Below are 57671 nucleotides of genomic sequence, written 5' to 3'. Positions count from 1 at the left end.
GGTGCGGTAAAACAGGTTGCCCTGCGCATCCTCGCCCACTTTGACGCCTTTGCGCCATGTAAACAACTGGACGCCAAGCGTTTGGCCGTTCCACCATGTCAGGATGCGAAGAAGGAATTTCATTGCCGGGTTCCCAGTCTTGGACGGAGTCAATCTGGGTTTGATATATGACGCAGTTCCACGGGGAAATAAAGCCCTGTGGGGCACTTCGGCGTGAACATCGCTGCGACATCGCGCCCTAAGCGGGTCCGGCGGGGTTCGGCTCACTGATCAGTGGTGTTTTCTCAGCCAACCGCAGCCGCACTGGGGCGCCGCCACCCCAATAATCCACGTTCCCGTGCCAAAGATTTCGCCAAAGCCCCGATAGAAAACGGCCCGCCAGTCACACCGGCGGGCCGCTTCTCGCAGATGATTTTCGACCGGATATCAGTCGCTTGCAGCCTCGGCCATATCTTCGGCCGCTTCCGCTTCATCGCCTTCTGCCGCGTAGACCACGCGCACATCGGCCATATAATCCGGCTCACCCAGAACCGCGCCATTCGGCCCGCGTCCCAGTTTGATCGAATCCAGCACGTCGAATCCGTCGATGATCTCGCCCAACACGGTGTATTGCCCGTTCAGAAACGGCGCCTCGGCGAACATCAGGAAGAACTGGCTGTTCGCGGAATGCGGCGATTGTGCCCGCGCCATACCCATCACGCCGCGCTCAAAAGGCGTCGCGGTGAACTCGGCCTGCAGATCGGGCAGCTCCGATCCGCCCATGCCTGCCCGCCGCGTATCCGCCCCGCGCACCCCGTATTGCACATCGCCGGTCTGCGCCATGAAGCCTTCGATCACGCGGTGAAACACCACATTGTCATAGGCGTCAGCCTCGGCCAGCGCGATGATCCGCGCCACGTGATCGGGGGCCAGATCGGGGCGCAATTGCACCGAGATCATGCCCTCGACGCCGCCCGCGACGTCAATCTCCAGCACCGGCAGCGCGGTTTCCGCCCGCTCATCCGCCAGCGCCGCAAAGGGCAACAGCCCCAGCGCCAGCGCAGCCGTCAGCCCCTTAAGCCGCCGCATCTGCAGCCACCTTGACGCTGATCATCACATCGGGTTCGCGCGGCGGCTCACCACGGGTGATCGCATCGACATGTTCCATCCCCGAGACCACACGACCATAGACCGTATACTGGCGATTGAGAAAATGATTGTCGCTAAAATTAATGAAGAACTGGCTATTGGCCGAATTCGGGTTCTGCGAACGCGCCGCACCCAGCGTGCCACGGTCATGCGGGATGCCCGAGAATTCCGCCGGCAGATCGGGCATATCCGAGCCACCGGTGCCGGCGCGGCCCATGTTGAAATTCTTCGAAGTGTTGCCATTGGCCACATCGCCGGTCTGCGCCATGAAGCCGTCGATCACGCGGTGGAACACGACATTGTCGTAAGCCCCTGCACGCGCAAGGCTTTTCATCCGTGCGCAATGCTCGGGCGCGATCTCGGGCAGCAGTTCGATCACCACGGTGCCGCCTTTGAGTTCCATCAGAATCGTGTTTTCGGGGTCTTTATAGTCGGCCATCGGGCGCTCCTGTTGTCGATTTGCGCGCAGGTTACCTTGCATTCTACCGCGAGAAAACCTTATGCATGCGGAAATTCCGCCCCTTGAGGATCACATTCCACCGCGAGGCACAAGGCTTGGCGCTTGCGTCACCCTGCCCCAGCGCCGACAATGCGGGCCACGGAGCAAGGATGAGGCAAGAATCATGGCGCAGGGCTTTCGATTGCCGGATATTGTCGATATCGCGCGCGCCGAGGGGCGGGTGACGGTCGATGATCTGGCGGCGCGTTTCGGGGTGACCGCGCAGACGATTCGCCGCGATCTGGCGGAACTGGATGTTGCCGGCAAGCTGGAACGCGTGCATGGCGGCGCGATCCTGCGCTCGGGCACGGTGAATATCGGCTACCAAGAACGCGCCGCGCTCAACGCCGAGGCCAAACGCGCCATCGCCCGCCACTGCGCCGCGCAGATCCCGCAGGGCGCCTCGGTGTTTCTGGCCATCGGCACCACCACCGAGGCCGTGGCGCGAGAGTTGGTGCGTCACGAAGGGCTGATGGTGATCACCAATAATATGAATGTTGCCAATATCTTGGCCGACAATCCTGACTGTCAGGTTATCGTCACCGGCGGCGCTTTACGGCGCTCGGACGGCGGCTTGACCGGCGCGCTGACGCAGGCGGCGATTGCGCGGTTCAAGGTCGATATCGCGGTGATCGGCTGTTCGGCGCTCGACGCGGAGGGCGATCTATTGGACTATGACATTCAAGAGGTCGGCGTCAGTCAGGCGCTACTGTCGCAAGCGCGCCAGACATGGCTGGTCAGCGACCACTCCAAACTCAGCCGCAGCGCCCCCGCGCGTATTGCCTCGCTGTCGGAACTTGACGCGCTTTTCATCGACCGCGGCCTGCCCGCCGCGCTGAAAACGCGCTGCGCAGATTGGGACACGCGGATCGAGATCGCCCAGCCCTAAGCGGTCAATTCCGCCCGCGCCGCCACCGCTGTCATTGCCGCTTCCAACTCCTCGACCAGCGTCGCGGCCATTGAGCGAAACACCGCGATTTCATAGGCTTGCGGCGCGTTGTGCAGGATCAGCGCCGGCATATGATTGATCAATGTGCGCGCAGCACTTGCCACCGGCATCGCCGCATCGCGCAGGTCCAAGGGCGTCACCCGCGCCAGCACATCGCGCGCCGCAGCACCGGTGAGTTGCACGAACACCCAGCCGTCGCTTTGATCGCTCAGCGCCGCCAGATCCTCCAGCCCTTCGGGCGCCGGACCGCCCAGCAAAAACGCCATCTCGCGCCCGGCCCAGACAATGCGCAATGCCCCCGACGCCGCCATGGAATTCGGCGCCGGAAACGCCAGCCCGGCAGAGGCCAAGACGGGCGTCACATCACAGCCGGGATAGGGCGCGACCGAGGTCACCTGCCCCGCATCGACCGCGGCCAGCCGCGCCGCGCCGATCTCCAAGGGCAGGCGCGGCGTCGGCTCTGTTGCCCTCAATTTAACCACGCATCCGCCCTCCCTCGGGATCATAAAACACCGGATCGACCAGTTGCACCGGCACATCGCGCCCGCGCAGCCCGTCGTATAGCCGCAGCACCTCGCCATGCCGCTTGCGCCCGTTGACCACAAAGCCGAGCCCGATCCATTGCCCCAGCGTCGGCGACGGCCCGACCGAGGTCACATAGCCCTGCCCGTTCTCGCGTAAGGGCTTGGCATCGCTGGCATAAAGATGCGCCCCGGCCGAGATTTCATGCGCCGGATCGACCGGCAGCAGCCCGACCAATTGCGCCCGCCCCGCCGCAACCAATTCCGGGCGCTGGCTAGCACCCTTGCCGATACAATCCTTCTTGGCCGAGACCATCCGCCCCAGCCCGATATCCTCTGCCGTGACCCGCCCGTCGAGCTCGGCATGGGTCAGGAACCCCTTTTCAATGCGCAGCACATTCAGTGCTTCCATCCCGTAGGCGCCGCCGCCCAAAGCCTCGGCAGCGCGGACCAGATGCGCGAATAGATCGGCGCCGTAACGCGTCGGCACCGCCACTTCATAGCCCATCTCGCCGGAGAACGAGATCCGAAAGATCCGCCCCGCGATCCCGCCAATCTCGAGTTCGGCGCAGCCCATAAACGGCAGTTCCGGCGCCTCGCAGACCGTCGCCAGAACCTCCGCCGCGCGCGGGCCGGCAATGGCGAATTGCGCCCAAGTCTCGGTCACAGAGGTAAATCTGACGTTAAGATTGGCGCAAAACGCCTGATGGGCAAATTCCATATGCCGCATCACCAATCCGGCGGCGGCGGTGGTGGTGGTGACAACATAATGAGTGTCTGACATTCGCGCGCAGGTGCCGTCATCCATGACAAATCCATCCTCGCGCAGCATCAGCCCGTAACGCGCGCGCCCGACCTTCAGCGTCGACATCATATTCGAATAGACAAAGTCCAAAAACCGTGCGGTATCAGTGCCTTGCACGTCGATCTTACCAAGGGTTCCAACCTCGGTGATACCGACGTATTTGCGCACCATCTGCACCTCCCGGTCGCAGGCGGCGCGCCAATCCGCTTCGCCCTCGCGCGGGTAATAGCTGGGCCGATACCAAAGCCCCGCCTCGATCATCGGCGCCCCCATCGCCCGCGATTGCGCGTCCGAGGTCAGCAAACGACGCGGCGCAAACCCCTCACCGCGCCCGCCCGCGCCCAAAGCGGCGATCGACACCGGCACAAAGGGCGGGCGAAAGGTGGTGGTGCCGGTCGCCGGAATGCTCTGCCCGCTCGCCTCGGCCAGCACCGCCAGAGCGCCGACATTCGACGATTTCCCCTGATCCGGCGCCATGCCTTGCGTCGTGTAGCGCTTCATATGCTCGACCGAGGCAAAGCCTTCCTGCGCCGCCAATGCCACATCCTTGGTGGTCACATCATTGGCAAAATCCAGCCATGCGCGCCCGCCCGCATCGACCGCCCAGAGCGGCGCAATCGCATAGGGCGCATCCTCGGCCAAGGGCAGCGGCACATCCGGCGCCGCGATGCCCAGATCGTCCAATGCCGCGCGCGCTGCCTTCAGCCCGTCGGCAAGACAGCCCGCAGTGGAAAACACCCCCGAGGCCGCCCCCGCCGCCGCCATCCCCGGCACCATATCCGCAACTGGCACGAAGCCCGCGATCTTCTCGGACCACGCCGGTCTGCCGTTCATATGGCAGGCCAGATGCACCGAAGGGTTCCAGCCCCCCGCCAGCGCCAAGACCCGCGCATCGACTTGCGAAATCCCGCCAGCATGTTGAATTGCCGCGGTTTTCAACCCCAGTCGCCCCTGCGTGCCGACCACCTGCGCCTTGGCATAGACCGGAAATTCCTCGACCACCGGCACCGCGCGCGGGTCGACATAGGCGGCCACTTCGACGCCCATGCGGGTCAGTGCCCGCGCCGCCTCGAGCCCGGAGTCGTTGGTGGAAAACACCACCACCGGGCCGGGATTGACGCCCCAACGCGCCACATAGGCGCGCAGCCCCGAGGCCAGCATCACCCCGGGCCGGTCATTGTCAGGATGCGCAATCGGACGCTCCAATGCCCCCGCAGAAAGCACCGTGCGCCGCGCGGTGATCCGCCAGAAACACTCGCGCGGCAGCTCTGCGCGCGGTGCCAGATGCAAGCCGACGCGCTCCAACGCGCCGTAAGTGCCGCCGTCATAGGCGCCGGTCACCGTGGTCCGCGTCATCACCCGCACATTCGGCAGGCTCGCCAGTTCTTCGGCGATCCCCTCCGCCCAGGCCACGCCGGATTTGCCGTCAATCAGCGGCTGGTCGGCCAGCAACCGCCCGCCCAAGCGCCTGTCTTCCTCGACCAAGATCACATCCGCCCCCGCGCGTCCGGCGCTGAGCGCAGCGATCAAACCGCTCGGCCCCGCGCCGATCACCAGAAGGTCGCAATGGGCAAAGGCTTTCTCGTAAACCGCGGTATCGGCGACGCCCGAGAGCGCGCCCAGACCCGCCGCGCGGCGGATCACCGGCTCATAGAGACGCTCCCAAAACGCGCGCGGCCACATGAATGTTTTGTAATAAAATCCGGCACTTAGAAAGGGGGATGCATAGTCGTTCACCGCCATCGCGTCAAAACCCAAGCTGGGCCAGCGGTTCTGGCTGCGCGCGTTGAGCCCTGCATAAAGCTCTTGCATGGTGGCGCGGATATTGGGCGTGTGTTGGCCGTCTTCCAGCACAGTGACCAATGCGTTGGGTTCCTCAGAGCCCGCGGTCAGCACCCCGCGCGGGCGGTGGTATTTGAACGACCGCCCCATCAGCCGCACGCCATTGGCCAAAAGCGCCGAGGCCAGCGTATCGCCCGCGAAGCCTTCATAGGAACGCCCGTCAAATTGAAACCGCAGCGGCTTTGTGCGGTCAATCAAGCCGCGTCCGGGGATGCGGTGCGATTGCGATCTGGGCCGCGTGCTCATGTCCGCACCCCGGCCAGCGCGCGGGTGGCGAAAATCTCATGGCTGACGGTGTCGCGCTCGACCTCCAGCCAAGTCGCGCAGGGCTCATGGAACCACAGATCGCGCGTGCGTCCGGCGGGGTTGTCGCGCAGGTGCAAATAGGCGTCCCAAGCGGCATCATCCGCCGCCGCCTCGGCCTCCGCTTCGGGCCGCTGCAAATAGGCCGCCGCGCCGCCATAGGTGTATTCGCGTAGATCGCGCGCGCCGCAATAGGGGCAGTCTATGCGCATTTTGCCCTCCTGTGAAAACCCATTCCCGCGCCCGTCTCAATGCAGATTATGCTGCGATCCGGTGCCTTCTTCGTCCATCAGCCCTCGCCCTGTGCGGAACCGGTCCAGCCGGAAGCCCTTGGCCACCTCCAGTGGGCGCCCCGTGGCCAGCAGATGCGCCAGACTGTCGCCCGAGGCCGGCACCGCTTTGAACCCGCCGTAATTCCAACCGCAATTGACGAACAGCCCGTCAATATCGGTGCGGTCGATGATCGGCGAGCCATCGGGCGACATATCCATAATCCCGCCCCAAGAGCGCAGGATTTTCGCCCGCCCGATCATCGGCATCAAGGTCATCCCCGCTTCCATCACCTGTTCGACCCTCGGCAGATTGCCGCGCGCCGCGTAAGAGGCGTAGAAATCCAGATCACCGCCGAATACGAGACCGCCTTTGTCCGACTGGCTGATATAGAAATGCCCCATGCCAAAGCTGACCACATGGTTAATCACCGGCTTCAGCCCCTCGGTGACAAAGGCCTGCAGCACATGGCTTTCGATCGGCAGCCGCATCCCCGCCATCTCGGCCACCTGAGACGAGCGTCCGGCGACCACCATCGCGACTTTCTTGGCTCGGATCGCCCCGCGCGTGGTCTGCACGCCGGTGACCTTGCCGCCCGCGATATCAATGCCGGTGACCGCGCAATTCTCGATCAGATCAACGCCGCGCTGGTCGGCGCCGCGGGCATAGCCCCAAGCGACGGCATCATGGCGGGCGGTGCCGCCACGCGGGTGGTAAAGCCCGCCGTAAATTGGAAACCGCGCTTGCTCATAGTCGAGATAGGGCAGTTTCTCGCGCACCTCTTCGCGGCTGAGCAGTACCGCGTCGTCGCCCTGCGCCAGCATCGCATTGCCGCGCCGCGCGAAGGCATCGCGCTGCCCGTCCGAGTGGAACAGATTGATCAGCCCGCGCTGGCTGTGCATGGTATTATAGTTAAGATCCGCCTCCAGCCCCTCCCAGAGTTTCAGTGAGTGGCTGTAGAATTCGCTATTGCCGGGGAGGAAGTAATTGGCCCGCACAATCGTCGTGTTGCGGCCGATATTGCCGCCGCCGAGATAGCCGCGCTCAAGCACCGCGACATTGGTGATTCCGTGTTTTTTCGCCAAATAATAGGCGGTTGCCAGCCCGTGGCCGCCGCCGCCGATGATCACCACGTCATACTCGGCTTTCGGCGCGGGTTTGCGCCAGGCCGGTTTCCAGCCGGTGTTGCCCAAGAGCCCTTGGGTAAAGACCCGAAGTCCGCTGTAACGCATATGCCCTCACCCCTTTCACTGTTAGAGAACACGGTTCAATGAGGAATGACAAGGCTTGGGGTGAATGGGCTTTAGCCGCGTGCGATCAAGACGAGATCGGTCCTGCTTCCCCGCGCGGAATCAAGGCGAAGCCGCCGCGCATCGCCAGACCGCCCCCCGGGCTGGCGATTGGTCGATGTAAGCGCGCCGCTCGTCTGATGGATGCAGAACGCACCATCAAGCGCATCGTTCAATTCTCAGGTCGCCACCCCGCGGTCTGGCGATGCGCGGCTAGCGTTGCTACGTGTTCAGAGGCTGGGATCGTGGCGCTCAAAGTCGACGCATCTTCATTGCGCAAAGCGAAAGGCGAAATCGCTGATCAATGCCCCGCGCGGAATCGAGGCGGAGCCGCCGCGCATCGCCAGACCGCCCGCAGGGCTGGCGATCTGGTGGGGCTGGGTGCTTCGTTCAGCTGACTTGCGGATACAGCCGCCATAAAGCGCGCCGCTCCACGGTTAGGGTCGCCATCCCGCGGTCTGGCGATGCGCGGCTGGCGTCACGCTCGAAACGCACCTTACGCCACCTCACGCGCAAGCCGCGCCCTAGGCCTCTTCCCCCTCCACCGTGCGGAACACCGGCTCCATCTGCTCGAAAATCTCCGCCGAGAGGTGGCATTTGATCTGATGCCCGCCGCGCAAAGTCCGCATCGGCGGCATCTCGCGCTCGCAGAGATCCCCCGGAACCTCAGACTTCCACCGGCAGCGGGTCTGGAACGGGCAGCCCGGCGGCGGGCTCACCGCCGAGGGGATATCCCCGTCCAATACAATCCGCTTTTTCTCGATCCGCGTGTCGGCAATCGGCACTGCCGAGAGCAGCGCCTCGGTATAGGGATGATAGGGCGGCGCGAAGACCTCATCGGTGGTGCCCAGTTCCACCACATGACCCAGATACATCACCAGCACACGGTCGCTCAGATAACGCACAATGCTCAGATCATGGCTGATGAACAACAGCGTGGTCTTGTTCTTGCGCTGGATCTCCATCAGCAGATCGGTGACCGCGGCCTGCACCGAGACATCCAGCGCCGAGACCGGCTCATCGGCGATCACCACTTTCGCATCACCAGCGAAGGCACGGGCAATGCCGACCCGCTGCTTTTGCCCGCCCGAAAGTTGCCGCGGCATCCGCGTGGCAAATGCACGGGGCAGTTTCACCAGATCCAGAAGCTCCAGCATCCGCTGCTTGCGCTCGGCGTCACTGGCGCCGACACCGAAAATCTCCAAGGCGCGGATGATCTGCCGGCCCACGGTCATCGAGGGGTTGAGCGTGTCAAACGGGTTCTGGAACACCATCTGCAACGACGACACCGCATCGGTGTTGCGCTGCTGGATCGGCGTCGATTGCACGTTTTCATCAAACAGCATGATGTTGCCCGAGGTCGCGGTCTCGAGCCCCATCAACACCTTGGCAAAGGTCGATTTGCCGCAACCGGATTCGCCGACAATCGCCAGAGTTTCCCCCTCATGGGCATCGAAACTCAGCGTTTCATTGGCCTTGACCACTTTGGTTTCACCGCCCGCAAACAGCGAGGAGGCCGCCACCTCGTAATATTTGCGCACATTCTCCATCGACAGGACGACTTCGCCGATATCGCCCTTTTTGACCTGCGCCATGGCGACAAGCTCGGCCTCCCAGTCGATCTCGCGAAACCGCAGACAGCGGCTGTTGTGGCGTTTGCCCGCATCGACCACATCCATCGCGATCTCGCCGGCATCACAGCGCCCGGCCTCGAAATACTCGCAACGCGGGCCGAAATTACAGCCCTTGGGGCGCTCATGCGGCAGCGGGAAATTGCCGGGGATGGCGCGCAGCGGGCGGGTGTTTTTATCCGCACCGGGCAAGGGGATCGAGCGAAACAGCGCCTGCGTATAGGGGTGGCGCATCTTGTCGAACACATCCTTGACGTTGCCGGTCTCGACGGCCTCGCCGGAATACATCACCGTGATCCGGTCGCAAACCTCCATCACCAGCCCCAGATTATGGCTGATGAACAGCATCGAGGTGCCGTATTTCTCGGCCAGAACCGAGACCAGATCGACAATCCCCGCCTCGACGGTCACATCCAAAGCGGTGGTCGGCTCGTCCAAAATCAAGAGCGCCGGTTTCGACATCAGGGCCATCGCAATGACGATACGCTGCTGCTGCCCGCCCGAAAGCTGGTGCGGATAGGAATTCAGAATGCGGTCAGGATCAGGCAGCCGCACATCCGCCACCACCTGCCGCGCCAAGGCCAGCGCCTCGGCCCGCGGCATGCCCTCATGGATCACCGGCACCTCGGCCAGTTGCTGGCCCACTTTCATCGCCGGATTGAGCGAGGCCATCGGCTCTTGATAGATCATCGCGATCTCGGAGCCGCGCAGCTTGCGCAACTCCTCCTGCCCCATATTGGTCAAATCTCGGCCCTTGAATTTGATCGTGCCGCCAACAATCCGCCCGTTGACGCCAAGATCACGCATCACCGCCAGAGCCACGGTGGATTTGCCGCAACCGGATTCGCCGACCAGCCCCATCGCCTCTCCGGGTAAGACGGTGCAGGAAAAATCCATCACCGCAGGGATTTCTACCAGGCGGGTGAAAAACGAGATCGACAGATTTTCAATCTCGAGGATCGGCTGGGACGGATCCCAAGTCTCGGAGGTCTTTGTCATCGCGGTCTCCCCTTTGCGGGCGGCGGAACCGGGGGTTTCACACCCCCGGACCCCTGTGGAGTATTTTCAGCAAGATGAAGCTGGCAGGACATTGCATCAGTCCTTCAGGCTTTCTTCGCGCAGCCCGTCGGCCAGTAGGTTCAGGCCAAGCACGAGGCTCATCAGCGAGAGCGCGGGCACCAAGGCGGGGGTCGGATAGACCGACAACAGGCGGCGACCGGCGTTGATCGTCGAGCCCCAGTCCGGGCTTTCGGGCGAGACGCCGAGGCCAAAGAACCCCAAAGTGCCCAAAAGGATCGTGGTATAGCCAATGCGCAGGCAGAAATCGACGATCAAGGGCCCGCGCGCGTTGGGCAGGATCTCCCAAAGCATGATATACCACGGCCCCTCGCCGCGGGTCTGGGCGGCGGCGACATAATCGCGGGTTTTGATGTCCAAGGTGATCCCGCGCACAATTCTGAACACCGTCGGCGCGTTGACGAAAACCACCGCGACAAAGACGTTAAGGAGGTTCGGTGACATTGACCAGACACCCATCGGATCGGCGTCAAACACCAGCCCGATATAGGCCCAGACCCCGACCAAAAGCACCGCCCCGACATAGAGGTTGCGTTTCGCGGGCTGGGTAAAGAACCGGCTGTTCAAAAGGATCGTCACAAACAGGATCGGCGCGATGAACAAGACGCCGGCCATCACCACCGGGATCAGCGTGTCCTGAATCTCGGGCGCGACCAGAAGGAAGAACAGCAAGATCACCGGAAACGCCAGCACGAGGTTGGCCAGAAAGGTCAGCGCCGTGTCCAAACGGCCCGAGAAATACCCCGCCGGCAGGCCCAAAAGGATGCCGATCATAAAGGAGATCATCGCCGCAAAGGGCGCGATCCTGAGCACCTCGCGCGCGCCCATCACCATCCGCGAAAACACATCGCGGGCCAGACTGTCGCCGCCCAGAATATAGTATTCATACATATCATCAGGCCGCGGCAGAGGCGTGCCGGGCGAGGCGTTGCGCATCCGGCTGACCTGCGCCAGCGGGTCATGGGTGATGATCAGATCGGCGAAAAACGCGGTGAACAGCCAGAACATCACGATCGCAAAGCCGATCATCCCGACATTGGAATCGAACAGCTTCCCGTATAGCCCGAGACGCCGTTTATAGCGGATCGAGACGGCGAACGTGACGGCAAGCGCGATCCACACCGGCAGCAATTGCTGCAAAGCGCGGGCGATGATTTCGAGCCAGCTGAGGGGTTCCATAGCAGCTCTCCTTACGAAATACGGATGCGCGGGTTCAGATAGACATAGCCGATATCCGAGATCAGCTGTGTTATCAGAACCACAATGACGGCCACCACCGAGGACGCCAGCAAGAGTTCAATATCGTTGTTCACCGCCGCCTCGAACAGCGTCCAGCCAAAGCCCGGATAGCTGAACAACACTTCGGAAATCACCACACCGTTCAAGAGCCAGGGGATCTGCAACATGATCACCGTGAAGGGCGCGATCAGCGCATTGCGCAGCGCGTGTTTCATCACGATATTGCCAAAACTCACGCCCTTGAGCCGCGCCGTGCGGATATATTGCTGGGTCATCACCTCGGTCATCGAGGCGCGGGTGATCCGCGCGATATAACCCATGCCGTAAAGCGCCACGGTCAGCACCGGCAGGGTGAAATTGGAAAACGTGATCTCGGTCAGCGCCGAGCGCGCGTTGCCCTGAAACAACACCGGCCCCTCGATCCAGCCCCATGAGACCAGCAGCGGCGAAATCCCCACCGAGGAGGAGGCCAAAAGCACGATAAACACCACGCCCGAGACATATTCCGGCGTCGCCGTGGTCACAATCGCCACCGTCGACAGCGACCGATCCGTGCGCGAGCCTTCCCGCATCCCCGCGAACACCCCGAGGAGCAGCGCCATCGGCACCATGAAGATCAACACCCACATCATCAACAGGCCCGTCGCGCCCAGCCGCGCCGCGATCACCTCATCGACCGGCGCCGAGAACCGCGTGGAAAATCCCCATTGCCCCTGCAACAGCCCGCAACGCTCGCCCGCCGCTGCGGGGTCATCCTGAAAATTCACGCAGCGACCGGTCACCGTGCCGTCCTCGGCCACGCGGGTCCAGCCCGGCACCACGCCCAGCCATTCGCCGTAACGCACCAGCACCGGCGAAGCGTAGCCATTGCGCACCAGCCAGCGGTCAACCTCGGCATCGGTCATCCGGCTGCCGGCTTGGGTTTTGGCCAGGGTTTCCAGCTTGGCCGGAAGGTTGGTCAGGTAAAAGACCACAAGGGTCAGGCATAGCGCGGTGAAGATCATCACCCCGATCCGCCGGAGCAGGAACAACAGCATGGGGTCTCCTGTCTATCTGTGGTGCAATGCGCAAAACACCGGCCAGAGCCGAAGGGCCGGGCCTACACCGCAGGTCCAAGTCCTGTGACAAAACATCCTGAGACGCAGCAAGGCACAGGGATGCGCCTTGCTGCCAAGGGTCAGATCACGAGACCCAGTATTTGACGTAATCGACCACGAAAGTCGGATGCATCTCGGCCCCGTGGACATTGGGCCGCACGTTGCGGAACAACGAGCGCCAGTAGGGTTGGATCATCACGCCCTCTTCCTGCATGATCTCCTCCAGCCGCACCATCAACTCGCGGCGCGCATCGGCATCGGCGATCCCGTTGGCCTGATCGAGCAGGTTGTCGAACTCCTCATTCGAGAAGGCCGCCTCGTTCCACGGCACACCGGTGCGGTAGGCAAGGTTGAGGATCTGCACACCCAAGGGGCGCATGTTCCACTCGGTCGCCGACCACGGATACTTCAGCCAGTCATTCCAGAAGGTCGCCGAGGGCAGGATCGTGCGCTCGATATTGATCCCCGCATCGCGCACCATCGCCGCCACCGCGTCGCAGGTTTCCGACTGCCAAGGCTCATCGACCGAGATCAGCTCGAAGGTATGGTCGCCCAGCCCCTCGGCGGCAATCTCGGCGGCCGCAGCCTCGGGATCGACAACCAGCGGCGCCAATTCGGCATATTCGGGATGGATCGGGCAGACATGGTGGTTCTCGGCGGTCACGCCAAGGTCCGAATAGCCCAGCTCCAGCGCCACCGCATTATCGACGGCTTTGACCAGCGCGCGGCGCACATTGCCGTTGTCATAGGGCTCGCTGTCCTGATTAAAGCGCACGCAGATCGTCGCCGCGGTCACCACTTCGGTGCGCGGCATGCCGATCGCCTCGAAGATATCAATGAAATCAGACTGCGACTGATAGATCACATCGATCTCGCCCGATTCCGCCGCCGCAATCCACGAGGCCGGATCAGCACCCAGATCGACAAATTCGATGCTGTCGAGATAGGCGCCATTGCCCTCATTCCACCAGGTATGGTCGGGGTTACGCTCGACCACCGCGCCGATACCGGGGTCATAGCTGACCGGACGGTAAGGACCGGTGCCAATCGGGTCGGCCACCGGATCGCCCGACGAAAACGACGGGTGCACCACCGCCGCCGGATAATCGGCCATGCCAACGATAAAGGCGATGTCGGGGCTCGGCAGATTGACCTGAACGGTGTAATCGTCAACCCGGGTCAGGCCGCCCTCGCGGACGCTGCCGTTTTCAACCAGCCCGCCCATGCGCGTGGTCATCGAGTTGCCTTCGACGCTTTCATCACACCAGCGGGTGAGCGCGTCGATCACATTGTCGGCGTTGAACGTATCGCCGTTGTTCCAGGTCACGCCCTGACGCACATGCAGGGTATATTGGGTGGCGTCATCATTGACGTCCCAGCCTTCCAGCAGCACCGGCGTCAGCGTGCCGTCGCGCTGGTAATCAACCAGATACTCCAGCCAGCCGCGGCAGGCATTGGCCAGTTCCGACCAGTCCCAGGTGCGCGGGTCACGCTGCGGTTTGATATACATCTGCATGCGGATCGAGCCGCCGGTCTGCGGCTCCATCCCGTGGGATTCGGCGCGGGCTTCGGGCGCAGCCAGCCCCAACAGCCCATAGGCCGTCGGCACCGCCAGCCCCAGCGCGGTGGCGCGGGTCAGGAACTCGCGGCGGTCCAGCTTGCCCATGGCAACTTCGCGCGCATACATCTCGGCAACAGGATGCACACCCGTCGCTCCGTGGTTGAGGTCTTTCATGAAGCTATCTCCCTGATCATCGTTTTTTTGTTGCCACGGAGTTTATGCCTGTCACCGCAAAGCGGCCCCTCACCCAAGCATCCGTGGGTAGTATTATTGCGCAGATCGACGGAAATTTTTACCTTTCGACCAGCGACATATCCCATCCAAGCGCGACAGAGCACAGATTACAACTGAAATCTGACACTGCATTTAACTAATCTGATGTAATGGCTGGGCCTTTGCGTGTTCTGCACACCCAGGGTATGGCCTTGTAAATATGGCAAATATCGCCCTCAAGACGGGACCGGGACGCGGGTTTTGCGCATCCCGGTCTTGATGCCTCAACTCTGGCTGGCGCCGCCCTGAAACCCGTTCGGCCCGTGGTAATTGCACGGCGCCTCCTGCATCTGCAAATGCAGCGCACTCTCGTTATAGGGGTGCGCGCGCGCCAGTCCCTCGTCAAATGCAATCCCCAGCCCCGGCGCGGTCGGGGCGGTGATATAGCCATCCTCGACACAAAGCGTATCGCCGATCAGCGGCCGGTGAAACGCGCCGCCCAACTGGATGCTTTCGACCAGCAGCAGGTTCGGACAGGTGACTGCCAGCTGGATATTCGCCGCCCATTCCACCGGACCGGCATAGAGATGCGGCGCGATCTGCGCCCCGAAAGCCTCGGCCAGCGCGGCGATTTTCTTGGTCTCCAGTATCCCGCCCGAGCGCCCTAGCGCCGGTTGCACAATCGCCGCGCCCCCTGCGCGCAACAGCGTGCCGAATTCCGCCTTGGTGGTCATCCGCTCGCCCGTCGCCACCGGTATCCGCACCGCCTGCGCCACCTGCGCGAAATCCAGCAGGTTATCCGGCGGCACCGGCTCTTCGAACCACAGCGGGCTATAGGGCTCCAGCGCCTGCCCCAACCGGATCGCCCCCGAGGGCGTGAACTGCCCATGGGTGCCAAACAGTAGATCCGCGCGATTGCCCACCGCCTCGCGCAGCGCCGCGCAAATCCGCACGCTCAGATCAATGTCATACATCGACGGCTGGTGCCCGCCGCGCAGCGTATAGGGCCCCGCCGGATCGAATTTCAGCGCGGTAAACCCTTGATCTACCGCGACAAGTGCCGATTCCACCTGCATCTCGGGCGAGGACCAGAACGCCGCCGCATCATGATGGGCCAGCGGATAAAGAAGGTATAGGCGCGCAATCTCTCGTTCATCTTGCCGCCGAGCAGGGCATAGACCGGCCGTTCATGCGCCTTGCCCAGAATATCCCAACAGGCCATCTCCAGCCCCGAAAACGCGCCCATCACCGTCAGATCGGGCCGCTGGGTAAACCCCGCGGAATAGGCGCGGCGGAACATCAACTCGATATTCTCGGGGTTCTCCCCCTCCATATGCCGCGCAAAGACATCCTCGATCACCGCGACCATCGCTTTCGGCCCGACCGAGGCCGCATAGACCTCGCCATAGCCCGAAATCCCGTTGTCGGTGGTCACTTTCACCACCAACCAATAGCGCCCGCCCCAGCCCGGCGGCGGCACCCCGATGACGAAGACCTCGATTTGTGATAATTTCATCCGATCACCTCATGAACTGTCCGAGCCTCATCCTGCCCGATCCCCGCATCCATCGTCTCACATTGGCCGACCTGCCGCGCCTCTGCGCCACGCCTGCGGGGCTGTTTGATAATCCAATCGACCCCGAACAGGCCGAAGCCTTCCTGCGCAACCCCCTGCATCTGATGCTGGCGATGCTTGAGGGCGAGATCATCCTCGCTTTCGCCTCCGGCACCATCCTCTTGCACCCCGATAAACCGCCCGGTCTCTTTATCAACGAAGTCGGCACCCGCCCGGCCCACCGCCGCCGCGGCTATGCCAAAGCGCTGGTCAAGGCCTTGATCGCGCAGGCCAATGCGCAGGGCTGCACCACCGCTTGGCTGGGCACCGAGCCGGATAATCTCCCCGCCCGCGCCCTTTACCAAAGCCTTGACGCACAAGAAGAAAGTTTCATCGGCTACGCTTGGGGCGGTGCCTTCGATGCCTGACCCCGTCATGGATCCATCACAATCACATTGCGCCGCGACGCGCCTGCGCGGGCATCGGCAATCGCCTCGTTGATCTCGCTAAACGCATAGCGCTTCGAGACCAGCTCCTCGAGCTGCAACCGCCCCTGCCGCCACATCTCCACCAGATAGGGAATATCGCGCTGCACCACCGTCGAGCCCATGAAACTGCCGGTCAATGTCTGCGCGGTGGCGGCCACAATCACCGGTTCCACCTCCATCTTCGCGCCCGAAGGCGGCATGCCGACCATCACCACCATTCCCCCCTTGGCGGCCAGTGCCGGCGCGCCTTGATAGGCCGAGATCACCCCGACGGTGACAAAGACATAATCCGCCCCCTGCCCCTCGGTCAGCGCCAAGACCGCGCGGCGCAAGCCCTTGATATCCGCGCGCAATACATCCGTCGCGCCAAAGCCCCGCGCCGCCTCCAGCTTCTCGTCCGACAGGTCCACCGCAATGATCCGCGAAGCCCCTGCCAGCCGCGCCCCCTGTATCGCATTGAGCCCGACGCCCCCCGCGCCGATCACCACGCAGCTTGAACCCGGCGTCACCTGCGCGGTGTTGATCGCCGCGCCGGTGCCGGTGATCACCCCGCAGGCCAAAAGCGCCGCCAGTTCCACCGGCACATCCTCGGGCACCTTAGCTATCTGGCTGACATGCACCGTCACCGCCTCGGCAAACCCCGCGGTATCCAGCCCCTGTTCCACCACTTCGCCCGCCGCCGTGGTCAACACCCCGCGCCGCCGGTCCACCCGCGCGCCGCATAGGAACGGCTTGCCCTGCACACAGGGCCGGCATTGCCCGCAGGCGCGGATCATCGTTACCACCACCGGATCACCGACAGCATAGCCGATGACCCCGTCGCCCAGAGCCTCCACGCGCCCCGCAACTTCATGCCCATAGACCGCCGGCAAATCACTGTGCCAATTGCCATCCAGATAGCCCAGATCCGAATGACAGATCGCCACCGCCCCGACACGCACCTGAACCTCCCCCATTTCGGGCGGGCGCAACACCACGTCCTCGATCACCAATGGCGCGCCAAACGCCCGACATACCGCCGCTTTCATCCAACTCTCCCCCTCGTTGGACAGCAGTGAACACCGGCGCCATTCACAGAACAACCCCGCAGCACGCGCATCATCACGTCATCTTTGTGCGATAAATATCCTCGGGAGGGATTCGGGAGGGTGGAAAACCCTCCCGATCGGCTGCGGTCCGAACACCGCCGGCGCGAGAAGGGGGCACAAGCCCCCGAAGAGCGCCGCCTCCCTCACCCAAAACACCCAGCCAACCAAACTCAGCCGCGCATCTTCTCCCCTGCAGGATCAAACGGCGGTTCCAGCGCAATCCTTGCCGCAAGCCGCTCGCCTAAGATTTCCACCTCGAACAGCCCCTCCTCGCCACGCTCGGCCAAGGCCGCCGGAATATACCCCTGCGCCAATGAGAGCCGCACCGAATGCCCGTAACCGCCCGAGGTCACCCAGCCGACCACCCGCCAGTCGCCGTCGCGGGCGGGGTCGGGTTTGGCCACCTCCTCGCCGTGCAGATCAAAGCGCACCGCGCCGTAACCATGCGGCGGGCTGATTGTGCCGAAATCCTCCTCGCCAACCCGCGCCCAGATCGGCTCATCGCCAATCACATCCGCCGTATCCGCCTCGATCACCAGCGACACGCGCCGCAGCCTCGGTCCCGCATCACGCTCGGCCACAGCCGCCGCTTGGCCAATAAACGCGGGCTTTTGCAGCTTCACGAACCGCTCCATCCCGCCCTCATAAGCCCCGTAAATCGGGCGTAACTCGGCAAACCATGTGGGGAAATTCTTCTCCAACCGCATCGACAACAGCGCCCGCATGCCGAAATCGACGATCCCATGCGCCTTGCCCGCGGCTTTGATCGCGCAATAGACCCGCCGCTGCGCCGCTGGTTTCATCCAGATTTCATAGCCCAGATCGCCCGAATAGGTGATCCTGTTCACCATGCACGGCGCCCCCGCCACATCCATCTCGCGGTAATCCATGAAGCGGAACGCCGCATTCGAGACGTCCTCATCGACCAATTCCGCCAAAACCTCGCGCGCATAAGGCCCGCAAATCGACAGCCCAACCAGATCCATATGGAACCGGTGCAAAGTCACCGAGCCATCCTCGGGCAGATGCTGCTCGAACCAGCGCATATGGTAAACCGAGGCCCCCAAGGACCCCCAGACCATAAACCGCTCTTCGCCCGCTTTGGCGATGGTGAAATCCCCGATCAGCTTGCCCGCCTCATTGAGCATCGGCGTCAGCACCAGCCGCCCGAGCCGCGGCATCGTGTTGGTCATCAGGTGATCCAGCCACGCCTCGGCGCCGGGCCCTGTCACCTCGTATTTGGCGAAATTGGCGATCTCGGTCACGCCCACGCGCTCGCGCACCCCGCGCACTTCATTGCCGATATGCTCGAAATCATTCGACCGGTGGAAGGACAGCACATCATGCGCCTCCTGCGCCGAAGGGGCGAACCATAAGGGCGTTTCCAGCCCCCAGCTATCGCCCATCACCGCATGGTTGGTGTCGCGCATCAGATCATAAAGCGGCGTGGTCTCCGCCGGTCGCGCCGCCGGCAACTCCTCATTCGGGTAAGAAATCGAGAACCGCCGCGCGTAATTCTCGCGCACTTTCGCGTTGGTGTAGCGCAGCGTCGCCCAGTCGCCAAACCGCGAGACATCCATGCCAAAGACATCATGGCCCGGATCGCCCTCGGTCATCCAATTGGCCAAAACCAGCCCGACGCCGCCCCCCTGCGAAAACCCCGCCATCACCGCACAGGCCGACCAATAATTGGTTAACCCCCGCACCGGCCCAACCAGCGGATTGCCGTCCGGCGCAAAGGTAAACGGGCCGTTGATCACCTGTTTGATCCCCGCCCGCTCCACCGCCGGAAAATGCCGGAAACCGACCTCTAGAGACGGCGCGATCCGGTCAAGATCAGGCGCCAGCAACTCATGGCCAAAATCCCACGGCGTGTTCACCGGCGACCACGGTTTGCACGCCCGCTCATAGGTGCCCAGCAAGATACCGTCCCGCTCCTGCCGCGTATAGATTTCGCCTTTGAAATCAATCACTCCGACCAATTCGCGGCCGGTCTTGGCGTTGAATTCCTGCACCTCGGGCATCGCATCGGTGAGCAAATACATATGCTCCATCGCCAGCACCGGCAGTTCCAGCCCCGCCATCCGCCCGACCTCGCGCGCCCAAAGCCCGCCTGCGTTCACCACATGCTCGCAGCGGATCTCGCCGCCCTCGGTGTGCAGCGTCCACATGCCCTCGGCGTCCTGCGTCAAGTCCTTGACCGGATTGCGCAATTCGATCTCGGCGCCCAAGACTTTCGCGGCCTTCGCATAGGCGTGCGTCGTCCCCGACGGGTCAAGATGCCCCTCGACCGGATCCCAGAGCGCGCCGACAAATTGCGTCTCGTCCATCAGCGGAAACATCGCCTTCGCCTCGCGCGGGGTGATCAGCTCGGTCTCCATCCCCAAGGCCCGCCCGCGCGCATGGGTCATGCGCAGGAAATCCATCCGCTCGGTGCTATCGGCCATCATCACGCCGCCGGTCAGATGCAGCCCGCAGGACTGGCCCGAAATCCGCTCCAACTCCTCATACAGCGAGACCGTATAGGCCTGCAGCCGTGCCACATTCGGATCACCATTCAGCGTATGAAAGCCCCCCGCCGCATGCCAGCTTGACCCCGAAGTCAACTCGGACCGCTCGATCAGCAGCACATCCGTCCAGCCCGCTTTGGCCAGATGATAGAGCACCGAACAGCCGACCACACCGCCGCCAATCACCACCGCCCGATAGGTTCGCGTCATTCCATCCTCCCTGCGGGCACCTCCAAGCACCCTAATGTTATCAATGCCTTGCGCAGCCTCTCTGCGATATGCTCCGGGGTTTTGCGGCTGGTCACATAGGGCAGCCCCAAACGCTCCGAGGTCCAGCCCACCACGGTCAGCGCCGCCGCGCAAGGCTCATAACGCTGCGCCATGGCCCAAGAGCGACAATCAATCGCCGCGATCTCCGCGCGCCCCGCCGCCACCGCCTGCACCGAGGCGCGGTGGCCCCCGGTCGCTACAGTCCTGCGCGCGAAAACCTCGGGCGCCGCACCGAGATCGCGCGCAAGCCCGAGGTATCCCGAAAGCGAATCCTTAGAATTGTAAGCAAATATACGCCCCGCCAGCAGATCCTCGGGCAGCGCCGCCTCGGGCGTCTCGGGCGTCTCGGGCACCGCAAGCGCTTCCCCCTCGCGCGCAATCAGCGCCGAGCGGTAAAAGACCCCGCGCCCGCCTGCAAACGTGGAATACTCCGGCTGCGCCAGTGGTTTGACATGCTCGATTAACCCTAATGACAGCGGCCCCCAGCAAGTCTGGCTGAACACCATTGCCGGATCACGCCAGAGCGCCTGCACGCCCTCCCAATCCAGAACCTCCAGCGCCTCGGGCAAATCAACGCCCGGCGCCTCCCCCTGCATATTCGCCCGCACCCCGCGCCAAAACGCAAGCGACTCGCCGCGCGCCTCGGGCCAGTCATACATCGGCAGCGCCGCGCGCCTCATTCCGCCGCATCCACCGGAGGCTCGAACCGCAGTGCCGGATGCGCCACCGGCTCCTTGGGCATCACCCCGTATCGCCGCCACAGCGCCCAGTAATTGGGAAACACATAACCTTGGTTAACGTCCTGCCAATACGCCCGCCGCTCCGCATAAAGCCGCGGCAGCTCATACCACGGCGCCCGCGGCTCGCGGTGATGCACAATATGCAGGTTGTTGTGCAAAAACAGCCAGGCCAGCGGCGAGCGTTCGACAATGATCGTCCGCCCCCCCGGCGCCTCATGCCACTGGTGCTCGGCAAAGGTCCGCAAGGAAATCAGCGCCATCGCCGGCCAGCAGACCGCCAGCAAATAAAGCCACAGCGGAATGCCCATCGCCATGATCAGCGCCAGCACCACCACCAGCGCCGGCAGATGCAGCGCCCAAGCCAGCCGCACCCCCTGCGCATCTTCGCGCACCAACCGCAACTCACTGGCAATAAACGCAAATCCTGCTAACCAAGGCCCCAGCGCCATCCGCCCGATCAGCGTGTTATTCACCCATAGCACGCCCCGCAATACCCGCGGCATCCGCTGGTATTCCCAGCGCGCCACATAATAGCTCTCGGGGTCCTCCATCGGATCGGTCAACCGCGCGTCATTGTGATGCGCCAGATGCGTCGCCTTATAGCGCCGGTAGGCATGCAACCACGTCAACGGCAGCGCCACCAATGCCTCATTCAGCAACCGGTGCCGCGTCGGATGCCCGTGCAAACATTCATGCACCAATGATGAATGCAACGCCCCCAATAAGGCCATTATGGTTAATGCCAGCACCGGTAAAACCGGCCAAAGGTAAAACCCCACGCTCAGCCACAGCGTATAGCACAGAAGGATCAAGCCAATGGTTGGCCACTCAATTCGCATCATGTCTCCGAGGTTGCACCGCTGTCGCGGCCCGCACAGCGCCATTCTCGGCGCATCCCTCACGGGATCAAGGCGCGTTTAGACGTCATTAAACTGAAGAATTGACGCCTATGGTCACAAATGCCTACTATTCTGCGCAAACCAAAGGGGGCATATATGGCCAAACGTCAAACCGCCGAGGTCTTCCGCACCCGCCTCGCGCAGTTGCAACTGCAATCCAATCTTACGCAAACCGGCTTTGCGCAGGCCATCGGCATCGACCGTTCGGCCCTCTCGCAGCTCTCCTCGGGCCAAAATCCTCGCCTGCCACGGGCCGAAACTCTCCTTGCCCTCGCGCAGCGATTTCAGGTTTCCACCGATTGGCTCTTGGGCATGACCGATGACCGCGGCGTCGCCAGTCAGGCGCGCAACACTGTCGAAACCGAACAAGCCCTCGATGAAGAAAACCGCACCGCGATGGAGCGCTGGCATTTCGAATCCACCGGCCAAAAGGTCCGCTATGTCCCCGCCAAACTCCCCGATCTGATGCGCACCCCGGCGGTGATCAGTTTTCAGGCGCAATCTTCACAGCAAGAACAACGCCGCTTGCAGCGCCAGACCGACAGTCGGTTGCATTTCTCGCGCATGCCGGAATCCGATATCGAGATGTGTATGCCCCTGCAAACACTCGAGTTATTCGCACGTGGCCAAGGCATCTGGCAGGGCCTTCCCGCCGCCGACCGCGCCGAACAACTCGCCCATATCGCCGCCACGCTGGATGAGCTATACCCCGCGTTTCGGATGTATCTCTATGACGACCGCAAACGCTTCGCCCCGCCGATGACCGTCTTCGGCTATAATCACGCGGCGATCTACGCCGGCGAAATCTACCTCTTGGTTCGCTCGAAACAACTCGTCCATGACCTCGCGCACGCCTTCGATTCGCAAATCCGCCACGCCCAGATCAACGCCCATGACGCCGCCCGCTGGGTCCGCGCATTACAGGTGACGGACGACTGACTCACTCCCACGGCTTCGCCCAAAGAACGAGGGCAGCGCCGACCCGTGGGGTCGGTTCGGCGCTGCCCGACGCTGCTCGTCGGGCGAAACGCCCCTCAACCTGCTGTCGCCCAAACTCCCCAACTGTGTGCACAAGTCACCCATTGCCCGCGCGACGCCCCGCCGACTACGCTCATAGCATATTCGGGCGCAACCAAGAGGGCAGCCATGGCCAATGACAGCGCAACCACCGCGCGCAAAACCAACCGGCGCGCCGGCGGGCGCAGCGGCAACGCGCGCCGCACCACGGGATTTCACCTTGAACAAATGCCGTGGCGCATCCCCGTTAACCCTGATCGCCCCACCGAACCCGTCGATACCGAGGGGGTGCAGGCGATCCATAAGGGCGCGATGCATATCCTTGAGAACATCGGCATCGAGTTCCTCAATGACGAGGCGTTAACCATCCTCAAAGACGCCGGTTGCCGCGTCACCGGCAACAACGTCCGCATGGGCGAGGATTTCGTGATGGAGATGGTCGCCCGTGCGCCCACCGAATTTACCATCACCCCGCGCAACCCAGACCGTGCGGTGACCATCGGCGGCAAGCATATGGTCTTTGTCAACGTCTCCTCGCCGCCCAATTCCTGGGATATCCACCGCGGCAAACGCTCGGGCGACTTTGAAACCTTCAAAGATTTCATGAAGTTGACGCAGTTCTTTAATTGCATCCATATCGCTGGCGGCTACCCGGTCGAGCCTATCGACATCCACCCGTCGGTGCGCCATCTCGACTGTCTGTTCGAAAAACTCACCCTCACCGACAAGACCTGCCACGCCTATTCACTGGGCCGTGAGCGGGTCGAGGATGTGATGGAAATGGTGCGGATCGCAGGTGGGCTCAGTGATGACGAATTTAACGCTGCCCCGCGCATGTATACCAATATTAACTCTGTTTCGCCGCTCAAACATGATTTCCCGATGATCGACGGCGCCCTGCGACTGGCGCGGCGCGGGCAGCCGGTGATGGTCACGCCCTTCACGCTGGCAGGCGCGATGGCGCCGGTCACTATGTCGGGTGCGGTAACCTTGTCGATCGCCGAGGGCCTCGCTGCGATTGCCCTGTTGCAATACGCCGCGCCGGGCTGTCCGGTCGGCATCGGCACCTTCACCTCGAACGTCGATATGCGCTCGGGCGCACCCGCTTTTGGCACGCCCGAATACATGCGCGCGACCCAGATCACCGGCCAATTGGCGCGGTTTTACGGGTTGCCGCTACGCTCCTCGGGCGTTTGCACCGCCAATATTCCCGATGCGCAGGCAATGTGGGAGACCTCGAACAGCCTGTGGGCCGCAGTGCAATCGGGCACCAATATGGTCTATCACGCCGCCGGTTGGCTCGAGGGCGGCTTGATCGCCAGCCCCGAGAAATTCGTCATGGATTGCGAGGTGTTACAGATGATCCAGCGCTATTTCGAGCCCGCGACTTTTGCCACAACCCCCGAGGATATCGCGCTTTCGGCCATCACCGAAGTCGGCCCCAACGGCCATTACTTCGGCTGCGCCCACACCCAAGCGCGCTATACCGACGCCTTCTACAGCCCGATCGCCAGCGACTGGCGCAACTACGAGGCATGGGAAGCGGACGGCGCCGTCGACACCCCCGAGCGCGCGCACCGCATCTACCGCGGAATTGTCGATAATTTCGAGCCCCCGACAATGGATGAAAGCATCCGCGAGGAACTTGCCGATTACGTCGCCCGCCGCAAAGCCGAGGGCGGCGCGCCGACCGATTTTTAACCTTAACGGCGGGACAAATTAACCGGTTAACTCAAGTTACCGACGCAATCACATCCGGCACCAGACCGGTGGCGCGGATAAAGGGCATCGGGTCATGACCGGCGAAAAATCCGTGACCGGCGACCAGCGCGGTGCCGCAGCCCGCCGCGCGTCCGCCCAGAATATCGGTGTGCAGACTGTCGCCCACCATCACCGCCTGCTCTGCCGGCAGTTCCAACCGCGTCAAAGCCGCTTGCAAGGCGCCGCCAAAGGGTTTTCCGAAAAACGTCACCGGCGCGGGCAAATCCGCCGCAAAATGCCCCGGTTCCCAGGTAAACCCGGTCTCGCGCGGGGCGATCACATCGGGGTTGGCGCAGATCACTGGCCGCGGGCGCTCCTGCAGCGCCGCCACCAATGCCGCCTGCCGCGCCGCCGTCCAACCTTCCGAGCCCAGAAACAGGAACCCGTCCGCCGCGCGCAGCAAATCATCGTCAATCGCCCGCACATCGCCCGGCAAATCCGCCAGCGGCGCGCCTTTGGGGCCGATCGCCGCCCAGACACCGCCCTGCGTCAGCGGATGCGCGGCCAGATGCGCCGCCGCCAGATCACGGCTGGCGATCACCTCATCGGCGGTGAAATCAAACCCCCAGCGGTGATATTTCGCCAGCGCCACCTCGCGCGGCTGGCTGGCGCCATTGGTCAGGACCACCAGCCGTTTACCCGCCGCGCGGATCTGCGCAATCCGCTCCACGGCTGTCGCGATCACCGTGCCGCCGACGTTCAACACGCCAAAGGCATCAAGGATAAACCCCTCATAACGCTCAGTAATCGCGCCCAGATCGGGCAAGACCTCCGGCGCCTTGGGGAAGCCTTCGGCGCGGGGCAAATGATGGTCAATCGCGCGGTAGCGGGCAAAGGCCCAACGCACATCGGGTCGGATCATTCTCAACTCTCATGCTTAACGGCGGCGCAAAACGGCACGCCTCATCCCTCGCATGTGATCTACGCCAGAACCGCGCGTTTGGCCATCGCGCGCGTCGGCGCCCCTCTGTCATCCTGCGCGCCAAAGGTTAACCCCGGATGAACAGCTACGAGACCCGCGCCAAGTGCCCTGCCCGCAGCCATTTCGGCAGCCGCGCGGTCGACGCCCCGATCACCAAGCCCAGCCCGACAAAGGTCAGCAGCGGCAGCCTCTCGGCATTGAAGATAAAGCCGAACACCACCGCGAAGCCCGGCATCAGGAACATCGCCAGAGCCGCGTGATTGGCGCCCGCCTGCTGCACCAAAGCATAGTTGAACAGGTTCGGTGCGATCGTTGCCAGCACCACCAATCCGGCCAGAATCGCCAGCACATAGGGTGAGGGCTCCACCGATACCGCCCCGTCAAACACGAGCGCCAGCGGCCAGACCGTCAGCGTGCCGACCGCGAACATCAGCGCCGAGAGCATGAAGGGCTGCATTTTGCGCCGCCGCCGGAACCAGACATTGCCCGCAGCATAGCTCAGCGGCGAAATCAGGGTTAACGCGGTCCCCAAACCGGCCTCTTGCAAGCCGCCACCCAAAAGCGCGGGCGCGGCGATCAGCGCCACGCCAAGGATGCCGGCGATAATCCGCAACACCTGTTCCAGCGTCGCCGGTTCATCGCGTAAAAACACCGCTGCCAGCGCCAAGGTGAACAGCGGCATCGTCGCATAGAGCATCCCGCCCATACCCGAGGGGATATATTGCATCCCCGCCGCCATGCTGACGAAGGGCACCGCGACGACCAGCACGCCGCCGACCACTCCGGTCAGCAAATCATGGGCATCAAGCCGCCGCTGCGGGCCGCTGAGCCCTGCAATGATGATTAACAAGGGCAACCCCAAAGCCGAGCGCAGCGCCGCCAGCGTCCAGGGCGGGAAATGCTCGACATTCAGCGCGATCAACAGCGGCGAGGCGCCAAAACCGGCGGCAGAGAGGATCAATAAGATCGGCGTGGGCATGGATGCACTCGCGGTTCAGCGCCAGATTCAGGCGTCTAAATCTCCTAACGCGCCCGGCGCACCGCCACAACCGCAAGCGACAGGCAAGCGCCAGCTCACTGCACATGCCCGCAACTTTATGCCTCAAATATCCAGTTCCGGCCATCCAAACCGGGCGCCCGCATCAGCCGCAAGGCGTCCGTCTTCGCCCGGGCTCACCGCGCCGGAAATGTCGCCTTGCCCAGGATCTCCCCCTGCGCATCCAGTGTCAGCCGCAGCGCGCGCCCCGCGTGGTAAAATGTCACCCGCGAGCGCCCCGCATCCGCACCCTCGCCGCGTTCGCTGACCGAAGTGATCCGCCCGTCGCGCATCCGCGCCTTGATCGCCGCCTCCTCCAGTCTGAACGCCTTTACCAAAAGCGCCGCATCGACCACGACGCCCGCCTCGGTGACCTCCACCGCGCCCATCAGCCGCGCCAATAGTTATTTGCCGCCGCCACCGTGGCGAAATGCGTCGCCACCACCTGGCTAACAGCGATCAGCGAATCCGCATCTTCGGCGTAATCCGGCCGCAATTGTTCGCGCATCTCCGCGTCCGGCTGGGTCAGTTTTACCGCCAGCCGCGAGAGTTTGACCGCCAGTTCATAGCCCGCTTCGGGGGTCTCGGTGATCAGCGATGGTAACCAGCTTGTCATAATCCACTCCTCGGGTTGATAAATCGTAAATGCCGCAAAACACGGCCCATGACCCCAGGCCACCGCATCAGGCCGCCACCGGCGCCTCCAGCGCAATATCGGCCAATGTCGAGCGGTTCAGGTCTTCCAGAAACTGCGCCTCGGCATGATAAAGCCGCGCCTTCAACCGACAGCGTCCACGCAGGCTACAAGCCCCGCCATCCGCCGCGCCGCATTCGACAAGCGCTTGATCCTGCTCAAGAATCCGCACCAGATCGCCAAGGCGTATCTGCGCCGGATCGCGTTGCAGGACTGCCCCGCCGCCAGAACCGCGCCGCGTTTCGACAATGCCGCTGCGTGCCAAATGCTGCATGATTTTGCTCAGGTGATGCCGCGAGAGTGCCAGCTCCTCGGCCAGCTCTGCGGTGGAAAACCCGCGTCCGGGTGCGCTGGCCATCCGCATCAACATGCGCAATCCGTAATCGGTGAAACTGGTCAGTCGCATAGCGCCTCTGAATGGCCGGATTTTGACCAGCCTTAAATGCTGACCGGTCTTAGGTTTTGACTGGCCTTAAATGGTATTTACAATACTTATTAGCGGATGTATTGCTGAAATCAAGCCAAAACCCCGAGGCAACGCCAATGCAACACGCCCGATTTGCAGCCCGCTTTGATGCCTGAAATCCCCAAGATCCCCGATGCGCCCGAGGCGCGCATCCGGCTCAAACGCGCCTATCGCGCGGTGCGGGTCTCGGATGGCACCCGCGTGCTCGTCGACCGGCTTTGGCCGCGCGGTATCGCCAAGGAACGCCTGCGGCTGCATCTATGGATGAAAGAGATCGCGCCGAGCACGGATCTGCGCCGGCAAGTGCACGCCGGTGATCTGACTTGGCCCGAGTTTCAACAGCGCTACCGGCAGGAATTATCCGGCAAAGACGCGCTTCTGCGCCAACTCGCCGGATTTGCCCAGGACGGGATCGTCACGCTGGTCTACGGCGCGAAAGACGAAGCGCAAAACCACGCAATTGTGCTGCGCGACTATCTGCAAGACTATATGGCGCAGACCCGCGGTAAGCCCGATGCAAGCGCGAGCAAACCCCAGCCAGAGGCCCCGATATGAGCGATCCCGACAGCTATAAATGCCAAAGCGGGTTTTCCTCGCCGCCCTGCTATGCCGCTGATATCGCAGCGGATTACTTTGATCCACATGCGCCCGCCGCCGTCGATCCACAGCAAGCCAACGATGTCGCCCGCTGGCGCCGGTCCGAGCGCAAGCGTCTGCGCGACGCCCGTGCCGAGGGCTCGGTGGCCGAGCGACACGCCAATGGCGCCGCCATCTCCGCGCATCTGCGGACCCTGCTCGATGAACGTTTCGACGGTGCCAAGGGCCGCGTGTTCTCCGCCTATTGGCCGATAAAGGGCGAGCCCGACCTGCGCCCCCTGATGGCCGAATTGCACGCCGCCGGGGTGATCATCGCGCTGCCGATTGTCGAGACCAAAGCCGCGCCGCTAATCTTCCGCCTCTGGACCCCCGCAACCAAGATGCAGCGCGGCGACTGGAACATCCCCGTGCCGCCCCCCGACGCCCCCGAACTCACCCCCGAGATCGCCCTCGCTCCCTTGGTCGGCTGGTCCGCTGATGGCTACCGGCTGGGCTATGGCGGCGGCTATTTCGACCGCACCCTCGCCGCCCTGACGCCCCGCCCCTTCGGCATCGGCATCGGCGTGGATACTGCGCGTCTCACCACCATCTACCCACAACCCCACGACATCCCCCTCGACCTCATCCTCACCCCATCCGGCCCCCAATCCCCGCCAACCTAACCCTCCTACCGTTCACAGATCCCCGGCCCTTACCCCGTCATCTGTCCAAAAATATCCTGGGGGTGAGCGCACAGCGCGAGGGGGCAAAGCCCCCTAGACCCGCGCCCCATCACAGACACACCATCTGCCTTCTGTCAGGCCCGGATGAAAGCCGGGCCGCGCCCTACCCTCCCCCCGGGAGGGCGCATTGGTGATGTCCTTCGCTGCGCAACCGACATGAATACTTTCAGGCGCACCGCGTCATAGGCAGCCGACATGCGCCCACCCAGGGTCGGGCGCGTCCCTTCACGCTCCATGCCAAGCGCAACGCACCCAACTTCGCACACTCAGCATTCACACATAAAAAAGGGCGCGGCCCAAACAGACCGCGCCCCAATCCCACAATTCACACCGCCATCACCGGTGTTGGGCGTAGATCTCCACCAGCCGCGCCACCGCCGCCTCGGGGCTCATCTCGACGCTCTCGCCCGAGCGCCGCGAGGTCAGCTCGACCACGCCCTTGGCCAGCCCGCGCGGCCCGACAGTGATCCGCCAGGGCAGCCCGATCAGATCCATAGTGGCGAATTTCGCCCCCGCGCGCTCGCTGCGGTCATCATAGAGCGCCTCCAGCCCGGCACCCGCCAGCGCCTTATACAGGCTCTCACAGGCCGCATCCGCCTCGGCGTCGCCCTGCTTGAGGTTGACGATCCCGGCATGAAACGGCGTCACGCCCTCGGGCCAGATGATCCCCTTATCGTCATGCGAGGCCTCGATGATCGCGCCCAACAGACGGCTGACCCCGATCCCGTGGCTGCCCATCTCGACCGGCACGCGGTTGCCGTCCTGGGTCACCACGGTGGCGCCCATCGCTTCGGAATATTTGGTGCCGAAGTAGAATATCTGCCCGACCTCGATACCGCGCCCGACCCGGCGGCGGTCTTCGGGGACTGCGTTGAACAGCGCCTCATCATGGGTCTCATCGGTGCGCGCATAGAGCGTGGTGAACTCGTCACAGATCGCTGCCACCTCGTCGCGATTGTCGAAATCCACCGCGCGCTCGCCCAAGGTCAGTTCGGTCACCGCCTGATCATAGAAGACCTCGGACTCGCCGGTCTCGGCCAGCACCAGAAACTCATGCGTGTCATCGCCGCCAATCGGGCCGCTATCCGCGCGCATCGGGATCGCGGTCAGCCCCATCCGCTCATAGGTGCGCAGATAGGCGACCATATGGCGGTTATAGGCATGCAGCGCCGAGGCTTTATCGACGTCAAACGTATAGCCGTCCTTCATGTAAAACTCACGCCCGCGCATCACGCCAAAGCGCGGCCGCACCTCGTCGCGGAACTTCCACTGCACGTGATAGAGCGTCAACGGCAGGTCCTTATAGCTGCCGACATGGCTGCGGAAGATGTCGGTGATCATCTCCTCATTGGTCGGCCCATAGAGCATATCGCGCCCGTGCCGGTCCTTGATCCGCAGCATCTCTTGCCCGTAATCCTCATAGCGCCCGCTTTCACGCCAGAGATCAGCGGGCTGCAGGGTCGGCATCAACAGCGCGATATGGCCGGCGCGCTCTTGCTCCTCATGCACGATCTGCTCGATCCGCTTGAGCACTTTGAAGCCCAGAGGCAACCACGAGTAAATCCCCGCGGTCTGCTGTTTGATCATGCCCGCGCGCAGCATGAGCCGGTGGCTGACAATCTGCGCCTCGGCAGGGTTTTCTTTGAGAACGGGCAGGAAATAACGGCTCAGGCGCATGGCAAACCTTTGTGACTGGAGTTGCGAGCGTGTCTAGGCGATTGCGCCCGCCCCGACAAGACGCCTGCGTGGGTGGGAGGGGACAAAGGCGGGGTGGCGTCGCCACCCAGCGCGGACGTTCTTTCCAACCTTGAACCAACGTCACCCATAATCACCAAGGGCCACGCCCGACCCGTCGTGCCAAAGGCACGCCTCCGGCGTGACGTGTCGGTTCGGGCGTGGCCCGCCTTTCAGCCGGGCCAAACAAAAGCAAGAAGTCACTTGCTCTACACTGCACACCACCCCCTAATCACAAGGGGCAGCCCCCGACCGCGGGCGGGGGAGGAGCCCCCGCCGTCGTGCTGCAAGCACGCCTCTAGCGTGACGGGCGGTCGGAGTTTGCTATCCTTTTGTCAACTAGACCAGCAACCACAACCTCGCCCCCTAATCACCAAGGGCAGCCCCAGACCGCGGGCGGGGGAGGAGCCCCCGCCCATGGGGGCGGTCGGGGGCTGCCCGGTTTTCAACCGGGCGAAACAGAAACCCTTCCCAACCCACACAACCTGCGCCAAGATACCCGCAACCCACACGCGAGTATCCGATGCCCGAGACACCCGACCAAAAGCCACCCAAAGACCTGCTCGACTGGCTGGGGATCACCGATGCCCCGAACTGGCGCGTCGCTCGCCTTCTCGGCCCAATTATCGCGCTCATATTCTTTGTTCTATTTGCCCTCGCCCTCGCAGCGACCTTTATCGTCATTGTCAAAGCAGCCTTCGGCGATAGCGAAGTTACTTTGGGTATAGGCGGCCTCATCGCCGCCCTCCTCGGCGCGCCGTTTCTGATCTGGGGCACGGTGTTGAAAAACACCACCGTCCGCTACCAGAAAGAAGGCCATATGACCGACCGCATCAACAAGGCGGTCGAGATGCTGGGGGCGGAGAAAACCATTTCATATGTAGCAAGAAACATTACGCATCCGGCATTACCACCTGAAGAGCGCGATTATTACGAAAATGACTATGTTGATCGCTTGCAGCGGATCAACCTAAACACTGATAGAGTTAAACGGATAGTTGGTAAAGAACACGACTTCCATTATGGAGAATGGCAGGTTTTTACCGAGACAGTCCCAAACCTCGAAGTCCGTATCGGTGCAATCCTGTCACTCGAGCGCATCGCCCAAGACAGCACCAGTCACGACAAAGGCCGTGACCATGTGCGAGTGATGGAGATCCTCTGCGCCTATATTCGCAACAATTCCCGCGCATCATCCGAAACAGAGGTTCTTAACCATCAGTGGGATCGTAACATACCCCCTAGTTCCGATTCAAAAGCATCGAATGAACTTAGGTCATGGGCCAGTGCCATTCCTATGCCAAGGGCTGACATATCAATTGCTATTAAGGTCTTGAAATTCCGAAACAAGGAACAAATAAAGATTGAGAGAAGCAAACATGAGATCGGTGTTACCGGCTATCAACTGGACCTCTCATACACAAACTTGCAAAAAACAGACCTGAACGATGGCAATTTTTGTAATGTAAATTTTCGCGGCTCTCTTTTCGACAAAGCAATGATGAGTAATGCAGATTTTCGACACGCAAATTTACTCGATACCAGCGCCATAATGGCTAGTGCCAGAGGCAGCAAATTTGCTGGTGCGAACTTAGGGGTGAATTTCACCCACGCCATTCTGGACGAATCTGAATTTACATTTATCGAGGATGATAGGCCATTTTCATCATTTAATGGTAGATACGCAAAATTCAAATATGCCCAGCTACACAATGCTCGAATTAGATTCCGTGGAGATCCTTATAGTTTTAGGAATTGGGTTATCGGGGCAGACTTCTCCAATGCACACATGCAAGGCTGCATCTTCGATGGTTTCAATAACTTGTTCGAACATCAGTGGCCTGAACGCTTTAATGATGCGGGCAAAAGAGAGAAAGGTTTGGCTTTCTATCGATGCGAACTCACAAAAAACATTGTTGATCGCTGCTCCCTCGCTTGGTGTTTCGGCGATGGCAGCGTAACGATACCAGAAGGCACCGAACGGCCAAGACACTGGCCCACTGCGAAGCTTTCTTGGCATGACTACAAAATTCAATACGAAATATGGCGTAGTGACCCCTTCACTTTTATACACTCCCACACCACCCGCTAACCCACGGTGCGTGCAAAGCACACACCCTACGGCGACCCCGCCATTAACCCTACCGCGGGGTTAACGCGGCAGGCTAACCCCTTGATATCGCTCGTCCCGCACCCTGTCCCACGCGCGGGACAAGACCACTCAGAGGGGCCAGACCAGCAGAATCATCGGCACCGAGATCGCCACAATAATCGCCTCCAAGATCAGCCCCAGCTTCCAGTAATCGCCAAATCCGAACCCGCCCGGCCCCAATATCAGCGTGTTATTCTGGTGCCCGATCGGGGTCAGGAAGGCGCAGCTCGCGCCGATCGCCACGGCCATCAAAAACCCGTCGGCCTGCACCCCCAATGTCGCCGCGATTCCCAGCGCGATCGGCGCCATTACCGCCGCCGTCGCCGCGTTATTCATCACATCCGAGAGGAACATCGTGACCAGCAAAACCACCACCAGCGCCGCCACCGCATTGCCCTGCGCCAGCCAGCCGACCAACACCCCCGCCAGCAGATCCGCCGCCCCCGTCGCCTGCATCGCCCCCGCCACCGGGATCAACGCCGCCAGCAGCACCACCACCGGCCAGTCAATCGCCGTGTAAAGATCGCGCAGCGGCAGGGTCCGGCTCACCATCGTCGCCAGCACGCCGAGGGTGAAGGCGGCAGCGGCGGGCAGTACTCCCAAGGCCGCCAGCGCCACCGAGACCACCATGATCCCCGCCGCCGTCCACGCCTGCCCCTTGTCCGGTACCGACAAGGGCGCGGTATCGAGCGGCACGCAGCCCATATCCTGCGCCAGCTGCGCCAGCACCGACCCCGCCCCGCGCAGCAAGATCAGATCACCAGAGCGCAGCGCCATCGTCCCCAACCGCCCTCCGGGTCGTCTCCCTTCTCGCGACACCGCCACCAGCGCCACCCCATAGCGCGACCGCAGCTGCAATCGCCGCGCCGAGCGGTTGATCAGCGCAGACCCCGGCAGCACCGCGTATTCACGCAGCACCACATCGTCCTCGGCCAGCTCCTCCTCCGCTGGCGGCCCCAGCCCCTCGAGCGCCACATCATTCTGCGCCGCCGTCTCGGTCAGCACCTTCGCGTCGCCCTCAACCAACAACGTGTCCCCCTCGCGGATCTTGCGCCCGCCGTGGGGCGCGTTCATCCGCACCCCCGCCCGCACCAGCGCGATGATCTGCAGCGCGGCACCGTCAAGTTTATCCTCGAACCCGCGCAGGGTCATGCCGATCGCCTTGCTCCCCTCGGGCACCTGAAACTCGGTCAGATAGGTGCCGGTCTCGAACGCCGCCTCCCCCGCCGGGCGCCGCACCGGCACCAGCCGCCAGCCGATCAGCGCCACGAAGGCCCCGCCCGCCAGCGCCACCGGCAGGCCGATCCAGGCGTAATCAAACATCACAAACGGCCCGCCCGCAGCCTCGCTGCGAAACCCCGCGACGATCAGATTGGGCGGCGTCCCGACCAGCGTGGTCATCCCGCCCAGGATCGTCCCGAAGGCCAGCGGCATCAGCACCTGCCCCGGCGCCAGACCCAGCCGCGCCGACAATTGGATCGCCAGCGGCATCAGGAGCGCCATCGCGCCAACGTTGTTCATAAAGGCCGAGAGAAACGCGCCCAGCCCCATCAGCGCCGAGACGGCCACCAACCGCCCCGCCTTCGCCGGCAGAACCCTGCGCGCCAAAGCATCCACCGCGCCGGTCCGCTGAAGCGCGCGGCTGAGCACCAGAACCGCCGCCACCGTGACCACCGCGGGATGGCCAAAGCCGTTGAACGCCGCCTCGGCGGGCACCAATCCGGCCAGCACAGAGGCCATCAAGGCACCCAGAGCCACAACGTCATGGCGGTATTTCCCCCATAGGAACGCCGCGATGGTCAGCGCGAGGATCGCGTAGATCAGGATCTGGTCTTGGCTCACATTCGGCTCCTGCTGGGCGATTGATGCAAAGAGTGACCGATTTGCCGGTCGGGGTGAACCCCGAGCGGCAAGCGGGTAGTTTCCCTCATTCCCTCCCCGCGCTATACGCGAGGATGAGTGGCGGCCAATCCAGCGGCAGGCCCGATGACCAAAGGCGTTCCGCGATGACCAGTGAGCAGCAAAACCAGACCTCCGGCGCCCCGGCGACCCAGCGCAAAGAGGCGGCGAGCAAGCCACGTCGCCTTGCGCGCGCCCATGATAAGAAGCTACGCCGCTGGTTCTGGCGGGATTATATCCGCGGCTGGATGCCTTGGATCATCCTGGGGTTGATCCTCATGGCGGTGAATGGTGCGATGACCGGCGCGGTCAGTGCGCTGCTCAAGCCGATGTTTGACGATGTTCTGGTCGCGCGGCGCGCCGATATGGTGGTCTGGATCGCGCTGGCGATAGCTGGCACCTTCATCATCCGCGCCGCCACCGCGTTTCTTTACCGGACGATCATGGCCTATGTCGCCAATAAGGTGATCGCGGCGATGCAGATCCGGCTGACCGATCACCTGATGGCGCTGGATCAGGGTTTTCATCACCGGCATCCGCCGGGACATTTGATTGACCGAGTGCGCGGCGATACGCAAGAAATCAATGTGGTTTTCGAGCGTATCCTGCCGGGGATTGGCCGCGATATGATCGCCATTCTCGGGCTTTTGGGCGTGGCACTTTACACCAATGCGCAATGGACTTTGGTGGCGCTGGTTGGCGTGCCGCTCTTGGTGCTGCCGGCGGCGATCCTGCAACGACTGGTGCGGCGCATGGGGGTAGATGCGCGCGATGCTTCGGCGGCGGCCTCGACCCGATTGGACGAGATTTTCCACGGCATAGTGACCATCCAGCGCAGCGGGCTGGAGGCGCGCGAATCCACCCGGCTGACGCAGGTGCTCAAGCGGTTTATCAAGGCGCGGGTGCGCACCGCAGGCGGCGAAGCGGCGATGGGCTCGATGTCGGATCTGGTGGCCGCAATGGGGTTTGCGCTGGTGCTGATTTTCGCCGGACGCCAGATCATCGCGGGGCAGAGCAGCGTCGGCGAATTCATGACCTTCTTTGCCGCCATCGCATTCTTATTCGAACCACTGCGCCGTCTCGGCGGGTTGAGCGGGGCCTGGCAAACGGTGCTGGCCAGTCTTGAGCGGATCCATAAACTGCTGCAAGAACAGCCCTCGATCACCCAGCCCGTGGGTGAATTGGCCGCACCACCCGCCGCTGGCACCGAGACTATCCGGTTCGACAATATCACCTTCGCCTATGACAGCGAGCCGGTGCTGCGCAATCTCAATTTGACCGCAAAAGCCGGTGAAACGACGGCGCTGGTTGGCCCGTCGGGGGCGGGGAAATCAACGATATTCACCCTGCTCACTCGTCTGGCGGACCCGCAGTCCGGTCAGTTAACCGTTGGCGGGCAGGATATTAACCGGATGGACCTGCAGGCGTTGCGGGGGATGTTTTCGGTGGTGGCGCAAGACAGCGCTTTGTTTGACGAGACCCTGCGCGACAACATCCTGATAGGCGCCGAAGACATCAGCGAGGACCGGCTCAACGCGGTATTGAAAGCCGCGCATGTGGATGAATTCCTTGATCAATTGCCACTGGGGCTGGAAACCCGCGTGGGCCCGCGCGGCTCGTCGCTGTCGGGCGGGCAGCGGCAGCGGGTGGCGATTGCGCGGGCGCTGTTGCGCGAGGCGCCGGTGCTCTTGCTTGACGAGGCGACCTCGGCGCTGGATGCGCGCTCGGAGGCGATGGTGCAGGCAGCGCTCGATGAGTTAAGCTCTGAGCGCACCACGCTGGTCATCGCGCACCGGCTTTCGACCGTGCGCAACGCCGATAAGATCATCGTGATGGAGGCAGGCGCGGTGGTCGAGGAGGGCACGCATAGCGAATTGCTTGCCAAGGGCGGCAGCTATGCGCGGCTACATGCGATGCAGTTCAAGGGTCAGACGGATTGAGGCTCTCGGCTCGCGCGATGGGCGTTAACCGTGCCGGAAACACCACGCGGAAGGCCGCCCCGCCCTGCCCCGGCACATAGCTGATATCGCCGCCGAGATTGTTCATGATCTCGCGACAGATCGCCAACCCGAGACCGGCGCCGCCGGCCTGATGGGTGTCGGTGAGCCGGGCGAATTTCTCGAAGATTAACGCCTGGCTTTTCTTTGGGATACCCGAGCCGTTGTCGATGAAGTCCACCGTCACCCGCCCGCGTCTTTGACGCACCGAAATCCGCATCACCGGCTCGGGTGCATCGCAATATTTACGCGCATTCGACAGAATATTGATGAATACCTGCGTCAGCCGCCCGATATCGGTGGAGAGCGCAATCGGCGCATCCAACCCGTGGCGCTGGATGCTGAAACTGCGCTCGGGGCGCACGGAATTGGACGACATCAGCGCGCGTTCGATCAGCGCGCCGAGGTCGCCGGACTGGATATCAAGGTTAACCTGCCCGTTTTCCAGCACGCTGAGGTCCAGAAGATCATCAAGCAGACGCGTCAGGCGGATGCTTTCATCCTGAATGATGCGCGCATAGCGGGTGGTGTCCTCGGGCAAGATTTCATCATCCATCAGGATTTCCGAGAACGCGCGGATCGAGGTCATCGGGGTGCGCAATTCATGGCTGATCTGGCTGAGGAAACTATCCTTTTGCACCGAGAGCTTTTGCAGCATCTCGTTGGCCTCGCGCAATTGCCGCGCGGTGCGGGCGAGCTCTTCGGATTTCGCCTCAAGCTGGGCGGAATGCTCCATGATCTGCGCGGTTTCCGAGGCCACCGCCATCAGGTCATCGACCGACATCAACCGCCCGCCGATGATCTGCGACATCATCGCATGGGCGGTGGCAGCCCCCACCGAACCGGCCAGTTCCCGTTCCAAAAAGTCCAGAAATTCGGGCGTCGGATCGGGCAGGATACCGGCTTTGCCCTGTTTGCGGGTCTCGGCTTCAAACAGCTGCTGCGCCTCGTCACTGCCGAAAATTCGCTGCGACATGGCCAACAGATCTTCGGCGTCGGTCTCGGCCATATCCTGCGACCAGCGGCGGGTGCCCGGGATGTCTTCTGCGCGCGCCAGATCGAAGGCAAAGATGAATTGCGCCGATTGCACGCGCTCGACGGGGCTGGGGAAGCTAAGCAGCGAGATTATGGTAAAGATCAGCGTATTCAATGAGATAGAAAAGAACATCGTGTGCAGTAAAGGATCGACGCCAACGACACCAAACAGCGCATGTGGCCGCAACCAAGTGATGCCGAAGGGGCCGTGTTCCATTAGCTCGGCGCTGAGCAATACGCCCGCGCCAAAGGAGGGGAGGAACAGCGTATAGAGCCAGATCAGCGCACCGACCACCAGACCCGCGCCCGCGCCGTAGCGGCTGGCGCCGCGCCAATAGAGCCCCCCGACCAGAGCGGGCAGCAGTTGCGCCATGCCGACAAAGGCGATCAAGCCGATCGAGGCCAGCGCCCGCGAACCGCCCGAGACCGCGAAGTAGAGATAGCCGAGCCCGAGGATCAGCCCGATAGACAGCCGCCGCGCGTTCAGCACCAGCCCGCGCATATCGCCGACATTGCTGGCGTCGCCGCTGGCCTCGGCCGCTTGCCGCCGCTGCGCCAGCCAGATCGGCACCACGATATGGTTCGAGACCATCGTCGCCAGCGCGATCGCGGCGATGATCACCATCGAGGTCGCCGCCGAAAACCCGCCGAGAAAGGCCAGCATCGCCAGCCCGTTCTGACCCAAAGCATGCGGCAGGGTCAGCACATAAAGGTCGGGATTGGCATCTGCGGGCAGATATTGCATACCCGCGACGGCAATCGGCAGGACAAACAGGCTCATCGCCATCAGATAGAGCGGAAAGGCCCATGAGGCGGTGCTGAGATGGCGCTCGTCGGTGGTCTCGACGACCATCACCTGAAACATCCGCGGCAGGGTGATCACCGCGACACCGGCGAGAAAGGTCAGCCCCATCCAGCGCGCGGGCTGCACATTCCACGCGAGCCGGTCAGCCTCGGCGATCCGCACCATCACATCGCCGAGGCCGTCACCCAGCCCCCAGACAACCCAGATGCCCACCGCCAGCAAAGCCACCAGCTTGACCACCGCCTCGACGGCAATTGCGGTGACGACGCCGTGGTGTTGCTCGTTGCTGTCAAGATTGCGGGTGCCAAAGAGGATGGTAAAGACCGCCAGCCCCGCCGCCACCCACATCGCCAATTGCCGCGGCGCCAGCACCTCATCATCGGCAAAAGCGCCGAAAGACAGCGCGATGGACTGCAATTGCAGCGCGATATAGGGGGTGGTGGCGGCGACGGCGAGCAGGGTCACGATCACCCCGATGGCGTTGGATTTGCCGTAGCGTGCCGAGATCAGGTCGGCGATCGAGGTGACCCGCTGCGCCTTGCCGATCCGCACCAATTTGCGCAACAACCACCACCAGCCGATAAAGACCAGCGTCGGGCCAAGGTAGATGGTGATGAACTCCAACCCCGAGCGCGCCGCATAGCCGACCGCGCCGTAAAACGTCCACGCGGTGCAATAGACCGAGAGCGAAAGCGTGTAGACCAAGGGCGAGCGCAGCAAGCGCGGGCTGCGCCCGTCGCGGCGCAACCGCTCGGCACGGCGTTCGGCCATTGAGGCGATGACGAAGAGAAAGACCACATAGCCAACCGCCGCCGGGATCAGGATGTTCAGCGTCATGCGGCGGGGTCTGGCGGTGGTGTGTGAGTGTCGCTGGCACCCGTCTGCGTCGCGGTTGGTGGCACGGGAATGGGTGGCGCGTGATGGGGTTGGGTCAACTCGCGGTGCAGCGCCTGTTTGAGCGGGCGCGACATCAGCGCCGCCGCAACGATCAGGCAGAACCACAGGATAAACAGATAGACCGCCTCGCCCGCCGTGCCCAAACCGCCGCTGCGGGTCCAGAGCACCGGCAGCAGGATCAGGATAAAGCCGAGCACCGGCAGCACCCGCGCGGCATCCATGATCCGCCGGCGGCGGTAGCCTTGGCGTTCCAGAAACATCGGGGCGTTGGGCTTAGCCATGGCAACACCCCCGAAATACAACGCCTAGCGTGTGGATGCCGCCCGCCCTCATACCGTGGCCAACCGGCGCACCGTCTCGACCAGTGCCTTATTGGCGAAGGGTTTGCCCATGAATTCCGAGGCCCCGTAATCAAGCGCCAATTGCCGCGCGGCGTCTTGCCCGCGGGCGGTCAGCAGCAGGACCGGCAGCGCCTCCAGCCCCTTTGTGCCGCGCAGGATCCGCAAGACCTCAAGACCGCTGAGCCCCGGCAGATTGATATCGAGAATCACCAGATCGGGGGGCTGTGCCACCATCGCCTCGACCACCAAATCGCCGCGATCAAGGATCGAGACCAACCAGTCATCGCGCTGCAGAATATAGCGCAGCGCTTCGGCGATCCCCGGCTCATCCTCGACCACCAGAACCCGGCGTCCGCCGCCCTGCCCTGCAGCACGCGGCGCGCCCGCCCGTGGCTGCTGGGCCGGCGGGGTGAAACTGTCGTGGCCCATCAGGTGCCCTCCTCTGGCCCTGCGCTGCGCGGCGGGACAAGCCGCTGGTCGCGGCGGCGCCGATGATCCGCGATGCCCTCACTCTGCATCGCCAGCGCGTGGCGCAACCTGTCGCAGCGTGATCCCGACTATTGCGACATTTCAAAGCGCTGTCAAAGCCTGCGTTGACGCTGTTCCATGCGCGGTCAGGTGGCGAGAGGTCAGGCGCTGACAATCGAGGGTTCGCGGCGCGCATCGCAGGCGGCGCGCGGGCAAATCCGGCAGCTTGAGCCGACAGCGACCAGATCCGCCTCGGGGATATCCTCGGGCCTGCGGTGGCGCGGCAAAGCGGCAGAGACCGGGGTGATCAGCATCGCGGATTGCCAGACATAGGGCGGCGCGAAACGGTGCGCGTCGCGGGCGGTGGCAATCGCATGGGCGGCAAAGCGCGCGGGCGGGCGGGTGGCCACTTCGAGGGTGGCGCTGAGCGGGCGATGGGGTTGCGCCAGCGCCTGATAAAGCGGCCATCGCGGGCAACCGCCGCCGAAACGCGGCAGGGCGAAGCCTTCGATCGGGCGGCGGAAGGTCAATGTGCCCGAGCCGTCGCATTCGACCAGCCCAAAGCGCGGCACGCCTTTGATCGCCGGCAGGGTCGCGAGCCGGTGGAACAACAGGGGTAATGGCACATCGAGATCGCGGGCCAGTGTATCGGGGGCAAACCCCTCGCCACGCTCGAACATCGCGGTGAGAGGCGGCACGAGGCGGTCCAAGGGCAGCGCCAGTGCGTCATCGCGCGCGCGGGCCAACCATGCGCGGGCAAGATCGCGCGCCGGTCCCGAGGCAAGCTCGGCCTGTCCTTCGATGAGCGCGGTGTAATCAGGGGTGGCCGAGGTCTCCACGGTCTCGAGTTCGGCGATGTGAAAGCCGCGCCGCGCTAGCCAGCTTTCGAATTCCTCTTGCGGCGCGGCCAGTCCCGCCTCTTCGCCCGAGGTGTCGAGAAAAGCCACCAACGCATCCGAGGCATTCGCCAGACGGATCGAATCCGCGTGGATATTGTGATGAAACCGCGCGCGCCATTCGGGCTCGAGATCATCGGTTTCTGCCAGAATCGCAGCGGTCGATTGCACCGAGGTCACCGCCGAGACGATCTCATGGAGCGCGGCGGAGAGATTGGGATCATGCGCCATACGGTCGGAAAGCCGCTCGATAATGCGGTTTTGATCCTCGCTGCGGGCGCTCAACTGGGTGACCAGCGCCGCCCAACCGGGGAAACGCCCGAGGAATTCCTCGCTGCGCTCGACTTCCGGCGCGCTGGCGGCTCCGGTGATCGGGCTGGCACGGCTGGCGGCGGCGCGCAGGGCCTGAATTTGCACATCCCCCGCGCCTTCATCCAGAAGGTCCGCGGGGATTTGCAGCGCTTGCGCCACCGCCTCCAGCAATCGCGGGGTGGCGCGGCGGCGGTTATGCTCGATCAGGTTCAAATAGGACGGCGAAATCCCCGCCATCCGCGCCAGATCCCCCTGTCCCAGCCGCCGCGACATGCGCAATGCCCTGATCCGCGTGCCCGACAGCCTGCCCGAAAGCGAGCCAGAAAGCGCCGATTTTTCCATGATCTGCCTCCGCCTGCGCCCGCGCATTCCCATCGACACAGGCCCCAAAGGCCTTGTGCCGCTGCGAATATCATGCGGCGCATGCGGACGGAAACGCAAGCGCCGACAGACTGTTACCGAAACGCGAACGAATCGCACTTTCCACAAGGGTCGCCCTCGCCTATAAACAGCCAATGAAATTGAGAAGGTGCAGGCGGGCCACAGACCGGTCCCCCACCATGACGAGGATGTCCATGAGCAAAGAACACACCAAATCTGATGTTGCCTTTATTCAGGCGCTTGCAGAGCTGTTGAACACCAACGAGTTGACCGAGATCGCCGTCAAGCGCGAATACGGCGAGAATGACACGTTGAATGTGAAGGTCTCGAAACAGGTGCAGATGGTGGCCGCTCCGGCAGCGCCCGCACCGGCAGCACCAACCGCCGCCGCAGCACCTGCCGCCGGTTCGGCAGCACCCGCCGCCGGTGACAGCGACGATCCCTCGAACCATCCGGGCGCGGTCTCCTCGCCGATGGTTGGCACCGTCTATCTGGCCGCCGAACCCGGCGCCGAGCCCTTTGTCACCGTCGGTTCGCAAGTGCAGGCCGGACAGACCCTGCTGATCATCGAAGCGATGAAAACCATGAACCAGATCCCCGCTCCGGCATCTGGCACCGTGAAGCGGATTCTTGTGTCCGACGGCACCCCCGTCGAATACGGCGCACCGCTGCTGATCATCGAATAAGGCCATGCCCATGTTCGACAAGATCCTCATTGCCAACCGCGGCGAGATCGCTCTTCGGGTGATCCGTGCCTGCCGCGAAATGGGCATTCTCAGCGTCGCGGTGCATTCCACCGCCGACGCCGACGCCATGCATGTGCGGATGGCCGACGAGGCGATCTGTATCGGTCCGGCCTCCTCGACCGACAGCTATCTGTCGATGCCGGCGATCATCTCGGCCTGCGAAGTCACCGGCGCGCAGGCGATCCATCCCGGCTATGGGTTCCTTTCGGAAAACGCGCCCTTTGTGCAGGCGCTCGAGGATCACGACCTGATCTTCATCGGTCCCTCGGCCGAGCATATCCGCATGATGGGCGACAAGATCACCGCCAAGGAAACCGCCAAAGCGCTGGGCATTCCGGTAGTGCCGGGGTCCGAGGGCGGTGTGCCCGATCTGGAGTCCGCGCATAAAATCGCCGCCGATATGGGCTATCCGGTGATCATCAAAGCGACCGCCGGTGGTGGCGGGCGCGGGATGAAAGTGGCACAGACGGCGGCTGATCTCGAAGCCTCCTATCGCGGCGCACGGTCCGAGGCCAAGGCGGTGTTCGGCAACGACGAAGTCTATATCGAGAAATACCTGCAGCGTCCGCGCCACATTGAAATTCAGGTGTTCGGCGACGGTCAGGGCAATGCGGTGCATCTGGGCGAGCGTGATTGCTCGCTGCAGCGGCGCCACCAGAAGGTATTCGAGGAAGCCCCCGGCCCCTCGATCACGCCCGAGATGCGCGCCGAGATCGGGGCGATCTGTGCCAATGCGATGGCCAAAATGGGCTACCGCGGTGCCGGCACGGTGGAATTCCTGTTCGAGGACGGCGAGTTCTATTTCATCGAGATGAACACCCGCCTGCAGGTTGAACACCCGATCACCGAAGCGATCTATGGCGTCGATCTGGTGCGCGAGCAAATTCGCGTTGCCTCGGGTCTGCCGCTCTCCTTCACGCAGGATGACCTGGAACTCAACGGCCATGCCATCGAAGTGCGGATCTGCGCCGAGAAACTGCCGAATTTCGCCCCCTGTCCGGGGATGGTGAACACCTTCCACGCGCCCGGCGGTCTGGGTGTGCGGATGGATTCGGCGCTTTATGGCGGCTATAAAATCCCGCCCTATTACGACAGTCTGATCGGCAAGTTGATCGTCCATGGACGCGACCGTGACGAAGCGCTGAGCCGTCTGCGCCGCGCGCTGGGCGAGTTGATCATTGACGGGATCGACACTACGGTGCCGCTGTTTTTCATGCTGCTGGATGATCCCGATGTGCAATCGGGCGATTACAATATTCACTGGCTGGAGAAGTTTCTGGCCGAGAAACTGCCCTAAGGCTTTACCGCTGGTATCGCGCGATATGTGACAGGTGATGAGGGGGCTTTCCGCCCCCTCTGGCCTGTGGCCATTCACCCCCGGAGGATATTTGACGCACAAAGATGCCCAGCCGACGGTATTGACGCCCGAGTTGATCCTGCGGGCCTTTGCCAATGGCGCGTTTCCGATGGCCGAGGGTGCCCACAGCAATCTGGTGCATTGGTTCGAGCCGAGGGTGCGCGGCGTGATGCCGCTGGACGGGTATCGCGTCTCGCGCAGCCTGCGGCGCACGCGGCGGCGCGGCGGGTTTAGGTTCAGTTGTGACGCGGATTTCGCCGGGGTCATGGCGCGCTGCGCCGAGCGCGAGGAAACCTGGATCAACGCCGATATCACCCGTGTTTTCAAGGTTCTACACGCGCGCGGGCTGGCGCATTCCTGCGAGGTCTGGACCCCTGACGGCGCTTTCGCGGGCGGGGTCTATGGGCTGGCGCTTGGCGGCGCGTTCTTTGCCGAGAGCATGGTCTCGGGCGTCACCGATGGTTCGAAACTGGCACTGGCGGAATTGGTCGCGCGGCTGCGGGCGGGCGGGTTTTCACTGATGGACACGCAATATCTGACCCCGCATTTGCAAAGCCTTGGCGGTATCGCGATCCATAAGGCGGATTACCGTCTGCTTCTGGCCGAGGCTTTGGCCCTGCAGGTCGATGAGCGCGCCGCCTTCGGACCTGCGGACACGCCGGACGGGGCGGTATGGCAGCTCTGAGCCGCGCCGGACCTAGAGAAACCGGTGGATCGGCAGCAGGCCGATGACAAAGGACACTGAACGCTCAAAGCGGTTACTTTGCGGCTCGGTGGTGGTGCCCGGCGCGGTGCCGCGCGACCAGACCGCGCGCCGCCCGCTTTGCGCCAGCGCATAGGCGCGGTGCGGAGCGCGGCAGCCATCGAAAATCCGCGTCAGATCACCGATCAACGCGGGATCGGTGAAGACCACGCCCATTTCGGTGTTCATGAAAGCCGAGCGCAAATCGAAGTTGAACGAGCCGACAAACCCGTGAGCTCCGTCAACCAGCATCGCTTTGGAATGCAGGGTGCGGATGGGTTTCTCTTGCGCCGAGACCTCAAAAATCCGCACGCCCGCAGCCAGTAGCCGCTGCCGATACCAGCGGTAGGCGCCATGCACCAAAACATTGTCCGAGACCGCGAGCCCATTGGTGATCACCTCGACTTCGAGCCCCCTGCGGGCCATGGAAATCAGCGCCTCGAGCCCCTGCGCGCCGGGCACGAAATAGGGGGTCATCAGCCGCACCGAGTGTTGCGCGTCGCGCAGCAGCGGCGTCAGGAGTTCCGGCATCCAGTCGTCCAACCGCTCGCCAATCGCCTTTTCCGGCGGATCCCCGAGGAACTGCACATCCGCGGACCAGCGCAGCTTTGCGAGCGGCAGCACATCGGCAGCCTCCTCGGGCTTGTGAAGTTGCAACCGGTGTAGCCGCGCGCGGGTTTTCGGCTTGGCCAGATATTGCGTCAACCGCGAGCGAAACCGCTGTAAGCGCGAGCGTTTGCCCGGCCAAAGCGTGCGGATCGGCAGCGCGAGGCCGGAGTTCCAGAACTGGTCAAACAGCGCCTGCGCGTCCTGCATCACCTCGCCTGCCAGCAGCGTATCGAGATCCTCGTAGTTCAGCCCGGGATCGGTGAGTAGGTCAAAATACTCATCCCCGATATTGCGCCCGCCGGTCACCGCGAGCCGCGCATCGGCGGCCCACATCTTGCCGTGCATGCGCCGGTTATAGGGCAAAAGGGTAAAGATCATCTCGAGCCCGCGCCGCAGCCCACGGTCGCGGTTGCGGATCGGATTGAAGATCCGCACCTCGATATGCATATGCCGGTCAAGCGCGCGGTAAACGGGGTCTTTGTTGAGAAACTGCACGTCATCAAGCAGCAACCGCACCCGCACACCGCGGTCCGCCGCCTCAAGGATCGCCTGCGCCAGAAACCGGCCCGAGAGGTCATCCTCCCACATGTAATACAGCAGATCGAGGCTGCGTTCGGCCATCTGGGTCATCGCCAGTCGGGTTTTCAACGCCTCGAGCGGGCTTTCGATCATCGCGATGCCGGTTTGCCCTGCGTGGCGCGCCTCCAGTGGGGCAAGGAGCCGGTCAAGCGCCGCATCCTCACCGCGCGGCAAGGCGGTGGAGAGCGGGCCGCGCTTGCGTTTGGCAAAGCGACCGGCGGACCAGAGCGTGGCATAGCCCGCCAGCGCCAGAACACTCAGCGCCAACACCACCCAAAGGGGCCACATCGGCCAGCTACTCATGCGGATAACTGCAGGCGCGCGCGGATCGGCAGGTGATCCGAGGCCAGCCGCGCCAAAGGCGTGTCATGGGGGCACAGGTCGCGGACTTCGGCGCGGTTGCAACCGATGATCCGGTCAAGCGCCAGAACCGGACGCTGGGCGGGAAAGCTGGCCACTGTCTGGCCATTCTGCGCATCGTTGAGGCCGGTTTTCAAGGGCGCCAGCGAGCATCCCGGCCCGCGCCGCCATTCATTGAGGTCGCCCATCATCAAGGTCGGTCGGCCGGTGTCGATCTCGTCCACCAAGCGCCGCGCCTGCACCAGTCGCGAGCCTTTCAGCAACCCGAGATGCGCGGCGATCACCCGCAGTGGCTGACCGGCGACGCGCAGATCGGCGACAATCGCGCCGCGCGGCTCCAGCCCCGGCAGGGCGATGACGCGGGCATCCTCAAGCTCGACGCCTTTGAACAGGATCAGATTGCCATGCCAGCCGTGCGAGAGATCGCCGAGACGGTCGGTCAACGGGATCGGCGAGAGGCCGGTTTCGCGGTGCAGCGCCTCAAGGTCCAGCACCCCGCGCCGGTCACCAAAACGCCGGTCAACCTCTTGCAGGGCGATCACATCGGCGCCGATCTCGCGGATCACCGAAAGCGTGCGCTGCGGGTCACGGCGGTAATCGCTGCCCACGCCTTTATGGACGTTATAAGAGCCGACAATCAATTGCGCGGGATGGGTCATAAGCGAGGTGTAAAACCTGTGAGGAACGGCGGGGTGAACGGAAAGACCTGTGAACAGCTAACCAGTTGGCGTGCGGGCTTTTGCTTTGCAATCCCTGCCCCCGACCGGCGCTTACTCGAGACATAGTAGTAATATGGGGGGATCTGGCGGCGGGGCAATACTGGAAAGCCTCGATCCGCTGACAGCATTGTTATTCCCGGCCCCATCAGGCCCCCTGCCACGGCTAGCCCGGCTCAAGGCAGTGTCGTGCGAAACGGGCAATGGCGCTGACCACCGCTGCGGGCTGGCTATAGAACAACAATTGCCCGTCGCCGGTTTTCTCTTGCAGATTGGCACGCGGCGTGGCGGCGGCGAAAGCGGCGACACTGTCGAAACTGACCGCCGGATCGCGGGTGCCATGGATCAACAGCAGAGGGCAGTCGCTTTGCGCCACCAAAGCCGACCAGTCGCGGGTCACATGCCAAGCGTCGATCTGGAAGGCGGTCGGCCCCTGCGCCACGGTAAAGCGGTAGCCGTCGATCATCGCCGCGGCGGTGCGCGGGTTGCCGATGGTTTTGCGGTCGGCATAGCCTGCGGGATAAAGCGGCTCCATAAAGGCTTTGACATCGCGGCTGTCGATCCGCGCGATGCCGGCGCGCAGCACCGCGGGCAAAAGCGCCGGTGCAAAGCGCGCGGTATAGGCGATGGCGCGCTGGCGCGGGGTCATCGCGGCGAATTGCTCGATGGATTTGATCGGCACGCAGCCCGCGACATTGACGATCCCCGCGACCACCTCGCGCAGCCGCCCTGCCGCCGCATAGGCATAAAGCCCGCCCGCCATATGTCCGCAGATCACGCAGCGCGGCACCTCCAGCGCGCGTAGCACCGCGCAGAGGTCTTTGGCGAATTGCGCCGGTGCCTCGCGGATACGCGGATCGGCCATCGCCTGCCCGAAGTTGCTGCGCACCGGTGCGATCAGCCGCAGGCCGGCGGCGATGAGATAAGGCTCGATATGGCGCAGGATGCCCAGCCCTTCGAGCATCCCGTGGATAAAGACCACCGGCAGCCCGTCCTCGGGCCCCGCGACATGCACCGGCATGAAGCGCCCGTCACCCAGATCAACGCGCAGCTCGCGCCCGCTTTGCGCCAAAGGTTCGGCGGGGGTCTGCGCGTTCGGCCCGTGCATCACCAAGACCGAGACCAGCCGCATCAGCTCGGCCTGCGCATTGGTGCGGGTCTTGGCAAAGATCGATTTGAGTTGCGCGCGCAGGGTGTTGAGCGAGCGCTCCATACGCTGCGCAATCGCCGGAAGATCGCCGCCCATGGTGAGTTCGCGCAGGAGTTCAATCTCGCGCGGAGTCAGATGGAAGGCATCAGCGAGGATCTGCGCCAGCGCCGGGCTCCAATGGATCGAGAGCGAGAGAAGTTCGACGATAAACCCGTCGCCATCGGGGTTGCGGCGGGTGATCACCCCGAGGAGGCCGCCGCCGGGAAGGGTATCACTGGCGGGGGTATCGCCGATGGAGTTACCCGCGTTATCGGGGGCCGCGGTGCCGGGATCAGGAGCTTTGGCCAGCGACAGGACGGCAAAACGGCCCGAGGCTGGCGCGCGCTCGAAACTGGACAGAAACCCGTGCAGCCGCTGGGCGCTGTCATATTCCAGCGCCTCGCAGATCGCCGCAAGATCGGGCGCGCGCCCGAACAGCAGTTTCGCCCGCGGGGTGATTTGCGAGACCGCGCCGCCCCGCTCAAGCCGCATGAGCGGCAGATCGGCGCCGCTGTGCAGGATCGGCGGTTCATCCCCGCGCCCCATCCGCTCGAACAGCGAGAACGCGCGCTGGAAATGCGCCACCACGGTGGGGTCATCAAGCAGATGCGCGCTTTGGCCATCGGCAAGCTGCAGGGCATCCAGCCGCCGCGCCGCCTGTTCGATATAGCCGGCCCAATCAAGGATGAAATCATCGAAATGCTCGGGGTGCAGCACCACTTCATAGATGCTGCCGATCAGACGCGCGCGGTCGGGATCAAGCCCGCCAGCCTCACCATCAACCTCGGCGCTTTCCTCGTGATCTGCAGCCAGCGCATCGGCGCCATGGCTGCGCCGCGTCTCAGTCCGCACTTCAGGTGGCGCATCATGCACGACATCCGGCATTCTTGAAGACACCGCGCCAGAGGCCGGCTGTGGTGGCTCGGTGCTGTCGTCGCGGTTGCCCATTCTGGCCAGCTGTCCCCGGAAAAGAACTATTTTAGATACGTCTTTTCGTGCCTTCCGTCCAGAGTTTAACCCATATGGGTGAAGCCGCCAAACGAATCCTTGCGTAGGGTCAGGTATCTACTGACCTACACTTTCTAGTTCGCTGTTTTCGGCAAGACGTGTGGTGTCGCCAGCAAGCTGCGGCCCTGTCGACGGTCCTGTTGAGACCCGAGATTTGGCCGGGGGGTTACATAGCTGATCAAAGCGCACCACACGGGCTTGTCGAGCATTTTCCTCCGGGCTTGGCGTTTGTGCCGAGGGCTGGAGCGAGGTCAAGGCCGGTCCGTTGCGGATCGGTTTTGCTCGTTTTCCGCCTGACATTCGCGCTCACGAGGCTCAGCCGCCCTGTTCCAGCGCCTTGCCCAGCCGCGGCAGACGCGCGCGTTTGAGCGCATTGCGCAGCGGGCGGCCCTCGAGTGCGGGCCAGACCCGCACCACCTGCCCTTCGACGCGTATCGCGTCCTGCAACCACAGATCCATGACAAAGGGATCGGGCGCTTGTGCATGGATGCCCTGTGGCGCCGTGGCCCATTTCGGGAAGTCGCGCAGGTTGAGGGTCAGCAGAATATCCGCCTGCCCCGCAATCGCGGCGGCCAAAACATGGGTGTCACCCGCGTCGGGCAAGTCCAGGAGCTCGGGCGCACCGTCGGGGGCCATCGCCTCGGGCCATCGCGCGGTTATTCTGGCGATCGCCTCGGGCGCGCCCGCCTCGCCCTTGCGCGCGGTCACATGCAACCATTCGGCCAGCACGCTCTGCGACCAGAGCGGCATAAACAGCCCCGCATCCGCCAATCCCAGCAGGAAATCACGCAGGATCGGCGGGAATAACACGCAGGTGTCGAGAAACACCCGCGGTCCCTCGGTCCTCGGTTGACCCTCCGCCGCGCCCTCAGCCATTCAGCCGGAACACCAGCGCCTTGAGATAGCCGCTTTCGGCCAGTTGCGGCAGCATCGGGTGATCCGGTCCGGCAAAACCGGTGTGGATCAACTGCGCCCGCCGCCCGCCACGGCCGATGCCGCGCGCGCTGGAGTTGCGAAACTGCGCCAGATCGGCGGCATGCGAGCAAGAGCAGAGCACCAGATAGCCGCCCGGCGCCACCAAGGGCGCGGCCAGACGCGCGATGCGCTCATAGGCGCGCAGACCGGCGTCCAGCGCCTTGCGGTTCGGCGCAAACGCTGGCGGATCGCAGACCACCAGCTCGAACTGCGCGCCCTCATTGCCCAAGGCCTCGAGCGCATCAAAGGCATCGCCCTGCCGCGTCTCGAATTGCCCCGCCATGCCCATCGCCTCGGCGCCCTGCTGCGCCAATTTCAACGCAGGCTCCGAGCCATCGACGGCCAGCGCCGAACTCGCCCCCGCCGCCAGCGCCGCCAGTCCGAAACCGCCGACATGGCTGAACATGTCCAGCACCCGCCCGCCGCGGCCCAGACGCGCGGCAAAGGCGTGGTTGTCGCGCTGGTCAAAGAACAGACCGGTTTTCTGCCCGCCCAGCACATCCGCCATATAGGTGGCGCCGTTCATCTGCACCGGCACCGGCCCTTGGGGCGCGCCGCTCAGAACCGTGGTTTCCTCGACCAGACCTTCCAACTGTCGCGCCCGTCCCGCGCCGTTCTTGACGATCACCTGCACGCCGGTCACCGCCACCAGCGCCTCTTGCAGCGCGTCGAGATGCGCCTCGGCCCAAGCCGCATTGGGCTGGATGACGGCGGTGTCGCCGAAACGGTCGATGATCACCCCCGGCAGCCCGTCCGCCTCGGCATGCACCAGCCGGTAAAACGGCGCGTCATAGAGCGTCTCGCGCATCGTCAACGCATGGGAGAGCCGCGCGGTCAGCCACGCCACGTCAATCTGCGCCTCCGGGTTACGGTCCAGCATCCGCGCGACAATCTTCGACAGCGGGTTCACCGTCACCAAGCCCATCGGCTTGCGGTCGGCATCCTCGAGCACCGCCAGCGTCCCCGGCGCCAGCGCCTGTGTGCGCCGGTCCAGCACCAGTTCATCGGCATAGACCCAAGGGAAACCATGGCGGATCGCGCGCGCCTCGGCCTTGGGGCGCAGGCGCACGGTCGGGCGGGCTCGGGTATCGGTGGTTTCGGCGGCGGTCTCGGGTGTCTCGGCGGGGGTCATGACGATAACTCTCTTTGCGTGTGGCCCTCCAGATACCGCTCTGCAGCCAGTTGCGATAGTCCAAAGCGTTAAAAAACCCCGCGCCGGATCAACCGGGGCGGGGCATTCGCGGGTTTACCCGCAGTCGGCGTCAGCCGCCACCTTCGGCCAAGGCCTTGACCTTAGGCCGAAGTTGGTGCAGCAGTGCCAACCGAATTGCTTTTGGCAGGGGCGCTGCGACCGAACAGGGCGCTGATGGAACGACCCAAAGCGCGGAACATATCGCGCATTGCTTGAGCTTGCAGGGCACGTGCCTGACGCTCGATTTCCATCATGTCCATACCGGCAACGGTTTGATGTCTATAGATCATGTCTCTCGTCCTTTCACTTGAATGGCGCAGAAAACCCTCTGTGCCGCGTTCGCAACATACCTATGCTGCGTTGCAGCAGGTTTAAAGCCCCAGCCAGGACAGAGCCGAGTTGCACCAGACGCATTGCTCGCCGCAAGCTTGAAGTGTTAGCGTTAACGCGCTATAGCGGCGGCAACCGCCCCAAGACGACCCCGTGTTGCCACTCGAACCTGCAAAGGCCCGCCATGTCCCTTGATCCCCGCATCCAATCTGTCACCCAACGGATTATCACGCGCTCAGCGACCAGCCGCGCCGCCTATCTCGCGCGTATCCAGCGCGCCGCCGATCAGGGTCCGGCGCGGGCGCATCTGTCGTGCTCGAATGCGGCGCATGCCTATGCGGCCACCGGCGCCGATAAATCTGCGCTGGCCGCGGACCGCGCGCCCAATCTCGGCATTGTCACCGCCTATAACGATATGCTCTCGGCGCATCAGCCGTTCGAGACCTACCCGCAGTTGATCCGCGAGGCGGCGCGCGCGGCGGGCGCCACGGCACAAGTCGCGGGCGGGGTTCCGGCGATGTGCGACGGGGTCACGCAGGGCCGCGCGGGGATGGAACTGTCGCTGATGTCGCGCGATGCGATTGCCTTGGCCGCGGGCGTGGCGATGTCGCATGACTGTTTTGACGCGGGGCTCTGGCTGGGCGTCTGCGACAAGATCGTCCCCGGTCTGATCATCGCCGCCGCCAGTTTCGGCCATGTGCCGGCGGTGTTTGTGCCCGCCGGGCCGATGGTCTCGGGCCTGCCCAATGACCAGAAAGCCAAGGTGCGCCAAGCCTTTGCCGCCGGGCAAGCCACCCGCGCCGAGCTGATGGAGGCCGAGATGGCCTCCTATCACGGCCCCGGCACCTGCACCTTCTACGGCACCGCCAATACCAACCAGATGCTGATGGAGTTCATGGGGCTACACCTGCCCGGCGCCGCTTTCGTCAACCCGGGCACGCCTCTGCGCGATGCGCTGACCAGCGCGGCGGTGGCGCGGGCGGCCTCTATCACCCATCTTGGCGACGACTGGCGCCCGATTGGCCATATCCTCGACGAGCGCGCCTTTGTGAACGGCATCGTCGGGCTAATGGCGACCGGCGGTTCGACCAATCTGGTGCTGCATCTGCCAGCGATGGCGCGGGCGGCGGGGATCCATCTGGATCTCGAGGATTTCGAGGATATCGCCAAGGCGGTGCCCCTGATGGCGAAAGTCTATCCCAACGGGCTGGCGGATGTGAACCATTTCCACGCCGCCGGTGGCCTCGCCTATCTGATCGGCGATCTGCTCGACGCGGGACTGTTGCACCCCGACACCGAAACCATCGTTGGCACGGGCCTCGCCCATTACGCGCAAGAGCCGAAACTCAAAGGTGGTGCGCTGACATGGGAGGACGGGCCGCGCGAGACGCTCAACGCCAAGATCCTGCGCCCCAGCCACGATCCGTTCCAGCCCCACGGCGGGCTGACGCAGCTTTCGGGCAATCTGGGGCGCGGGGTGATCAAAACCTCCGCTGTCGATCCCTCCCGCCATATCATCGAGGCCAAGGCGCGGGTGTTCAGCGATCAAGAGGCGGTGAAAACCGCGTTTCGCAACGGCGAATTCACCGAAGACACTGTTGTTGTGGTGCGCTTTCAGGGCCCGCGCGCCAATGGCATGCCCGAGTTGCACAGCCTGACGCCGGTGCTCGCGGTGCTGCAAGACCGCGGCCTCAAGGTCGCGCTGGTCACCGACGGGCGGATGTCCGGCGCCTCGGGCAAAGTGCCCGCCGCGATCCATCTCGCGCCCGAGGCCGCCGCCGGGGGTCCGATTGCCAAGTTGCGCGATGGCGATCTCATGCGGCTTGATGCCACCAATGGCACGCTCGAGGTGCTGGCCGAGGATTTCACCGCGCGCGCGGCGGAAACCATCGACTTGGAGAGCAACAACTGGGGCTGTGGGCGCGAGCTTTTCGCGCAACTGCGCGGCCATGCCACGGATGCCACCGAGGGCGCCTCGATCCTGTTCTAGGCGCGCCGCATCCCGCCCACTTTATGCGGTAAATATCCTCGGGTGGGTCCGGGCGGGTGGAAAACCCGCCCGGTCGGCTGCGGTCCGAAAACCTCCGGCGCGATGAGGGGGCATCCGCCCCCGAAGAGCGCCGCCCCCAGAGAGCGCCCTACCAATCCACCCTACCCCAACCCGCGGGTAAACCGCCGCTCCAGCCAGCGAAACCCCAGCGCGATCACCCCCGCAATCGCCATATAAATCAGCGCCAAAAGTAACAGCGGCTCGTAAATGATAAACGTATCCTGCCGCACCCGACTGGCCACCGCGTAGATCTCGATAACCGTGATCGTGGCGACCAGCGGTGTCGCTTTCAGCTGCAAAATCGCCTCACCGCCCAGCGTCGGCAGCGCCCGCGCCAGCGCCTGCGGCAGCCAGATCCGGCGCAGCACGGCGAAACGGCTGAGCCCGAATGCTCGCCCCGCCTCCAACTGCCCCTGCGGCACCGATTTGAACGCGCCGCGCATCACCTCGCCCTCATAGCCCGCATAGCTCAGGCTCAACGCCAGCAGCGCATAGGGCCAGGCCTGGCGCAGATAGGGCCAAAGCTCGGATTGCCGGATGGAGGGGAATTGCGGGAACAGGCTGCCGAGGCCGAAATAGATCAGCCAGAGTTGCAAGAGTAGCGGCGTGCCACGGATCACCGTGCAAAACCAGCGCGCGGGCAGCGCCAGAAACGCCGGCCCCGCCGCCTGCGCCAGCCCCAAAGGCACCGCCAGCGCGCCGCCGATCAACAGGGACAGCGCCAGCAGCCAAAGCGTGCGCCAGATGCCCTCAAGCCCGAGACCGGCGTAACGCGGGATCCAGTCCCAACGCATGCTGACCGCGGCCCAGATCACCACGCCCAGTGCCACCAGCAGCAGCCCGATGCGGTGTGGCGAGACCCAATCGCGGATCATGCGCGCGCCCCCGCCTGCCCGCGCCGGTAGCGCGCTTCAATCCAGCCAAATATCCGCCCCGAGACCAATGTCATGATCAGGTAAAGCGCGCCAGCAGCGAGGAAAAATGTGAAATAGGCCCGTGTCGAGCCAGCCGCCTGCCGTGTCTCTAGGGTCAGTTCTGAGAACCCGACAATTGCCAATAAAGCGGTGTCCTTGGTGGCAATCAGCCAGAGGTTCGACAGGCCCGGCAGCGCCAAAGGCAGCATTGCGGGAAAGGTGATCCGGCGGAAGGTCTGGAACGGGGTCATCCCAAAAGCCCGCGCCGCCTCGGTCTGGCCGCGCTGCACCGATTGGATCGCCCCGCGCAGCACTTCGGTGGCATAGGCGCCTTGCACGATGCCCAACACGCCGATCCCCGCCGCCAGCCCCGAAATCTCGATCGGCCGGTAACCCAGCAGGCGCAGAAACTGGTTCAACAGATCGGTGCCCGCGTAATACAATAGCAGGATCAGCACCAGTTCCGGCACCGCCCGCACCACGGTGGTATAGATCGACAGCAGATCGCGCGTCACCGGCCCGCCGCTGAGCTTGCCCAGAGCGCCGAATATCCCGATCACACAGCCAAGGGTGAATGCCCCCAGTGCGATAATCACCGAATTCAGCGCCCCGCGCAAAAGATTGCCGCCCCACCCCGGAGGCTCGAGCGACAATAATGCGGCCGAGGCTTCGAGCCCCGGCCAGGTCTGGAATAGCCAGTCGAGCAAACCTACTGGCCGTAGATCGAGGTCGCGAAATAGCGCGCGGTGATCTCGTCATAGGTGCCATCGGCCAGGATCGCGGCGATCCCGGCGTTCAGCGCCTCGCGCAACTCGTCGTCACCCTTGCGCACACCGGCGCCGACACCCGAGCCAAGGATCGATTCGTCCATCGCCACGGTGCCCTTGATCTCGCAGCAGGCGCCCGCTTCGGTGCCGAGGAAATCATCAAGCGCCAGACTATCGGCCTGCGTCGCGTCGATCCGCCCCGAGGCCAGATCCTGATTGGCCTCATCCTGCGTCTGATAGGTGCGCAACTCGCTGCCCTCTTCGAAATAGGTCTGCGCATAGGTCTGGTGGATCGTCGAGACCTGCACCCCGATCACCATACCGGACAGACCCTCGGGCGTAGCGTCCATTTCCATGTCGCGCTGGCCCACAATCACCGTCGGGGTGTTGTAATAAGGGTCCGAGAAATCAATGGTTTGCAGCCGGTCTTCGGTGATCGACATCGAAGCCATGATCGTATCGATCCGCCCCGATAGCAGCGCCGGAATGATCCCGTCCCATGCGGTCGGGGTCAACTCGCATTCCAACTCGGCGGCGGCGCAGACCGCGTCGATGATCTCGACCTCCCAGCCAACCCAATTGCCCGCCGAATCCGGCGCAGTGAAGGGCGGATAGGGCTCGGCGGCGATGCCCACGCGCACCACATCGGCCTGCGCCGACCCCACCGTCAAGGCCATCGCCGCGCAGCCCAGCATCAAGAATTTCTTCATCAGTCTCTCCTGTTGTTACGGCGCATTATCTCGCCGATTGGACACCAGCCTAAGCAGTGACCGCCAGCATTGCACCTGTTTTTGGTGCTTGTAGAAGGCCATGATCTGCGTAATTATGCAAATGTATAATTACCCGGACAGCAACTTTTCCAGATCGGAACCGCGCGATATGACCTTTGGTGCAGAAGACCGAACCCATCCCCTCAAGCGCGTGATCATGCGCGTCCCCGGTCCGGCACTGGCCAAGGCCGACCCCACCGAATGGCACTATGGGCCGCAGTTCAACCCCGAACGCGCGCAACGCCAACACGCCGAACTGGCGGAAATCGTTACCAATTCCGGCGCCGAGATCCATTGGCTGCCCTCCGACGATGACGGGCTGGCGGATGCGATGTTCGTGCAGGACACCTCTTTCGTCACCCGCGCCGGTGCAGTGGTGTTGAACATGGGTAAAGCCCTGCGCAAAGCCGAACCTGCGCTGCATCTCGACGCCTACGCGGCGCTCGGCGTGCCGGTGATCGGGCAGTTGACCGGCGATCAGCAGATCGAATCCGGTGATCTGGTGTGGATCGATCCGGTGACGCTAGCGGTCGGGCGCGGCGCGCGCAGCAACCAACAGGGGATCGAGGCGCTGCGCGATATCCTGACCCCGCATGGCATCCAAGTGGTCGCCTATGACCTGCCCTATTGGACCGGCCCTTCGGCCTGCCTGCATCTGATGTCGCTGATCTCGCCCTTGGCCCCGAAGATGGCGCTGATCCACGCGCCACTCCTGCCCTATGCTATGTGGCAGGAGTTAACCAAGCGCGGCTGGACCCTGCTGCACGCGCCCGAGGATGAATTCACCGCCTCGAACGGGCTGAGCCTGAATGTGCTGATGCTCACGCCCAAGGATGTGGTGATGGTCGATGGCTTCCCGCGCACCCGCGCGCTGATGGAGGCGCATGGCTGCCGCGTGCAGGTCTTTGAGGGCGACGCGCTCTGCATCGCGTGCGAAGGCGGGCCGACCTGCCTGACGCGCCCCGTCTTGCGCGCATGACCACGCGGCGCCGCTTTGTGCATGCGGGCGCGCAGACGCGGCGCGCAGATCTGATCGCGGCAACGCTGGACCTGATCGCCGAGGGCGGCCCGCAGGCTGCCACCGTCCGCGCGATTGCGACGCGGGCGGGGGTCACACCGGGGCTGATCCGCCATTACTTCGCCACCAAAGAGGACCTGATCGCGGCCGCGCATCAACACCTGATGAGCGGGCTAACCGAGGCCAGCGCCGAACGGCTTGAGGACCTACCCGACGATCCCTTGGCGCGGCTGAGTGTGTTTC

At 63.4% G+C, this 57671-nt stretch carries 49 protein-coding genes and 1 pseudogene (2 of these 50 only partly in view); 14 read left to right on the top strand and 36 right to left on the bottom strand.

Annotation, left to right across the window (positions count from 1 at the left end; translation table 11 throughout):
* From DDE20_RS10555 to DDE20_RS10545, 3 genes are all read right to left on the bottom strand, one after another.
* Window positions 1-123: the 5' end (the start) of an NADH:ubiquinone oxidoreductase subunit NDUFA12 gene (locus DDE20_RS10555; RefSeq protein WP_116558467.1), read on the bottom strand. 252 nt of this gene lie to the left of the window's left edge; 123 of the gene's 375 nt are visible here — the first part of the coding sequence; it begins with the start codon at window positions 121-123; its stop codon lies beyond the left edge, outside the window.
* Window positions 124-426: 303 nt separating this feature from the next.
* Complete coding sequence (locus DDE20_RS10550; protein ID WP_116558466.1) at window positions 427-1068, bottom strand: peptidylprolyl isomerase; 642 nt, start codon at window positions 1066-1068, stop codon at window positions 427-429.
* Window positions 1055-1567: a peptidylprolyl isomerase gene (locus DDE20_RS10545; protein WP_116558465.1), complete on the bottom strand. Its 513-nt coding sequence runs from the start codon at window positions 1565-1567 to the stop codon at window positions 1055-1057. Before DDE20_RS10545 ends, DDE20_RS10550 begins: the two co-directional genes overlap by 14 nt.
* 184 nt (window positions 1568-1751) lie before the next feature.
* Here DDE20_RS10545 and DDE20_RS10540 point away from each other — a divergent pair, with 184 nt between their 5' ends.
* A complete protein-coding gene (locus DDE20_RS10540; RefSeq protein ID WP_116558464.1) occupies window positions 1752-2516 on the top strand; it encodes a DeoR/GlpR family DNA-binding transcription regulator in 765 nt (254 codons plus the stop codon).
* On the opposite strand, the gene DDE20_RS10535 is transcribed toward DDE20_RS10540, so the two are convergent.
* The 9 genes and pseudogenes from DDE20_RS10535 to DDE20_RS10495 form a co-directional block, all read right to left on the bottom strand.
* Complete coding sequence (locus tag DDE20_RS10535) at window positions 2513-3058, bottom strand: sarcosine oxidase subunit gamma (RefSeq protein ID WP_240607987.1); 546 nt, start codon at window positions 3056-3058, stop codon at window positions 2513-2515. The two genes, DDE20_RS10540 and DDE20_RS10535, sit on opposite strands and share 4 nt — an antisense overlap.
* Entirely contained in the window at window positions 3051-5990 is a 2940-nt protein-coding gene (locus DDE20_RS10530) for a sarcosine oxidase subunit alpha family protein (protein WP_116558462.1), read from the bottom strand. Before DDE20_RS10530 ends, DDE20_RS10535 begins: the two co-directional genes overlap by 8 nt.
* Window positions 5987-6259 (bottom strand): sarcosine oxidase subunit delta, encoded by a 273-nt coding sequence (locus tag DDE20_RS10525; protein WP_116558461.1) that lies wholly within the window; start codon window positions 6257-6259, stop codon window positions 5987-5989. Before DDE20_RS10525 ends, DDE20_RS10530 begins: the two co-directional genes overlap by 4 nt.
* Window positions 6260-6295: 36 nt before the next feature.
* The gene (locus DDE20_RS10520; protein ID WP_116558460.1) at window positions 6296-7549 is read right to left on the bottom strand and encodes a sarcosine oxidase subunit beta family protein; all 1254 of its coding nucleotides are present in this window, start codon (window positions 7547-7549) and stop codon (window positions 6296-6298) included.
* 581 nt (window positions 7550-8130) lie between these two features.
* Window positions 8131-10236: a dipeptide ABC transporter ATP-binding protein gene (locus DDE20_RS10515; protein ID WP_116558459.1), complete on the bottom strand. Its 2106-nt coding sequence runs from the start codon at window positions 10234-10236 to the stop codon at window positions 8131-8133.
* A gap of 96 nt (window positions 10237-10332) precedes the next feature.
* Window positions 10333-11493, bottom strand: a complete 1161-nt coding sequence (locus DDE20_RS10510; RefSeq protein ID WP_116558458.1) for an ABC transporter permease — start codon at window positions 11491-11493, stop codon at window positions 10333-10335.
* Between the two features lie 11 nt (window positions 11494-11504).
* On the bottom strand, window positions 11505-12590 hold the full coding sequence (locus DDE20_RS10505) for an ABC transporter permease (RefSeq protein ID WP_116558457.1): 1086 nt from the start codon (window positions 12588-12590) through the stop codon (window positions 11505-11507).
* 145 nt (window positions 12591-12735) lie between these two features.
* Window positions 12736-14385: an ABC transporter substrate-binding protein gene (locus tag DDE20_RS10500; protein ID WP_240607985.1), complete on the bottom strand. Its 1650-nt coding sequence runs from the start codon at window positions 14383-14385 to the stop codon at window positions 12736-12738.
* Between the two features lie 323 nt (window positions 14386-14708).
* Window positions 14709-15940, bottom strand: a pseudogene (locus DDE20_RS10495) (mandelate racemase/muconate lactonizing enzyme family protein).
* 11 nt (window positions 15941-15951) lie between these two features.
* On the opposite strand from DDE20_RS10495, the gene DDE20_RS10490 reads away from it, so the two are divergent.
* Window positions 15952-16407 carry a GNAT family N-acetyltransferase gene (locus DDE20_RS10490; protein WP_116558455.1) on the top strand — a complete coding sequence of 152 codons (456 nt, stop codon included), beginning with the start codon at window positions 15952-15954 and terminating at the stop codon, window positions 16405-16407.
* A gap of 5 nt (window positions 16408-16412) precedes the next feature.
* Here the strand turns inward: DDE20_RS10490 and DDE20_RS10485 are convergent, their stop codons facing one another.
* The 4 genes from DDE20_RS10485 to DDE20_RS10470 form a co-directional block, all read right to left on the bottom strand.
* Entirely contained in the window at window positions 16413-17495 is a 1083-nt protein-coding gene (locus DDE20_RS10485; RefSeq protein WP_116558454.1) for a Zn-dependent alcohol dehydrogenase, read from the bottom strand.
* A 230-nt stretch (window positions 17496-17725) separates the two neighbouring features.
* Complete coding sequence (locus tag DDE20_RS10480) at window positions 17726-20275, bottom strand: GcvT family protein (RefSeq protein WP_116558453.1); 2550 nt, start codon at window positions 20273-20275, stop codon at window positions 17726-17728.
* Window positions 20272-21015 carry a phosphate/phosphite/phosphonate ABC transporter substrate-binding protein gene (locus DDE20_RS10475; protein ID WP_205961652.1) on the bottom strand — a complete coding sequence of 248 codons (744 nt, stop codon included), beginning with the start codon at window positions 21013-21015 and terminating at the stop codon, window positions 20272-20274. The genes DDE20_RS10480 and DDE20_RS10475 overlap by 4 nt, the downstream gene beginning before the upstream one ends.
* Entirely contained in the window at window positions 21012-21917 is a 906-nt protein-coding gene (locus tag DDE20_RS10470; protein WP_165814489.1) for a fatty acid desaturase, read from the bottom strand. The genes DDE20_RS10475 and DDE20_RS10470 overlap by 4 nt, the downstream gene beginning before the upstream one ends.
* 153 nt (window positions 21918-22070) lie before the next feature.
* Between DDE20_RS10470 and DDE20_RS10465 the strand changes: the two genes are divergently transcribed.
* Together DDE20_RS10465 and DDE20_RS10460 are read left to right on the top strand one after the other, a co-directional pair.
* Window positions 22071-22913 carry a helix-turn-helix domain-containing protein gene (locus DDE20_RS10465; protein WP_116558451.1) on the top strand — a complete coding sequence of 281 codons (843 nt, stop codon included), beginning with the start codon at window positions 22071-22073 and terminating at the stop codon, window positions 22911-22913.
* A gap of 207 nt (window positions 22914-23120) precedes the next feature.
* The gene (locus DDE20_RS10460; RefSeq protein ID WP_116558450.1) at window positions 23121-24692 is read left to right on the top strand and encodes a trimethylamine methyltransferase family protein; all 1572 of its coding nucleotides are present in this window, start codon (window positions 23121-23123) and stop codon (window positions 24690-24692) included.
* Window positions 24693-24723: 31 nt separating this feature from the next.
* Here DDE20_RS10460 and DDE20_RS10455 read toward each other — a convergent pair whose 3' ends face one another.
* The 5 genes from DDE20_RS10455 to DDE20_RS10435 all read right to left on the bottom strand — a co-directional run bounded on the left by DDE20_RS10455 (window position 24724) and on the right by DDE20_RS10435 (window position 27810).
* A complete protein-coding gene (locus DDE20_RS10455; protein WP_116558449.1) occupies window positions 24724-25614 on the bottom strand; it encodes an HAD-IIA family hydrolase in 891 nt (296 codons plus the stop codon).
* 145 nt (window positions 25615-25759) lie between these two features.
* The gene (locus DDE20_RS10450) at window positions 25760-26653 is read right to left on the bottom strand and encodes a DMT family transporter (protein WP_116558448.1); all 894 of its coding nucleotides are present in this window, start codon (window positions 26651-26653) and stop codon (window positions 25760-25762) included.
* A 194-nt stretch (window positions 26654-26847) separates the two neighbouring features.
* Entirely contained in the window at window positions 26848-27099 is a 252-nt protein-coding gene (locus DDE20_RS10445) for a DUF6522 family protein (RefSeq protein WP_116558447.1), read from the bottom strand.
* Entirely contained in the window at window positions 27099-27326 is a 228-nt protein-coding gene (locus tag DDE20_RS10440; RefSeq protein ID WP_205961651.1) for a hexameric tyrosine-coordinated heme protein, read from the bottom strand. Before DDE20_RS10440 ends, DDE20_RS10445 begins: the two co-directional genes overlap by 1 nt.
* A 67-nt stretch (window positions 27327-27393) precedes the next feature.
* Window positions 27394-27810, bottom strand: coding sequence for an RrF2 family transcriptional regulator (locus tag DDE20_RS10435; RefSeq protein WP_116558446.1), 417 nt, complete (start codon window positions 27808-27810; stop codon window positions 27394-27396).
* A 168-nt stretch (window positions 27811-27978) separates the two neighbouring features.
* On the opposite strand from DDE20_RS10435, the gene DDE20_RS10430 reads away from it, so the two are divergent.
* Both DDE20_RS10430 and DDE20_RS10425 read left to right on the top strand, forming a co-directional pair.
* Window positions 27979-28425 carry a DUF488 domain-containing protein gene (locus tag DDE20_RS10430; protein ID WP_116558445.1) on the top strand — a complete coding sequence of 149 codons (447 nt, stop codon included), beginning with the start codon at window positions 27979-27981 and terminating at the stop codon, window positions 28423-28425.
* Complete coding sequence (locus tag DDE20_RS10425) at window positions 28422-29129, top strand: 5-formyltetrahydrofolate cyclo-ligase (protein WP_116558444.1); 708 nt, start codon at window positions 28422-28424, stop codon at window positions 29127-29129. The genes DDE20_RS10430 and DDE20_RS10425 overlap by 4 nt, the downstream gene beginning before the upstream one ends.
* Before the next feature lie 396 nt (window positions 29130-29525).
* Here DDE20_RS10425 and proS read toward each other — a convergent pair whose 3' ends face one another.
* On the bottom strand, window positions 29526-30866 hold the full coding sequence (gene proS / locus DDE20_RS10420) for a proline--tRNA ligase (protein ID WP_116558443.1): 1341 nt from the start codon (window positions 30864-30866) through the stop codon (window positions 29526-29528).
* Window positions 30867-31446: 580 nt separating this feature from the next.
* On the opposite strand from proS, the gene DDE20_RS10415 reads away from it, so the two are divergent.
* Entirely contained in the window at window positions 31447-33015 is a 1569-nt protein-coding gene (locus DDE20_RS10415; RefSeq protein ID WP_116558442.1) for a pentapeptide repeat-containing protein, read from the top strand.
* A 129-nt stretch (window positions 33016-33144) separates the two neighbouring features.
* Here the strand turns inward: DDE20_RS10415 and DDE20_RS10410 are convergent, their stop codons facing one another.
* Window positions 33145-34917, bottom strand: coding sequence for an SLC13 family permease (locus DDE20_RS10410; RefSeq protein WP_116558441.1), 1773 nt, complete (start codon window positions 34915-34917; stop codon window positions 33145-33147).
* Between the two features lie 164 nt (window positions 34918-35081).
* Here DDE20_RS10410 and DDE20_RS10405 point away from each other — a divergent pair, with 164 nt between their 5' ends.
* The gene (locus tag DDE20_RS10405; RefSeq protein WP_116558440.1) at window positions 35082-36914 is read left to right on the top strand and encodes an ABC transporter ATP-binding protein; all 1833 of its coding nucleotides are present in this window, start codon (window positions 35082-35084) and stop codon (window positions 36912-36914) included.
* Here DDE20_RS10405 and DDE20_RS10400 read toward each other — a convergent pair.
* The 4 genes from DDE20_RS10400 to DDE20_RS10385 all read right to left on the bottom strand — a co-directional run bounded on the left by DDE20_RS10400 (window position 36895) and on the right by DDE20_RS10385 (window position 42067).
* Complete coding sequence (locus tag DDE20_RS10400) at window positions 36895-39648, bottom strand: ATP-binding protein (protein WP_116558439.1); 2754 nt, start codon at window positions 39646-39648, stop codon at window positions 36895-36897. The two genes, DDE20_RS10405 and DDE20_RS10400, sit on opposite strands and share 20 nt — an antisense overlap.
* On the bottom strand, window positions 39645-39989 hold the full coding sequence (locus DDE20_RS10395; protein ID WP_240607983.1) for a hypothetical protein: 345 nt from the start codon (window positions 39987-39989) through the stop codon (window positions 39645-39647). The genes DDE20_RS10400 and DDE20_RS10395 overlap by 4 nt, the downstream gene beginning before the upstream one ends.
* Window positions 39990-40037: 48 nt before the next feature.
* Window positions 40038-40478, bottom strand: a complete 441-nt coding sequence (locus DDE20_RS10390; protein ID WP_116558438.1) for a response regulator transcription factor — start codon at window positions 40476-40478, stop codon at window positions 40038-40040.
* A gap of 200 nt (window positions 40479-40678) precedes the next feature.
* Window positions 40679-42067, bottom strand: coding sequence for a short-chain fatty acyl-CoA regulator family protein (locus DDE20_RS10385; protein WP_116558437.1), 1389 nt, complete (start codon window positions 42065-42067; stop codon window positions 40679-40681).
* Between the two features lie 233 nt (window positions 42068-42300).
* Between DDE20_RS10385 and accB the strand changes: the two genes are divergently transcribed.
* The 3 genes from accB to aat all read left to right on the top strand — a co-directional run bounded on the left by accB (window position 42301) and on the right by aat (window position 44894).
* Window positions 42301-42792: an acetyl-CoA carboxylase biotin carboxyl carrier protein gene (accB, locus tag DDE20_RS10380; RefSeq protein ID WP_116558436.1), complete on the top strand. Its 492-nt coding sequence runs from the start codon at window positions 42301-42303 to the stop codon at window positions 42790-42792.
* 10 nt (window positions 42793-42802) lie between these two features.
* On the top strand, window positions 42803-44149 hold the full coding sequence (gene accC, locus DDE20_RS10375; protein ID WP_116558435.1) for an acetyl-CoA carboxylase biotin carboxylase subunit: 1347 nt from the start codon (window positions 42803-42805) through the stop codon (window positions 44147-44149).
* A 91-nt stretch (window positions 44150-44240) separates the two neighbouring features.
* A complete protein-coding gene (gene aat, locus DDE20_RS10370; RefSeq protein WP_240607981.1) occupies window positions 44241-44894 on the top strand; it encodes a leucyl/phenylalanyl-tRNA--protein transferase in 654 nt (217 codons plus the stop codon).
* A 12-nt stretch (window positions 44895-44906) separates the two neighbouring features.
* Here aat and DDE20_RS10365 read toward each other — a convergent pair whose 3' ends face one another.
* The 6 genes from DDE20_RS10365 to DDE20_RS10340 all read right to left on the bottom strand — a co-directional run bounded on the left by DDE20_RS10365 (window position 44907) and on the right by DDE20_RS10340 (window position 51869).
* On the bottom strand, window positions 44907-46427 hold the full coding sequence (locus DDE20_RS10365; RefSeq protein WP_165814488.1) for a phospholipase D-like domain-containing protein: 1521 nt from the start codon (window positions 46425-46427) through the stop codon (window positions 44907-44909).
* Between the two features lie 11 nt (window positions 46428-46438).
* Window positions 46439-47158 (bottom strand): endonuclease/exonuclease/phosphatase family protein, encoded by a 720-nt coding sequence (locus tag DDE20_RS10360; RefSeq protein ID WP_116558432.1) that lies wholly within the window; start codon window positions 47156-47158, stop codon window positions 46439-46441.
* A gap of 223 nt (window positions 47159-47381) precedes the next feature.
* On the bottom strand, window positions 47382-49289 hold the full coding sequence (locus DDE20_RS10355; protein ID WP_165814487.1) for a bifunctional helix-turn-helix transcriptional regulator/alpha/beta hydrolase: 1908 nt from the start codon (window positions 49287-49289) through the stop codon (window positions 47382-47384).
* 438 nt (window positions 49290-49727) lie between these two features.
* Window positions 49728-50240 (bottom strand): RSP_2648 family PIN domain-containing protein, encoded by a 513-nt coding sequence (locus DDE20_RS10350; RefSeq protein ID WP_240607979.1) that lies wholly within the window; start codon window positions 50238-50240, stop codon window positions 49728-49730.
* A 40-nt stretch (window positions 50241-50280) separates the two neighbouring features.
* On the bottom strand, window positions 50281-51519 hold the full coding sequence (locus tag DDE20_RS10345) for an RSP_2647 family RNA methyltransferase (protein WP_116558429.1): 1239 nt from the start codon (window positions 51517-51519) through the stop codon (window positions 50281-50283).
* Window positions 51520-51680: 161 nt separating this feature from the next.
* Window positions 51681-51869: an RSP_7527 family protein gene (locus DDE20_RS10340; RefSeq protein ID WP_116558428.1), complete on the bottom strand. Its 189-nt coding sequence runs from the start codon at window positions 51867-51869 to the stop codon at window positions 51681-51683.
* A gap of 224 nt (window positions 51870-52093) precedes the next feature.
* On the opposite strand from DDE20_RS10340, the gene edd reads away from it, so the two are divergent.
* A complete protein-coding gene (gene edd, locus DDE20_RS10335; protein ID WP_116558427.1) occupies window positions 52094-53899 on the top strand; it encodes a phosphogluconate dehydratase in 1806 nt (601 codons plus the stop codon).
* Window positions 53900-54060: 161 nt separating this feature from the next.
* On the opposite strand, the gene DDE20_RS10330 is transcribed toward edd, so the two are convergent.
* From DDE20_RS10330 to DDE20_RS10320, 3 genes are read right to left on the bottom strand one after another with little or no spacing between them, the layout of a single operon-like run.
* Window positions 54061-54834, bottom strand: coding sequence for an ABC transporter permease (locus DDE20_RS10330; RefSeq protein WP_116558426.1), 774 nt, complete (start codon window positions 54832-54834; stop codon window positions 54061-54063).
* The gene (locus tag DDE20_RS10325) at window positions 54831-55580 is read right to left on the bottom strand and encodes an ABC transporter permease (protein WP_116558425.1); all 750 of its coding nucleotides are present in this window, start codon (window positions 55578-55580) and stop codon (window positions 54831-54833) included. Before DDE20_RS10325 ends, DDE20_RS10330 begins: the two co-directional genes overlap by 4 nt.
* A 2-nt stretch (window positions 55581-55582) precedes the next feature.
* Window positions 55583-56350: a transporter substrate-binding domain-containing protein gene (locus DDE20_RS10320; protein ID WP_116558424.1), complete on the bottom strand. Its 768-nt coding sequence runs from the start codon at window positions 56348-56350 to the stop codon at window positions 55583-55585.
* A 169-nt stretch (window positions 56351-56519) separates the two neighbouring features.
* Here DDE20_RS10320 and DDE20_RS10315 point away from each other — a divergent pair, with 169 nt between their 5' ends.
* Window positions 56520-57389, top strand: coding sequence for a dimethylarginine dimethylaminohydrolase family protein (locus tag DDE20_RS10315; protein ID WP_116558702.1), 870 nt, complete (start codon window positions 56520-56522; stop codon window positions 57387-57389).
* Window positions 57386-57671, top strand: the 5' portion of a protein-coding gene (locus DDE20_RS10310) for a TetR/AcrR family transcriptional regulator (protein ID WP_116558423.1). Its footprint extends 341 nt past the window's final position; only the first 286 of its 627 coding nucleotides appear in the window; the start codon lies at window positions 57386-57388; the stop codon falls past the right edge of the window. Before DDE20_RS10315 ends, DDE20_RS10310 begins: the two co-directional genes overlap by 4 nt.

It is taken from the genome of Pararhodobacter oceanensis, assembly GCF_003076755.1.
GTDB lineage: Bacteria > Pseudomonadota > Alphaproteobacteria > Rhodobacterales > Rhodobacteraceae > Pararhodobacter > Pararhodobacter oceanensis.
The sequence above is the reverse complement of the archived record's forward strand: the minus strand, read 5'-3'. Positions and strand labels throughout refer to the sequence as shown.

What these genes read in the sequence shown, in the direction of transcription:
- DDE20_RS10355 (WP_165814487.1), bottom strand. Translation starts at nt 49,289, where the DNA reads ATGCCGGATGTCGTGCATGATGCGCCACCTGAAGTGCGGACTGAGACG.
- DDE20_RS10395 (WP_240607983.1), bottom strand. Translation starts at nt 39,989, where the DNA reads ATGGCTAAGCCCAACGCCCCGATGTTTCTGGAACGCCAAGGCTACCGC.
- DDE20_RS10400 (WP_116558439.1), bottom strand. Translation starts at nt 39,648, where the DNA reads ATGACGCTGAACATCCTGATCCCGGCGGCGGTTGGCTATGTGGTCTTT.
- DDE20_RS10510 (WP_116558458.1), bottom strand. Translation starts at nt 11,493, where the DNA reads ATGGAACCCCTCAGCTGGCTCGAAATCATCGCCCGCGCTTTGCAGCAA.
- DDE20_RS10540 (WP_116558464.1), top strand. Translation starts at nt 1,752, where the DNA reads ATGGCGCAGGGCTTTCGATTGCCGGATATTGTCGATATCGCGCGCGCC.
- DDE20_RS10455 (WP_116558449.1), bottom strand. Translation starts at nt 25,614, where the DNA reads ATGATCCGACCCGATGTGCGTTGGGCCTTTGCCCGCTACCGCGCGATT.
- DDE20_RS10450 (WP_116558448.1), bottom strand. Translation starts at nt 26,653, where the DNA reads ATGCCCACGCCGATCTTATTGATCCTCTCTGCCGCCGGTTTTGGCGCC.
- DDE20_RS10515 (WP_116558459.1), bottom strand. Translation starts at nt 10,236, where the DNA reads ATGACAAAGACCTCCGAGACTTGGGATCCGTCCCAGCCGATCCTCGAG.
- DDE20_RS10490 (WP_116558455.1), top strand. Translation starts at nt 15,952, where the DNA reads ATGAACTGTCCGAGCCTCATCCTGCCCGATCCCCGCATCCATCGTCTC.
- DDE20_RS10390 (WP_116558438.1), bottom strand. Translation starts at nt 40,478, where the DNA reads ATGGGCCACGACAGTTTCACCCCGCCGGCCCAGCAGCCACGGGCGGGC.
- DDE20_RS10550 (WP_116558466.1), bottom strand. Translation starts at nt 1,068, where the DNA reads ATGCGGCGGCTTAAGGGGCTGACGGCTGCGCTGGCGCTGGGGCTGTTG.
- DDE20_RS10525 (WP_116558461.1), bottom strand. Translation starts at nt 6,259, where the DNA reads ATGCGCATAGACTGCCCCTATTGCGGCGCGCGCGATCTACGCGAATAC.
- DDE20_RS10465 (WP_116558451.1), top strand. Translation starts at nt 22,071, where the DNA reads ATGGCCAAACGTCAAACCGCCGAGGTCTTCCGCACCCGCCTCGCGCAG.
- DDE20_RS10485 (WP_116558454.1), bottom strand. Translation starts at nt 17,495, where the DNA reads ATGAAAGCGGCGGTATGTCGGGCGTTTGGCGCGCCATTGGTGATCGAG.
- accB (WP_116558436.1), top strand. Translation starts at nt 42,301, where the DNA reads ATGAGCAAAGAACACACCAAATCTGATGTTGCCTTTATTCAGGCGCTT.
- DDE20_RS10385 (WP_116558437.1), bottom strand. Translation starts at nt 42,067, where the DNA reads ATGGAAAAATCGGCGCTTTCTGGCTCGCTTTCGGGCAGGCTGTCGGGC.
- DDE20_RS10340 (WP_116558428.1), bottom strand. Translation starts at nt 51,869, where the DNA reads ATGATCTATAGACATCAAACCGTTGCCGGTATGGACATGATGGAAATC.
- DDE20_RS10445 (WP_116558447.1), bottom strand. Translation starts at nt 27,099, where the DNA reads ATGGGCGCGGTGGAGGTCACCGAGGCGGGCGTCGTGGTCGATGCGGCG.
- DDE20_RS10520 (WP_116558460.1), bottom strand. Translation starts at nt 7,549, where the DNA reads ATGCGTTACAGCGGACTTCGGGTCTTTACCCAAGGGCTCTTGGGCAAC.
- DDE20_RS10315 (WP_116558702.1), top strand. Translation starts at nt 56,520, where the DNA reads ATGACCTTTGGTGCAGAAGACCGAACCCATCCCCTCAAGCGCGTGATC.
- DDE20_RS10500 (WP_240607985.1), bottom strand. Translation starts at nt 14,385, where the DNA reads ATGAAAGACCTCAACCACGGAGCGACGGGTGTGCATCCTGTTGCCGAG.
- DDE20_RS10405 (WP_116558440.1), top strand. Translation starts at nt 35,082, where the DNA reads ATGACCAGTGAGCAGCAAAACCAGACCTCCGGCGCCCCGGCGACCCAG.
- DDE20_RS10415 (WP_116558442.1), top strand. Translation starts at nt 31,447, where the DNA reads ATGCCCGAGACACCCGACCAAAAGCCACCCAAAGACCTGCTCGACTGG.
- DDE20_RS10330 (WP_116558426.1), bottom strand. Translation starts at nt 54,834, where the DNA reads ATGATCCGCGATTGGGTCTCGCCACACCGCATCGGGCTGCTGCTGGTG.
- DDE20_RS10425 (WP_116558444.1), top strand. Translation starts at nt 28,422, where the DNA reads ATGAGCGATCCCGACAGCTATAAATGCCAAAGCGGGTTTTCCTCGCCG.
- DDE20_RS10475 (WP_205961652.1), bottom strand. Translation starts at nt 21,015, where the DNA reads ATGAGGCGCGCGGCGCTGCCGATGTATGACTGGCCCGAGGCGCGCGGC.
- DDE20_RS10320 (WP_116558424.1), bottom strand. Translation starts at nt 56,350, where the DNA reads ATGAAGAAATTCTTGATGCTGGGCTGCGCGGCGATGGCCTTGACGGTG.
- DDE20_RS10440 (WP_205961651.1), bottom strand. Translation starts at nt 27,326, where the DNA reads ATGACAAGCTGGTTACCATCGCTGATCACCGAGACCCCCGAAGCGGGC.
- DDE20_RS10360 (WP_116558432.1), bottom strand. Translation starts at nt 47,158, where the DNA reads ATGACCCATCCCGCGCAATTGATTGTCGGCTCTTATAACGTCCATAAA.
- DDE20_RS10505 (WP_116558457.1), bottom strand. Translation starts at nt 12,590, where the DNA reads ATGCTGTTGTTCCTGCTCCGGCGGATCGGGGTGATGATCTTCACCGCG.
- proS (WP_116558443.1), bottom strand. Translation starts at nt 30,866, where the DNA reads ATGCGCCTGAGCCGTTATTTCCTGCCCGTTCTCAAAGAAAACCCTGCC.
- DDE20_RS10470 (WP_165814489.1), bottom strand. Translation starts at nt 21,917, where the DNA reads ATGATGCGAATTGAGTGGCCAACCATTGGCTTGATCCTTCTGTGCTAT.
- accC (WP_116558435.1), top strand. Translation starts at nt 42,803, where the DNA reads ATGTTCGACAAGATCCTCATTGCCAACCGCGGCGAGATCGCTCTTCGG.
- DDE20_RS10545 (WP_116558465.1), bottom strand. Translation starts at nt 1,567, where the DNA reads ATGGCCGACTATAAAGACCCCGAAAACACGATTCTGATGGAACTCAAA.
- DDE20_RS10365 (WP_165814488.1), bottom strand. Translation starts at nt 46,427, where the DNA reads ATGTGGCCCCTTTGGGTGGTGTTGGCGCTGAGTGTTCTGGCGCTGGCG.
- DDE20_RS10480 (WP_116558453.1), bottom strand. Translation starts at nt 20,275, where the DNA reads ATGACGCGAACCTATCGGGCGGTGGTGATTGGCGGCGGTGTGGTCGGC.
- DDE20_RS10460 (WP_116558450.1), top strand. Translation starts at nt 23,121, where the DNA reads ATGGCCAATGACAGCGCAACCACCGCGCGCAAAACCAACCGGCGCGCC.
- edd (WP_116558427.1), top strand. Translation starts at nt 52,094, where the DNA reads ATGTCCCTTGATCCCCGCATCCAATCTGTCACCCAACGGATTATCACG.
- DDE20_RS10530 (WP_116558462.1), bottom strand. Translation starts at nt 5,990, where the DNA reads ATGAGCACGCGGCCCAGATCGCAATCGCACCGCATCCCCGGACGCGGC.
- DDE20_RS10430 (WP_116558445.1), top strand. Translation starts at nt 27,979, where the DNA reads ATGCCTGAAATCCCCAAGATCCCCGATGCGCCCGAGGCGCGCATCCGG.
- DDE20_RS10345 (WP_116558429.1), bottom strand. Translation starts at nt 51,519, where the DNA reads ATGACCCCCGCCGAGACACCCGAGACCGCCGCCGAAACCACCGATACC.
- DDE20_RS10435 (WP_116558446.1), bottom strand. Translation starts at nt 27,810, where the DNA reads ATGCGACTGACCAGTTTCACCGATTACGGATTGCGCATGTTGATGCGG.